This window comes from Gallibacterium genomosp. 1, from assembly GCF_001678575.1.
Classification (GTDB): domain Bacteria; phylum Pseudomonadota; class Gammaproteobacteria; order Enterobacterales; family Pasteurellaceae; genus Gallibacterium.
This window is the reverse complement of record NZ_JTJP01000001.1, coordinates 1-50,147: the sequence shown is the minus strand read 5'-3', so window position 1 is coordinate 50,147 and position 50,147 is coordinate 1. Positions and strand designations below refer to the sequence as shown.

Annotated in this window: 38 protein-coding genes, 5 tRNA genes and 1 pseudogene; 15 read left to right on the top strand and 29 right to left on the bottom strand. The window is 38.6% G+C overall.

Annotated elements, in window-relative coordinates; translation table 11 throughout:
• Positions 1 to 118: 118 nt before the first annotated feature.
• On the top strand, positions 119 to 865 hold the full coding sequence (locus QV04_RS00215) for a hypothetical protein (RefSeq protein WP_065230931.1): 747 nt from the start codon (positions 119 to 121) through the stop codon (positions 863 to 865).
• A 150-nt stretch (positions 866 to 1,015) separates the two neighbouring features.
• The gene (locus QV04_RS00210; RefSeq protein ID WP_197494768.1) at positions 1,016 to 2,302 is read left to right on the top strand and encodes a porin family protein; all 1,287 of its coding nucleotides are present in this window, start codon (positions 1,016 to 1,018) and stop codon (positions 2,300 to 2,302) included.
• Between the two features lie 133 nt (positions 2,303 to 2,435).
• Here the strand turns inward: QV04_RS00210 and slyD are convergent, their stop codons facing one another.
• The 8 genes from slyD to QV04_RS00170 all read right to left on the bottom strand — a co-directional run bounded on the left by slyD (position 2,436) and on the right by QV04_RS00170 (position 9,076).
• Positions 2,436 to 3,002, bottom strand: a complete 567-nt coding sequence (gene slyD / locus QV04_RS00205; protein WP_039173660.1) for a peptidylprolyl isomerase — start codon at positions 3,000 to 3,002, stop codon at positions 2,436 to 2,438.
• Between the two features lie 48 nt (positions 3,003 to 3,050).
• Positions 3,051 to 3,776, bottom strand: coding sequence for an SIMPL domain-containing protein (locus QV04_RS00200; protein WP_065230930.1), 726 nt, complete (start codon positions 3,774 to 3,776; stop codon positions 3,051 to 3,053).
• A 41-nt stretch (positions 3,777 to 3,817) separates the two neighbouring features.
• A complete protein-coding gene (locus QV04_RS00195) occupies positions 3,818 to 4,360 on the bottom strand; it encodes a DUF1523 family protein (RefSeq protein ID WP_039133786.1) in 543 nt (180 codons plus the stop codon).
• 45 nt (positions 4,361 to 4,405) lie between these two features.
• Complete coding sequence (locus QV04_RS00190; protein ID WP_065230929.1) at positions 4,406 to 5,191, bottom strand: YchF/TatD family DNA exonuclease; 786 nt, start codon at positions 5,189 to 5,191, stop codon at positions 4,406 to 4,408.
• A gap of 3 nt (positions 5,192 to 5,194) precedes the next feature.
• Positions 5,195 to 6,193 carry a DNA polymerase III subunit delta' gene (holB, locus tag QV04_RS00185; protein ID WP_039173664.1) on the bottom strand — a complete coding sequence of 333 codons (999 nt, stop codon included), beginning with the start codon at positions 6,191 to 6,193 and terminating at the stop codon, positions 5,195 to 5,197.
• Positions 6,172 to 6,804, bottom strand: coding sequence for a dTMP kinase (gene tmk / locus QV04_RS00180; RefSeq protein WP_039133778.1), 633 nt, complete (start codon positions 6,802 to 6,804; stop codon positions 6,172 to 6,174). Before tmk ends, holB begins: the two co-directional genes overlap by 22 nt.
• Positions 6,801 to 7,850 (bottom strand): endolytic transglycosylase MltG, encoded by a 1,050-nt coding sequence (gene mltG / locus QV04_RS00175; RefSeq protein ID WP_065230928.1) that lies wholly within the window; start codon positions 7,848 to 7,850, stop codon positions 6,801 to 6,803. Before mltG ends, tmk begins: the two co-directional genes overlap by 4 nt.
• A 110-nt stretch (positions 7,851 to 7,960) precedes the next feature.
• Positions 7,961 to 9,076 (bottom strand): methionine biosynthesis PLP-dependent protein, encoded by a 1,116-nt coding sequence (locus tag QV04_RS00170; protein WP_065230927.1) that lies wholly within the window; start codon positions 9,074 to 9,076, stop codon positions 7,961 to 7,963.
• Between the two features lie 265 nt (positions 9,077 to 9,341).
• Between QV04_RS00170 and QV04_RS00165 the strand changes: the two genes are divergently transcribed.
• The 5 genes from QV04_RS00165 to QV04_RS00145 all read left to right on the top strand — a co-directional run bounded on the left by QV04_RS00165 (position 9,342) and on the right by QV04_RS00145 (position 9,776).
• A tRNA-Gly gene (locus QV04_RS00165) sits at positions 9,342 to 9,417 on the top strand.
• Positions 9,418 to 9,419: 2 nt separating this feature from the next.
• Positions 9,420 to 9,506, top strand: a tRNA-Leu gene (locus QV04_RS00160).
• An 11-nt stretch (positions 9,507 to 9,517) separates the two neighbouring features.
• Positions 9,518 to 9,593: transfer RNA gene (locus QV04_RS00155), tRNA-Gly, on the top strand.
• Between the two features lie 6 nt (positions 9,594 to 9,599).
• Positions 9,600 to 9,673 (top strand) — tRNA-Cys (locus tag QV04_RS00150).
• Between the two features lie 16 nt (positions 9,674 to 9,689).
• Positions 9,690 to 9,776, top strand: a tRNA-Leu gene (locus tag QV04_RS00145).
• A 423-nt stretch (positions 9,777 to 10,199) separates the two neighbouring features.
• Here the strand turns inward: QV04_RS00145 and QV04_RS00140 are convergent.
• The 4 genes from QV04_RS00140 to pntA form a co-directional block, all read right to left on the bottom strand.
• Complete coding sequence (locus QV04_RS00140) at positions 10,200 to 10,706, bottom strand: hypothetical protein (RefSeq protein ID WP_065233088.1); 507 nt, start codon at positions 10,704 to 10,706, stop codon at positions 10,200 to 10,202.
• 105 nt (positions 10,707 to 10,811) lie between these two features.
• Positions 10,812 to 11,639: a 2,3,4,5-tetrahydropyridine-2,6-dicarboxylate N-succinyltransferase gene (gene dapD / locus QV04_RS00135; RefSeq protein ID WP_065230926.1), complete on the bottom strand. Its 828-nt coding sequence runs from the start codon at positions 11,637 to 11,639 to the stop codon at positions 10,812 to 10,814.
• A gap of 239 nt (positions 11,640 to 11,878) precedes the next feature.
• Positions 11,879 to 13,252 (bottom strand): Re/Si-specific NAD(P)(+) transhydrogenase subunit beta, encoded by a 1,374-nt coding sequence (pntB, locus tag QV04_RS00130; protein WP_065230925.1) that lies wholly within the window; start codon positions 13,250 to 13,252, stop codon positions 11,879 to 11,881.
• A gap of 10 nt (positions 13,253 to 13,262) precedes the next feature.
• Positions 13,263 to 14,795, bottom strand: a complete 1,533-nt coding sequence (pntA, locus tag QV04_RS00125; protein WP_065230924.1) for a Re/Si-specific NAD(P)(+) transhydrogenase subunit alpha — start codon at positions 14,793 to 14,795, stop codon at positions 13,263 to 13,265.
• A 439-nt stretch (positions 14,796 to 15,234) separates the two neighbouring features.
• Between pntA and tyrS the strand changes: the two genes are divergently transcribed.
• The 3 genes from tyrS to arcA all read left to right on the top strand — a co-directional run bounded on the left by tyrS (position 15,235) and on the right by arcA (position 19,017).
• A complete protein-coding gene (tyrS, locus tag QV04_RS00120) occupies positions 15,235 to 16,422 on the top strand; it encodes a tyrosine--tRNA ligase (protein WP_065230923.1) in 1,188 nt (395 codons plus the stop codon).
• 89 nt (positions 16,423 to 16,511) lie between these two features.
• A complete protein-coding gene (gene prfC / locus QV04_RS00115) occupies positions 16,512 to 18,101 on the top strand; it encodes a peptide chain release factor 3 (protein WP_065230922.1) in 1,590 nt (529 codons plus the stop codon).
• 202 nt (positions 18,102 to 18,303) lie between these two features.
• Positions 18,304 to 19,017, top strand: a complete 714-nt coding sequence (gene arcA / locus QV04_RS00110) for a two-component system response regulator ArcA (RefSeq protein ID WP_039085918.1) — start codon at positions 18,304 to 18,306, stop codon at positions 19,015 to 19,017.
• Positions 19,018 to 19,101: 84 nt separating this feature from the next.
• On the opposite strand, the gene zipA is transcribed toward arcA, so the two are convergent.
• Complete coding sequence (gene zipA / locus QV04_RS00105; protein ID WP_065230921.1) at positions 19,102 to 20,184, bottom strand: cell division protein ZipA; 1,083 nt, start codon at positions 20,182 to 20,184, stop codon at positions 19,102 to 19,104.
• A gap of 159 nt (positions 20,185 to 20,343) precedes the next feature.
• On the opposite strand from zipA, the gene QV04_RS00100 reads away from it, so the two are divergent.
• Both QV04_RS00100 and cysZ read left to right on the top strand, forming a co-directional pair.
• On the top strand, positions 20,344 to 21,186 hold the full coding sequence (locus QV04_RS00100) for a patatin-like phospholipase family protein (RefSeq protein WP_065230920.1): 843 nt from the start codon (positions 20,344 to 20,346) through the stop codon (positions 21,184 to 21,186).
• A gap of 13 nt (positions 21,187 to 21,199) precedes the next feature.
• Positions 21,200 to 21,946: a sulfate transporter CysZ gene (cysZ, locus tag QV04_RS00095; RefSeq protein ID WP_231924152.1), complete on the top strand. Its 747-nt coding sequence runs from the start codon at positions 21,200 to 21,202 to the stop codon at positions 21,944 to 21,946.
• 97 nt (positions 21,947 to 22,043) lie between these two features.
• Here cysZ and icd read toward each other — a convergent pair whose 3' ends face one another.
• Positions 22,044 to 23,297, bottom strand: a complete 1,254-nt coding sequence (gene icd / locus QV04_RS00090; RefSeq protein ID WP_065230918.1) for an NADP-dependent isocitrate dehydrogenase — start codon at positions 23,295 to 23,297, stop codon at positions 22,044 to 22,046.
• Positions 23,298 to 23,460: 163 nt separating this feature from the next.
• Here icd and QV04_RS00085 point away from each other — a divergent pair, with 163 nt between their 5' ends.
• A complete protein-coding gene (locus tag QV04_RS00085) occupies positions 23,461 to 24,132 on the top strand; it encodes a pseudouridine synthase (protein WP_065230917.1) in 672 nt (223 codons plus the stop codon).
• A 2-nt stretch (positions 24,133 to 24,134) separates the two neighbouring features.
• Entirely contained in the window at positions 24,135 to 24,596 is a 462-nt protein-coding gene (locus QV04_RS00080; RefSeq protein ID WP_013745341.1) for an NUDIX hydrolase, read from the top strand.
• A 71-nt stretch (positions 24,597 to 24,667) separates the two neighbouring features.
• Here the strand turns inward: QV04_RS00080 and cysK are convergent, their stop codons facing one another.
• The 7 genes from cysK to prpB form a co-directional block, all read right to left on the bottom strand.
• Positions 24,668 to 25,618, bottom strand: coding sequence for a cysteine synthase A (gene cysK, locus QV04_RS00075; protein ID WP_065230916.1), 951 nt, complete (start codon positions 25,616 to 25,618; stop codon positions 24,668 to 24,670).
• Between the two features lie 206 nt (positions 25,619 to 25,824).
• Positions 25,825 to 27,789, bottom strand: a complete 1,965-nt coding sequence (gene acs, locus QV04_RS00070; RefSeq protein WP_065230915.1) for an acetate--CoA ligase — start codon at positions 27,787 to 27,789, stop codon at positions 25,825 to 25,827.
• 277 nt (positions 27,790 to 28,066) lie between these two features.
• A complete protein-coding gene (gene prpF, locus QV04_RS00065; protein ID WP_039133189.1) occupies positions 28,067 to 29,242 on the bottom strand; it encodes a 2-methylaconitate cis-trans isomerase PrpF in 1,176 nt (391 codons plus the stop codon).
• 51 nt (positions 29,243 to 29,293) lie between these two features.
• Complete coding sequence (gene acnD / locus QV04_RS00060) at positions 29,294 to 31,888, bottom strand: Fe/S-dependent 2-methylisocitrate dehydratase AcnD (protein ID WP_065230914.1); 2,595 nt, start codon at positions 31,886 to 31,888, stop codon at positions 29,294 to 29,296.
• Positions 31,889 to 32,031: 143 nt separating this feature from the next.
• A complete protein-coding gene (locus QV04_RS11905; RefSeq protein ID WP_234702173.1) occupies positions 32,032 to 32,727 on the bottom strand; it encodes a citrate/2-methylcitrate synthase in 696 nt (231 codons plus the stop codon).
• A complete protein-coding gene (locus QV04_RS11900; protein WP_234702172.1) occupies positions 32,718 to 33,146 on the bottom strand; it encodes a citrate/2-methylcitrate synthase in 429 nt (142 codons plus the stop codon). The genes QV04_RS11905 and QV04_RS11900 overlap by 10 nt, the downstream gene beginning before the upstream one ends.
• A 55-nt stretch (positions 33,147 to 33,201) precedes the next feature.
• Positions 33,202 to 34,089: a methylisocitrate lyase gene (gene prpB, locus QV04_RS00050; protein ID WP_039173702.1), complete on the bottom strand. Its 888-nt coding sequence runs from the start codon at positions 34,087 to 34,089 to the stop codon at positions 33,202 to 33,204.
• A 454-nt stretch (positions 34,090 to 34,543) separates the two neighbouring features.
• Here prpB and acs (QV04_RS00045) point away from each other — a divergent pair.
• A pseudogene (acs, locus tag QV04_RS00045) lies at positions 34,544 to 36,508 on the top strand (acetate--CoA ligase).
• A 59-nt stretch (positions 36,509 to 36,567) separates the two neighbouring features.
• Here acs (QV04_RS00045) and QV04_RS00040 read toward each other — a convergent pair.
• The 8 genes from QV04_RS00040 to QV04_RS00005 form a co-directional block, all read right to left on the bottom strand.
• Positions 36,568 to 38,028 (bottom strand): catalase, encoded by a 1,461-nt coding sequence (locus tag QV04_RS00040; protein WP_065233087.1) that lies wholly within the window; start codon positions 38,026 to 38,028, stop codon positions 36,568 to 36,570.
• A gap of 328 nt (positions 38,029 to 38,356) precedes the next feature.
• Positions 38,357 to 39,784 (bottom strand): FAD-dependent oxidoreductase, encoded by a 1,428-nt coding sequence (locus tag QV04_RS00035; RefSeq protein ID WP_065230912.1) that lies wholly within the window; start codon positions 39,782 to 39,784, stop codon positions 38,357 to 38,359.
• Positions 39,785 to 39,842: 58 nt separating this feature from the next.
• Positions 39,843 to 44,309 carry a glutamate synthase large subunit gene (gene gltB, locus QV04_RS00030; protein ID WP_065230911.1) on the bottom strand — a complete coding sequence of 1,489 codons (4,467 nt, stop codon included), beginning with the start codon at positions 44,307 to 44,309 and terminating at the stop codon, positions 39,843 to 39,845.
• A 378-nt stretch (positions 44,310 to 44,687) separates the two neighbouring features.
• Positions 44,688 to 45,794: a Gfo/Idh/MocA family protein gene (locus QV04_RS00025; protein WP_039133205.1), complete on the bottom strand. Its 1,107-nt coding sequence runs from the start codon at positions 45,792 to 45,794 to the stop codon at positions 44,688 to 44,690.
• A gap of 30 nt (positions 45,795 to 45,824) precedes the next feature.
• Positions 45,825 to 46,658 carry a carbohydrate ABC transporter permease gene (locus tag QV04_RS00020; protein WP_013745353.1) on the bottom strand — a complete coding sequence of 278 codons (834 nt, stop codon included), beginning with the start codon at positions 46,656 to 46,658 and terminating at the stop codon, positions 45,825 to 45,827.
• 1 nt (position 46,659) lies between these two features.
• Entirely contained in the window at positions 46,660 to 47,538 is an 879-nt protein-coding gene (locus tag QV04_RS00015) for a carbohydrate ABC transporter permease (protein WP_065230910.1), read from the bottom strand.
• 73 nt (positions 47,539 to 47,611) lie between these two features.
• Entirely contained in the window at positions 47,612 to 48,961 is a 1,350-nt protein-coding gene (locus QV04_RS00010) for an ABC transporter substrate-binding protein (protein WP_065230909.1), read from the bottom strand.
• Between the two features lie 27 nt (positions 48,962 to 48,988).
• Positions 48,989 to 50,089 carry an ABC transporter ATP-binding protein gene (locus tag QV04_RS00005; protein WP_039085896.1) on the bottom strand — a complete coding sequence of 367 codons (1,101 nt, stop codon included), beginning with the start codon at positions 50,087 to 50,089 and terminating at the stop codon, positions 48,989 to 48,991.
• Positions 50,090 to 50,147 lie beyond the last annotated feature (58 nt).

Sequence of the window (50,147 nt, the reverse complement as noted above, 5' to 3'; positions counted from 1 at the left end):
TTTTTTTTTTTTTTTTTTTAAACTAAGAAAGTTTTTGTTTACTAAAACAGTTTAGTAGCAAAACAAAGCTTTCATTGTATTTTTTATTAATTTCACAACACTTTTAACGGAGATTTCTATGCAAAAACTTCCTTTTAAACAAATTGCGCTTGTTACACTTTTTTCACTAGGTATTGTTGCTTGTGGGAGCTCCGGTGGTGGTAACAATTCATCAAGCGGTACTTATGCAATTGGTGATGTAAGATTTGAGAGAGATGGCGCAGGAGAACTCGTTGATGCAAGACATAAAATTGTTAATGCGTCGGAGAGTAATGCAAGCGTTTATAAACAAGTTTATGAAACACTCGTCAATCAAACAGGAGAAAATGCGTATCATCAATCCTATACTGCTTATGGATTACACAATATGGGAACATCTGATTCACCGGACTATCGTGTTGTTTTTGCAGCAAAAGATATACCTAATACCCTACCAACTAACTTAGATGCCAGTTATCAAGGAAAAGCTATTTTCACTGATCCAGAACAAGCAAATCAATTCTTAAGCGGTACAATGAATATGACCATTAAGGATGAGGGAATTACTGGAGCGTTTGACTTTGCTCAAAATGGAAAACTTACTATTAGCGGAGAAATTAACACTGAAGAAAATATGGCTGAAATCAGCAAAATGGGTAATGGGCGTGCTTTTAATATGTTCGGTGAAGTAAACGGTGATATTAAAGGTTATACCCTTAACGGTTATTTCTACGGTTCTGTTGCAGGTAAACAATATGAAGAGGTTGTGGGTGCAATAACCGGTAATTTAAAACAAGGAACGACACAGATTGAAGCGCAAGGCGTATTCGCTGGTAGCAAACAATAATATAACCAATCAATACACTTCATAAGAAGTGTATTGATTATTCTGTAACATTAATGTTTTATGACCATAATGAAAAATAAATTTCTCTTTCCTTTAATCCTTTTTTTATCATTCTCTGTTCAAGCAAATTCTGTTGTATCTACAGAAAATATGCCAAACACTAATATTGATTTTTGGCAAGAACAATTTAAAAATAATAAAGACCTTACTGAAAAAGGATTAAATCTTGCTATTCAACAAAGAGATTTTAATTTAATTAATACATTTTTATCTTTATATCTAACTTTTCCTAAACCGGATCAGTTCTTAGTTCTGTTCGCTGAAAGTCTTTTAGCTCAGAATGAACAAAACTATACCAAATCGATCAATTTATTACGACGAATCCTTGCTATCAATCCTAAATTAAATCCGGTACGGCTCGAATTAGCCAAAGCTCTCTTTTTAAATCAACAAAATAATGAAGCACAAGCGCAATTTGAGCTTGTCAAATCAGATAATTTACCTCCGGCTCTTGAACAACTCATTGATTTATATCTTGAAGCAATTCAACGACGTAATCGTTGGTATAGTCAATTTAACGCCTATTATACCCAAACCGATAATGTCAATAACGTTTCTTCAGATATAAATATTGGGAATACAGGTTTTCTGAAAAATCCAAGTATGCTGCCTCAATCGGCACACGGTATTGCTTTTAGCAACAACATAGGAAAAGATTTCAATCTAATATCTACGCATTATCTTGCCTTAGGAAACTATCTTAATGGTAAATACTATTGGGATAATCACGATTATACTGATATTCAAGATCGCCTTAATCTAGGCTATAAATATAAAAATGCAGTTCAACAATTAGCAATTTTACCTTTTTATCAATGGCGATGGGTAGCTAATAAACGATATCAACAAAGTTATGGTATTTCCCTAGCGTGGTCGCATTGGCTAAATAATCATTTTCAATTATCTAACACACTTGAATACGCAAAAAATAAATATTCACAAACCAAAATATTAGATGGGGATAGCAAATCCATTTCCAGCACTTTATTTTGGTTACCGAAAAGCACTCAATTTATATATATAGGATTTGATGCACTGTGGGAAAATACACAAGAAAAGCAATATTCTCATCATACGCATAGCCTACGCTTAGGTTGGAAACAGGAATGGAAGCTTGGAATTTCTAGTCAGATAAATTTTTCTATTTCAAAACGTAAATATCATGATCAAGCTGTACTAGGGGGCATTTTACCGCTTAATAAAACGAGGAAAGATCATATCTATCAAGCTAACTTAACCCTATGGAAACGAGATTGGCAATGGTGGAATATTACACCGAAACTACAATTTAATTGGAAACAACAGGTAAGTAATATTCCGTCAATGTATTCTTATACAGATAAGAACATCAATCTGTTATTTGAAAAACAATTTTGATTAAATATTTGGAATTAAATATTTACCAAAATCTTCAATTAAAAATCACTATCTATTATCCACGCTGCTTTTTAACCAATAAAAAAGCCTGATATCGAAAATATCAGGCTTACTCCAAAATTCCATCTCTCGCTTAGTGGTGATGATGCCCACCGCAGCCACAGCCACCGTGTCCACCTCCGCAGCAGCCATCTTCATCATCGTGATGATGATGTCCTCCGCAACACCCCTCACCTTCTTGATGTAAATGACCATGTGCAATCTCTTCTGCTGTAGCTTCACGCACAGAAACAACTTCAACAGTAAATAATAAAGTTTGACCGGCAAGCATATGGTTACCATCAACTACTACATCTTCATCCGTTACTTCAGTAATAACAACCGGTAATGGTCCGATGTCAGTGTCAGCAATAAAACGCATTCCCGCCTGTAACTCATCAACACCGTGGAACACATCTTTCGGCACACGTTGCACTAAATTGTCATTATATTCACCATAACCCTCTTGTGGTGATACTTTCACGTCAAATTTTTCACCAACTTCTTTGCCTTCCAATGCATTTTCTAAGCCGATAACAAGATTATTATGACCTTGTAAATAAAGTAACGGTTGATTCGCAGGTGCTTCATCTACTAACACACCATCTTCAGTACGAACTTGATATGCAATACCTACTACGTAATTTTTTGCAACTTTCATTAATTTCTCCAATTATTTAGGGATAAAGTGCGGATTGTAACGGAATTTCTACTTTTCCGATAGAGCAATAACAACATTTGCCTCAATCGATAATTGAGATTCCCCCGGTGTAAAACTAACAGCATTACCATCTTCCTGTATTTCAGCAACTTTAGCCATACGCAAAGGCGCTGCTCTCATCATATAATCAACATTATTTTGGTCGATATTCATATTAATAATTCGATATTGATTGTAATGTAATCCAGATTTGATTAATTCCGCCTGTTGCTGTACCTGTGTCAACAATGACTGCAATAACTTATCTCGTTGCTGTTTTTGCAATTCAGTAGAAACAAAAAATTTGGTTGACTGTACAAGGAAATCTTTCGGTAAATCCGAAACAAATTGTGCAATTTCACTAAAACTACTACTTTCTAACACTAAATTCGCTTTTAACGTCCAACTTGCCATTTTGCCTTTTTGATCATAATTAGCGTAACTTTGTCGTTGATTATTGGATAATTTAATATTTTTATATTGTTTTATTTTAGTGACCGCCTTTTCTACCCGCTCCTCAATTTCCTGAGAACTTTTCGCCGAAAGATGCTCTCCGGTGAGTTGAGTGCTGATAATTAACTGAACTTTATCTTGAGGAACAACCGTTTCAGCTGAAACCCTAAAACTGACTTTTAATGTTTCTTCACTATTAGTCGGCTCCGCTTTTACCGGCGAAGCTACCATCATTAAACAACAAACAAAACCTGAAAAATAGTGAATAAATGTTTTTTTCATATGACTCCTTTAGAAAATAACAAAACAATTAAAAAGCTAGTCTATTCGCTGTCAAACCAACCACGAATAAACTGAATAGATAAAAATAATGTTACTAACAATATGACATATAAGATATAGCTCACAATTGGTTTTGAAGCAGTAGCATCCTGCGCAACCTCTTTAATCGAAACGACATTACTGAACTCATCAAACATTGTGATACGCCACCCATAATATTTTACTTCAACCAATTTACGCTCGTTAGCAAAGCCCTGAGCTTTAGCTTGCAAATTAGCTGAATCAAACTTGAAGTAGAAAGGAAACCCCCATCGAGTGTCTTCATTACGATACACCATCACTTTATCTGTTTTGGGGTCTTGTGTATAAATATAATAAACATCACGTGTCGGCCCATCTGCCGGATTAGATTTAGTAATCGGGCCATCCTTATCAACACGTTTGACTTCAACGCCCGTCACTTCTTTGATTGCATAACTTGGAAAGGTATAATTTACTCCTGCAGCCAAAATCAAATGCACACATAACGTAACCAATAGGAAAAACCAAAAGAAAAAACGGCGTAATGTAGAATGCTGAGCCATAATTATTTCCTCATTTCATAGATAACATTGCTTTATCCTAGCATATTATTGTGACAAATTAACGCCAAATAAGTTGCTAAAATTATTAGTAGTGATCTGGGCTAACTCTTCAACGGAAACACCTTTTAAGGTTGCAACATATTCACACACCTCTCTGACATAAGCAGGCTGATTTTGTTTACCACGATATGGCACCGGCGCAAGATAAGGGGAATCCGTTTCTACTAGAAGACGTTCAAGCGGCACGTGACGGATCACTTGGCGAATATCTTCTGCATTTCTGAAGGTGATAATACCGGAAACAGAAATATAAAAACCTAATGCTAATGCCTGCTCCGCAAACCATTGATTTTCTGTAAAACAGTGGATTACTCCGCCACAACGTTCAGCGTGCTGTTCCTTCAATAAGCGAATGGTATCTTCTCCTGCAGAACGGGTATGAATAATCACCGGTTTCTTAAATTCATTAGCAATATCAATCTGCTGTGCGAAACAATCTTGTTGCTGCTGCTTATTATCCGCACTGTAATAGTAATCTAAACCGATCTCACCTACCGCCACCACTTCAGGCAAGGCAATAATCTCTCTCAATTTGGCGCTATCAAATACCTCTTCACCAATATCCAACGGATGTATACCACAAGAATAGGAAATATCATTACGATGCGATAACTGCTGTTGTAGCTGGTGAAAGCGAGAAATACCTACGCCAATTGCCAAGCAGTGTTTCACATCACGCTGTTTCGCTTTTTCCAACACCTCATCCACATTTTTATGTAAAGTTTCATAATCTAATGCGTCTAAATGACAATGGGAATCTACAATAAACATTTTTTAACCTTCAAATACCTGTTCTATCATTTTAATTAATCCATCTGTAATAATCAGTTCCTGATTTACACCATTAATCGACATTAAATCTGCGCGCATTTGCCGAACAATTAGCAATGCACGATAAATTTTCAATGTCGGTACTGCTTGCGCAAATGCGATAATCCCAGATTGCAAATCCCGACATAACCAATTTTGATAAATATGCAAACTGCATTTCAAAGTATCTAATAAAAATGATTCCAACCAATTAAGCTGTGTAACTGACTGTTCTGTTTCAAAATAGGGCAACAATATAAGTAAATTTTTATTGCGATAAAATTTCCAAAATTGTCGTAAAAAAGCGAGTCGTTGCGCAATTTCCCCTTTTTCTAAACTGATTTTAGCGGCGAATGGACGTTGATAATTCATCAACAAAGCTGTTTTCATTTGTTCAAGATCGGAAAAACCTTGCTGTTGCAACCAATCTATTCCTTGTTGCATTGTCGGTAATGGCAATGCCCATTGCTGACAACGACTCTGAATCGTTGCCAATACACGATGTTCAACATTAGTTTGCAAAATAAAATAGCAATCTTCTGTCGGCTCTTCTAATGTTTTCAACAATGCGTTAGCAGCAGCTTCCGTAAGCTGTTCTATTCCTTGTAAATAAACCACTTTTGATGTTTGCTGTTGACTGCGACGAGATAGCTTATCCGCCACTTCACGAATCGTATCAACGCTGATTTTTTTGCCTTCTTCACTATGAATAAAATAAAAATCGGGATGAGAATGATGCAAAAAAAGTTGACATTGACGACAATGCCCACAAGCTTCTTGTGGTTGTTTATCTTCACACAACAACCATTGAGCTAAGGCAAAACAAAATTGCTCAGCTCCATTATTATCAGCACTGCGAATTAACAGTGCGTGATGTCCGTAACCAGCTAAAAATGCTTGTATAATTTGTTGATAAATCGGAAATACCCAAGGTAAATCCACTATTTTTGTTGTTGAAACCATTGTGTAATTGCTTTTCTAAGTTGTTCATTTACCTTTGAAAAATCTAAATTGGCATTAATAGTAATACTCTTCTCATCATCATTAACCAGTTGCAAATAGCGTTGACGAGTACGTTGGAAAAAATCTATCTGCTGCTGTTCAATACGATCCAACTCACCTCGGCTACGCGCTCTTGCTAATCCGATTTCAGGATCAACATCCAAATAGAGCGTTAAATCTGGTGTAAAATCACCTAGTACCGCCTTTTTTAAGGTCATCAACAAATTAATGTCCAAACCACGTCCACCACCTTGATAGGCTTGTGATGATAAATCGTGTCGATCACCAATGACCCATTTACCTTGTTCCAATGCTGGTTTAATCACATTTTCCACCAATTGAACTCGAGCAGCATAAAGCATCAATAATTCTGCTTTATCGGTAATAACTTCATCACCTTCGCCCTGCTTGATTAATTGACGTAATTTCTCCGCCAATGGTGTGCCACCCGGTTCACGCGTGAATACGAACTCCTTTATACCTAGTTCTTTCAGTACAGCCACTACGGTCTCTCTTGCACTGGTTTTTCCCGCACCCTCCAAACCTTCCAGTACGATAAATTTTGCTATCATTCTTTATTTCCTTGCTGCGCTTTCCAATTTCGATACCAACGTAAATATTGCTGTACCGCACGATTATGTTCATTTAATGAACGACTAAATTTGTGTCCGCCACTACCGTCAGCAACAAAATAGAGATAATCTGTATCCGCCGGATTTGCCGCTGCTTCCAACGATGATTTATCCGGCATTGCAATCGGTGTAGGCGGTAAACCATCAATAACATAGGTATTATATGGCGTTGTTGCATTCAAATCCTGCTTACGGATATTGCCTTGATAATGTTCGCCCATTCCGTAAATCACGGTCGGATCAGTCTGCAATTTAATACCTCGTTTTAATCTATTGACAAAAACAGAGGCAATTTGTGGACGTTCCGACACAATAGAACTCTCTTTTTCAATAATTGAAGCTAAAATTAACAGCTCATATTCTGATTTTAACGGCAATGATTTATCTCGTTGTTCCCACGCCTGTTGCAATGTTTTTTGCATTTTATCTGCAGCGCGTTTTAACAGGGCAAGATCGGTTGAATTTGCAGTGTAATAATAGGTGTCAGGATAAAGCCAACCTTCAAGTTTACCTACTTTCACTGCCTCTTTCGGCAAGCCCAAAAGCTGATAAATTTCAGCTTCATTCTTATCTTTTAAATTGTGTTGAAGATACGGAGCTGCTGCCAAAGCTGCTTTCCACTGTTGAAATGTCGTTCCTTCCGGTAACGTTAAAGAAAATTGAACCTCTTTTCCACTGTGTATCAATGACAATAATTGCTCAAGATTATTGATATTCTTAAGAGAAAATGTACCGGCTTTCAAAGTATATTCCGGATGTAGCTTAAATAGATAAGGCAAACCCCAAATCTTTTTGTCGATTAAACCTTGCTGCAATAACAATTCGGAAAATTGCTTACTACTCGTCCCTTTCTCAATCGTTAATAACTGCTCCGGCTGATGTGAAATCGGTAATGTCAATAACTGAGTGAGATGACGATAAATCAATGTTGCCGCTACAGCTACACTAATGATTAAAACCAATAAAAAGATAAGAAATTTTTTCATTCGACTAAATAATGCTTTTAAAAAGGAGCTAAGTTTAGCATAAAATCATTTTGAATAAGACCAAGAGAACATTTAAAAAATAGCACACGCTAAGATGTGCTATTGAGAATCTATTTTTTTGCTGCCTGTAACGCTTGTAGAATATCCGATTTAATATCTTCAATATTCTCTAGACCAACTGAAAAACGTAATAAGCGGTTGCACACACCACGCGCAACTCTCTCCTCTTCAGGAATATCCATATGCGTTTGTGTTGCCGGATAAGTAATAAAACTTTCTGTACCGCCCAAACTCTCAGCAAAAGTAATTAATTTTAATGCTTTTAAAAATGGTACTACCCATTTTTCTTCACGCAATCGAAAAGAGAGCATTCCGCCTTTATTCGGATAAAGCACATCGGTAACATCATCCAAGTCATTTAAAAATTTTGCTATTTGTCTCGCATTTTGTTGGTGGCGCTCAACACGTAATGATAGTGTTTTTAACCCCCTGATGGTTAAATAACAATCAAATGGAGCCAACACAGCACCAGCACCATTTTGCATATAATAAAGACGATCACAAAGTTCCTGTCCTTTTGCTACAATCAACCCAGCCAACACATCATTATGCCCAGCGATATATTTAGTTGCACTGTGAATAACAATATCCGCACCATGCTCAATCGGTCTAAACAATACAGGTGTTAAAAAAGTGTTATCCACAATCAGTAACAAATTATGTGCTTTTGCCAATTTAGCAATGGCGGAAACATCGCACTCTTCCATCAATGGATTGGATGGTGTTTCCACAAAAATCGCTTTTGTATTTGATGTAATTGCCGCTTCGATTGCTTCCAAAGAGGCTGTATTAACGTAAACCGGTTTAACTCCGTGATTATTTTTGTAACAAAAATCCAATAAACGATACGTACCACCATAAACATCACTAGAAATAATCCACTCATCCGGGCTGGTAAACAGGCTCATAATCAGTTGAATAGCCGCCATACCTGATGAACAGGCAAAACCACGATCGCCTTGCTCTAAACGTGCAATACCATCTTCCAATACTTGGCGAGTCGGATTTTTAGTTCTGATATAGTCGAAATTATCTTTGGCAATGCCTTTAATATCGGTATGACCAAATGCAGTTGAAAGATGAATCGGGGTTGCAACAGCGCCGGTTGTAGCATCAGTACGATTACCAAGCTGTACTAATAAGGTGTCTATTGATTGTTGTGCCATAATGATTCCTAACAAAATTTAAAATATTTTTATATCAAGCTCATCATTCTTGCATAAACTACTATGACAGAAAAGTGATTCTATACAAATCAGCAAATTATTCACATTTATGAATAAAAAAACGACATTAAATTTTGATCATCAATTAATAAGTTTCTTTTTTCATCAATCAGACAAGAAATTAAAAATAATCGTTTGACAAAAAAATTCAATTCCGTAAAATGCGCCTCGTTGATTAGCGATGCTGTTAGCATAATTAATCTAAGCGGGAATAGCTCAGTTGGTAGAGCACGACCTTGCCAAGGTCGGGGTCGCGAGTTCGAGCCTCGTTTCCCGCTCCAATGCCCGGGTGGTGGAATCGGTAGACACAAGGGATTTAAAATCCCTCGGCTTTCGAGCTGTGCGAGTTCAAGTCTCGCCCCGGGCACCATTTAATAATAAGCGGGAATAGCTCAGTTGGTAGAGCACGACCTTGCCAAGGTCGGGGTCGCGAGTTCGAGCCTCGTTTCCCGCTCCAATAAATGGCGTGTTAGCAGAGAGGTTATGCACCGGATTGCAAATCCGTGGAGCTCGGTTCGATTCCGGGACACGCCTCCATAAAACATAAATATTCGCCCGGGTGGTGGAATCGGTAGACACAAGGGATTTAAAATCCCTCGGCTTTCGAGCTGTGCGAGTTCAAGTCTCGCCCCGGGCACCATTTATATCCTTTCAAATCAATATCTTATATTTTCCATTTATAACGCTACTTTATTAATTTCTCTCTTGGTGGCTGTTTGGTGGCTGTAAATCCGAAATTTTTTCTCGAAAAAATAGCCGTTTTTTTGGTGGCTGTTGTGACAAAAACAGATGTCACATTTATCATTTTTTCACCAATTTCCCACGTAAAATCGCCCTTTTTCTTTATTCATCATAGCGATAGCTGAAAATTTACTTTATTTTTCATTTTGCCAAACTGAAAACCGCTGTAATTTACTGAAAATTTCAGTTAAGATCATTTTAATGCGATCTGTTTCACTACAAGAATAACAAATAATATCTTTATTTCACCAACTGTTACAAAAAAAGCTGATACTTTAGGATATCAGCTTTTCATCAATAAGAACTAATAACAGTCAATGTATTATTTATTTTCGCTTTTTAATTCTGCAGCCTTATCAGCTATTGCTTTTGCAGCATCTTCAACTTTCTCTGCCGCCACATCTTTTGCATCAATTACAGCTTCTTTAGTCGCATCTACTTTTTCTGCTGTAGCCTGTTTTGCTTCTTCAACTTTCGCTACCGCTGCATCTTTTGCATCAATTACAGCTTCTTTAGTCGCATCTACTTTTTCTGCTGTAGCCTGTTTTGCTTCCTCAACTTTCGCTGTTGCTGCATCTTTCGCATCAATTACAGCTTCTTTAGTTGCATCTACTTTTTCTGCTGTAGCCTGTTTTGCTTCTTCAACTTTCGCTGTTGCTGCATCTTTTGCATCAATTACAGCTTCTTTAACATCATTTGCAGCTTGTTTTACATCTTCCACAGCTTTTGTAGCAACATTAGCCGCAGATTCTTTAGTATCTTTATCAAAACAACCTGTTAAAGCCAAAGAGGCACTTAAGACTAATGTAGCTAATAGTGTTTTTTTCATTACCAATTCCTTCTTGAGTTAATTACAGGGTAATCCATTAGGATTTATTAAAAATAAGCCTGCTTTTTACAAGCGACTTTCTACTAGACAACAATTTTTAGAGCATTACTCATCAATTGTTCTTAATAATTCATTGATTCCTACTTTTCCACGTGTCTTTTCATCAACCTTCTTCACAATTACTGCACAATATAAGCTATGTGAGCCATCTTTGCTTGGCAAACTACCTGAAACAACCACTGAACCAGCAGGCACACGACCATAATGGATCTCACCGGTTTCACGATCATAAATTTTGGTACTTTGACCAATAAACACACCCATCGAAATGACAGAACCTTCTTCGACAATTACACCCTCCACAATTTCAGATCTTGCACCAATAAAGCAGTTATCTTCAATAATAGTTGGATTTGCCTGCAATGGTTCCAATACACCACCGATTCCAACACCACCGGATAAATGAACATTTTTACCAATTTGTGCACAAGAACCAACTGTTGCCCAAGTATCAACCATTGTTCCTTCATCTACATAAGCGCCGATATTAACGTAAGACGGCATCAATACCGTATTTTTAGCAATAAATGCACCTTGACGAACTGCTGCCGGAGGAACAACTCGGAAACCTTCCTGTTTAAAACATTCTTCATCGTAATTCGCAAATTTCATCGGTACTTTATCGTAGTATTTTGTTTCAGCACCATCAACAATCTGATTATCATTAATACGGAAAGAGAGTAACACGGCTTTCTTTAACCACTGATTAACCACCCACTCACCATTCACTTTTTCAGCAACACGACGTTTACCTTTATCAAGATCTTGGATAACCTCTTCTACTGCGGCTCTTGTTACTGCATCCACTGTAGTTGGCGTAATTTCAGCACGTCTTTCAAACGCTTCTTCAATAATTTGTTGTAAATTTGACATAGTTTTCCCTATCAATAATTCCAAAAAAGAAGGCTAGTTTTATCATATTTTGCCGTTAAGCAAAAGATATTTCTAAAATCACTTGTTTATTAAATAGACTTTAGAAAATATCCGATTTCTAAATTTAATAAAGAATAAATCACCATTGTTCCTTTATCTTATTTACATAATCCAGACAAAAACGACAAAATAAAAAAGGGTTACCATTTCAGTAACCCTTTGATTTATTAATATTTAAACTAATTTAATGCTTTAAGGATATTATCCACACTCTCCTTCGCATCGCCAAACAACATCTGCGTATTTTCTTTAAAGAATAGTGGATTTTGTACACCTGCATAGCCAGTATTCATTGAACGTTTAAACACCACAACATTTTGTGCTTTCCACACTTCCAATACCGGCATACCTGCGATTGGGCTGCTAGGATCATCCTGTGCGGCTGGGTTTACTGTATCATTTGCCCCAATAACCAACACAACATCGGTATCAGCAAAATCATCATTGATTTCATCCATTTCCAACACAATGTCATAAGGCACTTTAGCTTCCGCTAATAATACATTCATATGACCAGGCAAACGACCTGCAACCGGATGAATACCGAAGCGGACATTAATACCTTTTTCACGCAATTTTTGGGTAATATCCGCCACCGGATATTGCGCTTGCGCTACTGCCATTCCATATCCTGGAGTGATGATAACGGAACTCGCATTTTTCAACATTTCCGCTACTTCTTCCGCTTTCACTTCACGATATTCGCCCTGTTCTTCATCGCTTTTCGCAACAACATCATTACCAAAACCGCCAGCAATAACACTGATAAATGAACGATTCATCGCCTTACACATAATGTAAGAAAGAATTGCCCCTGAAGAACCAACTAATGCCCCGGTAACAATCAGTAAATCATTATTTAGCATAAAGCCTGCTGCCGCCGCTGCCCATCCAGAGTAGGAGTTCAACATTGAAACCACAACTGGCATATCTGCACCGCCAATTGAAGCAACTAAATGCCAACCAAACACCAATGCAATGACAGTCATTAATATCAATGGTAACAATGCAGGTTCATTCAAGAAGCAGAGCATTAAAAGGAAAGAAACAATTAATGCAAGCAAGTTTAATTTATGACGATGTGGCAACATCAATGCTTTAGATTTGATGATTCCACGTAATTTACCAAATGCAACGATAGAACCGGTAAAAGTTACCGCTCCGATAAAGACGCCTAGGAAAACTTCAATATTATGAATATTTTCTAGCGTTGGATCGGTTAGTTCGTGAGATAAATAACTATTAAAGCCAACAAGTACTGCCGCTAAACCAACAAAGCTATGCAATAACGCAACTAACTCCGGCATTTCTGTCATTTCAACTTTTAATGCTTTACGAATACCGAGTATAGCGCCAATAATCATCGCAATGATGATCCAAAATTGTCCATGAGTATGTGGGCCGAATACTGTTGTAAATAGCGCAATTATCATCCCGATAATACCGTACCAACAACCAGCTTTCGCAGTTTCGTGTTTAGACAACCCTGCCAAACTCATAATAAACAATACTGCAGCAATGATATAGGCTGCATGCACAAAACTTTCAGACATTATTGACTCCTTAACCTTTTCTGAACATTGCCAACATTCTTTGTGTTACTTTGAAGCCACCAAAGATATTAATGCTTGCAACCAAAATCGCGATAAACGCTAATAGACTGACAATAAAATGTCCGTGCCCGATTTGTAACAACGCCCCAACGATAATAATACCGGAAATTGCATTAGTTACCGCCATTAATGGAGTATGTAAGGCATGACTGACATTCCACACCACATAGTAACCAACAACACAAGAAAGCACGAATACTGTAAAATGAGATAAAAATACTGCCGGAGCAACCGAAGCCACACACATATATAGAACGATAGCAGTAATCAATAATCCCCATTTACGTACCGGATTTGCCGTTTTTTCCTCTGTTTTTTCTTCTTTCACTACCGCTTTCGGTTTTTGCGGTTGTGCAGAAACTTTTATTGGAGGAGCTGGCCACGTGATTTCACCATCACGAATAACGGTAACGCCACGTTGAACTACATCTTCAAAATCAATATTGATGATGCCGTTTTTCTCTTTGCACAAGAGTTTCAATAAATTAACTAAGTTAGTGCCATAAAGCTGAGAGGATTGGGTTGGCAAACGACTTGGTAAATCGGTATAACCGATAATTTTGACTTGATTTTCTGTAATAACCACTTCATCTGCTTTAGAAAGTTCACAGTTACCGCCGGTAGCCGCCGCCAAATCGACAATCACACTACCCGGTTTCATACTTTCAACCATCTCTTTTGTAATCAAGCGTGGCGCAGGTTTGCCCGGAATCAGTGCAGTAGTAATGATAATATCAACCTCTTTTGCTTGTTCCGCATAAAGTGCCATTGCACGACGGTTAAACTCTTCTGACATCACTTTGGCATAACCATCACCACTGCCTCCCTCTTCCTGATAATTAATTTCAAGGAAAGAGGCTCCCATACTTTCAACCTGTTCTTTTACTTCAGGACGAGAGTCAAATGCACGAACGATTGCACCAAGGCTATTAGCCGCTCCGATTGCTGCCAATCCGGCAACGCCAGCACCGATAACCAATACTTTTGCCGGTGGCACTTTACCTGCGGCTGTGATTTGACCAGTAAAGAAACTACCAAACTCGTGCGCTGCCTCCACAACCGCACGATAACCAGCGATATTTGCCATTGAACTCAATGCATCCAATGATTGTGCACGAGAAATACGCGGCACTGCATCCATTGCTAGCACATTAATTTTTTTGCTAGACAATTTTTTCATTAAATCAGGATGTTGCGCAGGCCAAATAAAGCTAATTAGCGTTGCACCTTCTTTAATCTTTGCAATTTCATCGTCTGTTGGTGGATTAACTTTTAAAATGATGTCTGCTTGCCAAACATCATCGGCTTTCCCGATCTTCGCTCCTGCTTCCGCAAAAGCGTGATCTTCAAAACTTGCTTTAAAACCGGCATTTTGCTCAATAATCACATCAAAACCGAGCTTTTTAAGCTGTTGGACGGTTTTAGGCGTTGCCGCCACACGACATTCTTTATTGAGCAGCTCCTTAGGTACACCAATTAGCATAATTATTCCTTAAAAATCAGCTCATTATTCATCAGGATAAATGCTTATCCTCCCATAAATTGATCCTAATCTATCTAAGATCAAGTCGATTAACTGTATCACTAAATTAAGAAAAAAGGGCAATTTTTTAATAAAAAAAGCAATTTTTCAGATAGCTGAACAATAAGTTACATCATTTTGATAACTCATTAACAACCTGATTTCGTTCCATCATTCATTGCAAATGTAAATATTTGTAATTCCTCTTTTGTTGAGAATTATTTTCATTTATATTTAAATCATAAATTTTGATAATCACTCCAACACTTTGCCTCTTTTACCCACAAAAAGAGGCTTTTTTTTTCTAAAGCACAGCTATTTCCTCTTGTATGCTTTCTATTTAATAAATAACCTTTATAATGGAAAAGTCGTTATTTTTATTTATTTTTTAGGGACTGTTATGACAGATATAAATCAAGTTCTCGCGGAATTAAAGCGCGGCGTAGATGAAGTACTTTCAGAAGAAGATCTTATTGAAAAACTTAAGGAAAATCGTCCATTAAAAATTAAACTTGGCGCAGACCCAACAGCACCAGACATCCACCTCGGCCACACTGTCGTATTGAATAAATTACGACAATTCCAACAATTAGGTCACGAAGTTTATTTCTTAATCGGTGATTTTACCGGTATGGTTGGAGACCCTTCCGGTAAAAATACAACCCGTCCACCACTTACGCGTGAAGATGTATTGCGCAATGCAGAAACCTATAAACAACAAATTTATAAAATTTTGGATCCAGAAAAAACCCACGTTGTCTTCAACTCATCTTGGTTAGGCGAACTTGGTACAGAAGGAATGATTCGCTTAGCTTCTCAATATACCGTTGCACGTATGTTGGAACGCGATGACTTCAAAAAACGTTTTTCCAATCATCAATCTATCGCCATCCACGAATTTATTTACCCTTTATTGCAAGGTTATGATTCTGTTGCTTTAGAAGCAGATGTTGAGCTTGGCGGAACCGACCAAAAATTCAATTTATTGGTTGGTCGTGAACTACAAAAAGCACGTGGCTTAAAACCACAAGTGGCAATCACTCTCCCTCTTTTAGAAGGGCTTGACGGTGAGAAAAAAATGTCAAAATCTTTAGGTAATTATATTGGAGTTTCCGAAACACCTAATGATATGTTTGGAAAAGTAATGTCAATTTCCGATGAATTGATGTGGCGTTGGTATGATCTACTCTCTTTCCGTTCATTAGACGAAATTGCTCAGTTAAAACAAGATGTTGCAAATGGGCGTAACCCACGTGATGTAAAAATCTTATTAGCGAAAGAGTTAATCGAACGTTTCCACGATAAAGCGGCAGCGGATGCAGCGGAACAAACCTTCATTGAACGATTCCAAAAAGGTGCAATGCCGGATGAAATGCCTGAATTTTCCTTTGAAGGTGATATGCCGATTGCCAACCTATTAAAAGCAGCAGATTTAGTTTCTTCTACCTCAGAAGCATTACGTATGATTAAACAGGGTGGTGTGAAAATTGATGGCGAAAAAGTAGAAGATAGCAAACTTATTATTTCTGCTTCTACTGCTGTTTACCAAGTGGGTAAGCGTAAATTTGCCAAAATCACGATTAAATAATTTTTATTAATAGTTCGACTTCCTCTTCTCTCTTTGAGGGGGAAGTCATTTTTTGAATAGCTCTTTTATTTCAACAACATATTTACTTTATGACAAATCAAACATTCTTAGAAGAAGTCAATAAACGCAGAACCTTTGCGATTATTTCTCACCCAGATGCTGGGAAAACCACAATCACAGAAAAAGTTTTACTTTATGGGCAAGCCATCAAAACCGCTGGTACGGTAAAAGGTCGAGGTTCTAATCAACACGCAAAATCCGACTGGATGGAAATGGAAAAACAACGTGGAATTTCCATTACCACCTCCGTAATGCAGTTTCCATATAATGACTGTTTGGTGAATTTATTGGATACACCGGGGCACGAAGACTTCTCGGAAGATACTTACCGTACATTAACCGCTGTCGATAGCTGTTTGATGGTTATCGATGCCGCTAAAGGGGTTGAGGAACGTACCATCAAATTAATGGAAGTCACTCGCTTACGAGATACACCGATTCTTACATTTATGAATAAACTCGACCGAGATATTCGTGATCCGATGGAATTATTGGATGAAGTGGAAAACGTTCTAAAAATTAATTGTGCCCCAATCACTTGGCCAATTGGTTGTGGTAAATTGTTCAAAGGGGTATATCATCTTTATAAAGATGAAACCTATTTATACCAAACCGGGCAAGGACACACTATTCAGGAAGTTCGTATTATCAAGGGACTAAATAATCCAGAATTGGATCAAGCCGTCGGTGATGATTTAGCACAACAATTGCGCGATGAATTGGAATTGATCCAAGGGGCAAGCAACGAATTTGATTTGGATGCTTTCCTTAAAGGCGAATTAACACCGGTTTTTTTCGGAACTGCGCTTGGTAATTTTGGGGTAGATCATATGCTAGATGGGTTAACACAATGGGCTCCTGCCCCACAACCTCGCCAAACTGATGTACGTACTGTGGAGGCCACTGAAGAAAACTTTTCCGGCTTTGTATTCAAAATTCAAGCCAATATGGATCCAAAACACCGCGACCGTGTCGCCTTTTTACGAATTGTTTCCGGTAAATATGAAAAAGGAATGAAACTCCGCCATATCCGCATTGGAAAAGATGTCGTCATCGCTGATGCCTTAACCTTTATGGCTGGTGATCGCAGCCACGTGGAAGAAAGTTACGCCGGTGACATCATTGGCTTACATAATCACGGAACAATCCAAATCGGTGACACCTTTACCCAAGGCGAAGAATTGAAGTTTACCGGTATTCCAAACTTTGCGCCAGAGTTGTTCCGCCGTATTCGTTTGAAAGATCCGCTAAAACAGAAACAGCTACTGAAAGGACTGGTTCAACTTTCCGAAGAAGGAGCTGTTCAGGTTTTTCGCCCATTGATTAACAATGATTTAATCGTGGGTGCTGTGGGTATTTTGCAATTTGACGTAGTGGTAGCACGATTAAAAACGGAATATAACGTAGAGGCTATTTATGAAACGGTCAATGTAGCAACTGCCCGGTGGGTAGAATGTTCAGATAATAAAAAATTTGAAGAGTTTAAACGCAAAAATGAGCAACATTTAGCCTTAGATGGTGGCGATAACTTAACCTATATTGCACCAACAATGGTGAATTTAAATCTTACTCAAGAACGTTATCCAGATGTTGTTTTCTTTAAAACAAGAGAACATTAATTTCCCTTTCTTCCTTAGTATTTCTCTTTTGAAATACTAAGGAAAAATTATTGTTCAATCTTCTGACTTAGATCATAAAATTTCCCTATAATGTAACAAATTTAACATTTATTATTGTCGCAATGTGTTCGTATCGTTAAAATATTGGGCAATTTTTGATTTGATGAATAATTTATTAAATTTGATTTTTAAGGATATAGCTATGACACCTAAAATTCTGATTGTCGAAGATGAAGCGGTGACGCGTAACACGCTTAAAAATATTTTTGAAGCAGAAGGCTATCGGGTTTTTGAAGCTGTTGATGGTGCTCAGATGAACCAACAACTTTCTGCACAAAAAATAAACTTAGTCATTATGGATATCAATCTTCCGGGTAAAAATGGTTTATTACTAGCACGTGAATTGCGTGAACAAAACAATATCGCATTAATGTTTTTGACTGGTCGTGACAATGAAGTAGATCGTATTCTTGGTTTAGAAATTGGTGCAGATGATTACATCACAAAACCCTTTAATCCAAGAGAGTTAACAATCCGCACTCGTAATTTGTTACAACGCACAATGCAGGATAAAAACGCTAATAACCAAAAGCATATTGAAAAATATCAATTTAACGGTTGGACATTAGATATCAATAGCCGTACCTTGATTAATCCTGAGGGGGTAGCACAGAAACTGCCACGCAGTGAATTCCGTGCAATGCTCCACTTCTGTGAAAATCCTGGAAAAATTCAAACTCGAGATGATTTATTGAAAAAAATGACCGGACGTGATTTGAAGCCTAATGACAGAACTGTTGATGTCACAATTCGCCGTATTCGTAAGCATTTTGAAGAACATCCGGATACACCAGAAATTATTGCGACTATCCACGGTGAAGGCTATCGCTTCTGCGGAGATTTAGAGCCTGTTTAATTACAAAACCTTAATGAACAAACCAGCAAAAAATAGCACCCCATATAAGGTGCTATTTTTATATCCAATGTTTCTAATACTTTACTATTGAGAATTATCAGGTGAACCTAATATCTGCAAGTAGTAATCACGGCTGTTATCATCAAAAAGTTCACGTTTATCATTTAACACAAAACCATTCAATTTTTCCGCTAGCGTTTCCGCTGCTCTACATAACATTTTAAAGTTTACAATATCGTTCGCTGGTGACGGTAACCGCATAAATAATGTTAAGCCAATAGTAGAAAAATTCTCCATATTATTAGGGTCAAATGTTCCTGGCTGTACCATATTTGCCACACTGAAAATAACTTTACTTTTCACGCTGTTCACATCTAAATGGCGATGATAAATATTATATTCACCAAAAATAAAACCAAGTTCATCTAAAATCTCCTGAATGTGGACACCATAAAATTGACGATTTTCTGGTGCAACCACATACAACATAATAAAATCAGGTTTTTTCTGAGGTGGTTCATTTGCAATTACACTGCTCTGCTCTTCAGTAACAACTCGTTGCTGAGGTTGATTCGGCTCTGCCTGCACAGCATTTTCCTGCTGTTGTTGATATGCCGCTCTCACTTCCACTTGAGAAATCGACTCGGACACTGTTTCTTTTGGTGCTTCATAAGAAACTGTATTCTGCACAGATGCATTCATTTTTACAGTTTCAGTATTATTGAGATGATTTGATGTCGTTGAATTAGGCAAAGTAATTTTAATACTTTCAACACTTCTTGCTGTTCTTTCTTCATAATTCGATGTTATAGTTTCCTGTTCATCCAACGGTAATTGGGTTTGATACGGAGAAGGTTGAGTCATAGGCTGAACTGTATCAACCGATTGTTGCATCGGCTCTTTCACCATTCCATAATTTGTTTGCTGAGATTGCCGAGTTACTGGGGCTGCATTTGGGGAATAAGCGTTATGAGATGTTTGTACATCTTGACCATAAACCGAAGCTTGTGCTTGTTGTGGTGATTGTGGGGGACGATGCTGACGCTCAAATTGCTGGGCAGATTTTACAAACTGCGCTTTTTCACGACGGCTAGACCAAACTCCGTGCCCGATTAGAACACCTAATGCAAGCACTCCAAGCAGAATTAAAATTTGCTGTAAATCCATTGTAACTCACCCAATTTATTTATGGCTAAAACGTTGATTATTGTAGCGTAAACGCCTATTAGCTTACCATATTTTTTCCTTCTTGTTTGCAAAAACCTACATAGACATTCTGTAAAGTTATCGCTAAGATCAAAAATCCGTAAAATAGGAGAGGAGAAAATGAAAGTAGGTCTGGTATTAGAAGGCGGAGCAATGCGAGGATTATATACCGCTGGTATTCTAGATGTTTTTTTAGAACAAGATATTCACGTGGATGGCATTGTTGGTGTATCAGCTGGCGTTTTATTTGGTGTAAATTATCCATCAAAACAGAAAGGTCGTGCCTTACGTTACAACTTAAAATATGTAAATGATAAACGTTATATGGGGTTACACAGCCTCATCACCACCGGCAATATCATAAACAAAGATTTTGCTTTTTATGATTTGCCAATTAATATCGATCGTTTTGATGAGCAAGCATTCATTGACTCCGGAATTGATTTCTATGCCACATTAACAAATATTGATACTGGTCAAGCTGAATATATCAAACTATCGCATATTTTTGATCAAATGGAGGTTTTACGAGCCACTTCTGCAATGCCTTTTGTTTCTAAAATAGTGGAAATTGATGGAAAACGCTATTTAGATGGTGGAATTGCTGACAGTATACCGTTAAAAAAATGCCAACAATTAGGATATGACAAAATTATTGTTATCCTTACTCGACCATTAGGCTATCGTAAAAAAGCGGTTAATCCATTATTATTTAAATTATTTTATGCGAAATATCCAAATTTAGTCACTAGCTTGGCACAACGTTATCTTAATTATAATCAAAGCATTGAACAAGTTATTACAGCGGATAATAAAGGTGAAATTTTTGTTTTTAGACCTTCAAAAACACTGTCAATTAAACGAATTGAGAAAGATCCTATCAAAATTCAAGCAATGTATGATTTAGGCGTAGCCGATGCTCATCAAGCATTAACAGGCTTAAAACATTACTTATCACATTAAAAATAAGGAAAATATCGTGAATTACTCAGAAATCAAACAAGGATGGCACTATTTTGTAATAGGCTGGCATTTAATTCGCCAAAAAGGGTTAAAACGCTTCGTTATTATACCTATTCTGCTCAATATTTTATTACTCAGTTTTGTCTTCTGGTTATTAATGAACCAAATTGGTGATTTAACCAGTTGGATGCTCTCTTTTATACCGGCGTGGTTGGATTGGCTAAAATATATTATTACCGCTTTAGCCGTCATAACGATCCTGTTAGTCTACTATTTTATTTTTACAACATTAGCTGGGTTTATTGCTGCACCATTTAACGGATTGCTTGCGGAAAAAGTAGAAATGTTACTGACCAAACAAGGAGGAAATAACGATGGTATTATAGATTTCATCAAAGATTTACCTCGAATGATGAAACGTGAATGGCAAAAATTATGGTACAGCTTGCCTCGTTTTATTTTGCTCTTTATTCTTGGTTTTATTCCGGCTTTCGGACAAACTATTGTTCCTGTGCTATTTTTCTTGTTCACCGCTTGGATGCTTGCTATTCAATATTGTGACTATCCGTTTGATAACCATAAAATAGCTTTTTTACAAATGCAGCAACAATTAGCACAGCATCGTGTATTAAACGTAACTTTCGGTAGTTTAGTTGCCGTCTGCACATTTATTCCATTATTAAATTTCATCGTAATGCCTGTTGCGGTTTGTGGTGCAACTGCGCTTTGGGTGGATAAATACAAACAGCTCAATCAGTAATCAAATCACAATCAAAAAATTTACCAAAACAAAAAGTCTTGCTTTCATTTAGTAAAAACAAGACTTTTTTTCAAACTATATAAATTTAGCGAAGTGCTTATGCCATATTGACAATAATATCATCAGCAAAGCCATCGGTAGAACGCAAAGTTGCACCTTCCAACATATCTGCAAAATCTGCTGTTACGGTCTTATTGGCAATCGTTTTAGAAACTGCATTCACCACCAAATCTGCAGCTTCAAACCAGCCTAAATGACGAAGCATCATTTCACCACTTAAAATCAATGAGCCCGGATTACCGATATTTTTACCGGCAATTTTCGGCGCAGTACCGTGGGTTGCTTCAAAAATCGCTGCTTCTGTACCGATATTTGCTCCCGGCGCAATACCGATACCGCCCACTTGAGCCGCTAACGCATCAGAAATATAGTCACCATTCAAGTTTAATGTTGCAATGACATCATATTCTGTCGGATGAAGAAGAACTTCCTGCAAGAAAGCATCCGCAATACAATCTTTAATCACAATTTCTTTGCCGGTTTTCGGATTGGTCAATTTCATCCACGGGCCTTTATCAATTAAAGTTGCCCCGAATTCCGCCGCCACTTGGTAACCCCATTCTTTAAATGCACCTTCGGTAAATTTCATAATATTACCTTTATGTACAATAGTTAAAGAATCACGATTATTATCAATCACATACTGCAATGCAGCACGTACTAAACGTTGTGTACCCTGTTTTGAAACCGGTTTAACCCCAATTCCGCAATCTTCAGGGAAACGAATTTTCTTCACGCCCATCTCTTTTTGTAAAAACTCAATCACCTTATTAGCTTCTGCTGAACCGGCAACCCACTCAATTCCGGCATAAATATCTTCAGAGTTTTCACGGAAAATCACCATATCAACCAATTCAGGATGTTTAACCGGACTTGGCGTGCCATCATAATAACGAATAGGACGCAAGCAGTTATAAAGATCCAAACCTTGACGCATCGCCACATTCAAAGAACGAATACCGCCACCAACTGGTGTCATCAAAGGCCCTTTAATTGCAACGTGATATTCACGAATTGCCGCAACGGTTTCATCCGGCAACCAAGTGTCACCACCATATAATTGATTTGCCTTACCACCGGCATAAATTTCCATCCACTGAATTTTACGTTTACCGCCGTAAGCCTTCTCAACAGCGGCATCAATCACTTTTTTCATCGCCGGCGTAACATCAACCCCAATACCATCCCCCTCGATAAAAGGAATAATCGGTTGATCCGGAACAGTTAATTGACCATTTGCATTGAGTTGAATTTTTTCGCCTTGAGTTGGTTTTTGGATATGAGTTTGCATAATTTGCCCTTTTCAGTTAGAAAAAAAAAAAATCGCTGATTGTCTTTGCCCTTTGCAAAAGTAAATGCAATCAGTAATACAGAAAACGGCTTTTAGTATAAAATAAACTGCATAATAGACAAGTTAACTACATCACATTTTTAACATTTTTTTAAAAACTATTATGAAAAAATTTTATCCCCATCATAAAAAAACAGGTTATCGGCGCACTGAAAAGCCAAAATTGCAGTTAGAACAAATAAAAGTGGTGCTTTTTAATAAACCATACGACGTATTGACACAATTCACTGATGAACAAGGGCGCAAGACATTAAAAAATTTTATTCATACTCCTGATATCTATCCTTGCGGACGTTTGGATCGTGATAGCGAAGGTTTACTGTTATTAACTAACTGTGGCGAAATTCAACATCGATTAACCACACCGGCATTTAAATCAAAAAAAACGTATTGGGTTCAAGTGGAGGGCGTTCCATCTGAGCAAGATCTTGAAGCGTTACGGCAAGGCGTTATCTTGAAAGACGGCAAAACACTGCCGGCGCTAGTCAAATTCATTCCGCCACCGCAAAATTTATGGCAACGCGATCCACCAATTAGAGAGCGAAAAACAATCCCGACCAGCTGGTTAGAGATCGCTATTCACGAGGGTAGAAATCGTCAAGTTCGGAGAATGACCGCCCATATCGGTTACCCAACTTTACGCCTAATCCGCATAGCAACCGCAGGTTTGAATCTTTTCGATTTTCCCCAACTGCAACTTGGCTGCAGTTATTCATTAAATTCAAACGAAATAGAACAATTATTGACTCGTTTAAAACTTAAAATGAAGGAGTAACTATGTTAAATCCACGTATTACAATGGCTTGCGTTGTGCATTGTCAGGATAAGTTTTTATTTGTTGAAGAGTTTGAATATGGCAAGATGACACTCAATCAGCCCGCCGGTCATCTTGAGGAGAATGAAACTTTATTAGAAGGGGCAAAACGTGAGTTATTTGAAGAAACCGGTATTACTGCCGAAATGCAACAATTATTAGGAGTTTATCAGTGGCACGCGCCTCGTTCCGGGAAAGATTATTTCCGTTTTGTTTTTATTGTCGAACTGGAGCAATGCCTAGAAACGCAACCGCACGACAGCGACATCAGTGGGGCATTATGGCTAACAATTGATGAATTTCAGCATTATATTCAACAGCCCGGGAATGCCGCTCGTAATCCGTTGGTTTGGCAGGCTTTACAGGATTATCTTGCCGGAAAACGTTTTCCATTATCGGTTCTACAAAGTTTTAATTTTGCTTAATCCGTTCGTGCGCATTACAACAACAAAAAAGACCGCTATTAAAGCGGTCTGAATGGTTAGTTTATGATTAATTAAATTTCAATATCTGCGAAAAGCGGTGTGCTTAAATAACGTTCTGCGGCAGAAGGCAAAATCGCCACAATTAATTTATCTTTAAATTCCGGTAACTTCGCTAAACGATCAGCCGCTGCCACTGCTGCACCGGAAGAGATACCGACCAATAAGCCCTCTTTTTCTAATAATTTACGTGCAGTTTTAATTGCGGTATCGCTATCCACTTTTTCCACACGGTCAATTAAGGATAAATCAAGATTTTTGGGAATAAAGCCGGCGCCGATACCTTGGATTTTATGTGGGCCTGGCTTTAATTCTTCACCTGCAAGATATTGCGTAATCACCGGCGATTCTTCCGGCTCAACTGCTACGGATATAATATTTTTCTTTTGATCTAATTTGATGTATTGAGAAATACCGGTAATTGTACCGCCTGTTCCCACGCCAGCAACTAAAACATCAATTTTACCTTCACTATCGTTCCAAATTTCAGGACCTGTAGTCTGACGATGAATTGCAGGATTAGCTGGATTTTCAAATTGTTTTAGCATTACATAGCGATTAGGATCAGAATTCAAAATTTCTTCCGCTTTAGCTATCGCCCCTTTCATTCCTTTTGTGCCTTCAGTCAATACAAGGTTTACACCTAAACTTTTAAGCAATTTTTTGCGTTCATTACTCATTGTTTCTGGCATTGTGATAGTAATTTTGTAGCCTCTTGCCGCTGCCACATAAGCAAGAGCAATACCGGTATTACCGCTGGTTGCATCAATAATTTCTTTATCTTTGGTGAGAATGCCATCTTTTTCCGCCTGCCAAACCATATTGGCACCGATACGGCATTTCACACTAAAACTTGGATTTCTACCTTCTACTTTTACTACTAAATTTCCATTTTGACCAAAGTGTTGTAAACGCACTAACGGTGTATGCCCGATACTTAATGAATTGTCTGCATAAATAGTCATAATTGCTCCTAAATAATCTGTTTTATCTATTTGAATAGACTTAGATTACTCTTAACTGACACATATGAATAATGGTTATTGGCTATATTTTATAACTAAAAAGAATATTGATGACTTTTGTTATAATATCTGCTGTTTAATGCTCATAAAAATTTGTTGCTTACACAAAAAAGCCCTGAATAATCAGGGCGTTATATCGTTAAATATTACAGAATTTGCCGTTGTAGCTGTCCAATAATTTGTGGATTTTCTAAAGTAGAAACATCTTGGGTAATCACTTCATTTTTCGCAATAGAACGCAATAGACGGCGCATAATCTTGCCGGAACGAGTTTTTGGCAAGTTGTCAGCAAAGCGAATATCTTCAGGTCGTGCTATTTTACCGATTTCTTGAGATACCCACTGTTTCAACTCTTCTGCCACTTGTTTTGCTTCATCATCATCAATGAAAGCTTGATTAAGCACTACAAACGCTACTATCGATTCACCTTTGATTTCATCCGGCTTGCCGACTACCGCTGCTTCGGCAACTTTTTCATTCGCTACTAATGCTGATTCAATTTCCATTGTGCCTAAACGATGACCAGAAACATTCAATACATCATCCGTTCGTCCTAAAATCCAGAAATAACCATCTTCATCACGGTGCGCGGAGTCACCGGCAACATAGTATTTGCCACCCAACTCTTCAGGAAAATAAGTTTTCTTATAACGTTCATCGTCATTCCAAATAGTACGTAACATTGACGGGAACGGACGTTTAATCACTAACATACCGCCATTACCATTCGTAACTTTATTGCCCTCTTCATCAACGACATCTGCCATAATACCCGGTTGCGGTAATGTACAAGAACCTGGTTTCAACGCAGTAACTCCCGGTAAAGGCGATAACATAATTGAACCTGTTTCCGTTTGCCACCAAGTATCCACAATAGGACATCTCTCCTTACCAATAACCTGATAAAACCACATCCAAGCCGATGGGTTAATCGGTTCACCAACACTACCTAATAAACGCAGTGAGGAGAGATCATATTTCTTAGGGATATGATCACCGAAACGTGTCAATGAACGAATTAAGGTTGGAGAAGTGTAGAAAACATTTACTTTATGACGCTGAATAATACGCCAAATACGACCTGCATCCGGATAACTCGGTACACCTTCATAAATCACTTGCGTTGCACCATTTGCCAAAGGCCCGTAACAAACATAGGAGTGACCGGTAATCCAGCCCACATCAGCACTACACCAGTACACATCTTCCGGTTTGTTATCAAAAATATTACGGAAGCTGTTAAGTGCGCCTAATAAATAACCGGCAGTGCTATGAACAATGCCTTTTGGTTTTCCGGTTGAGCCAGAAGTATAAAGAATAAAAAGTGGTTCTTCCGCATCCATCCACTCCGGTTCACAAAAATCCGGTTGATCTTTAGAAAGTTCGTGCCACCAAAGATCGCGCCCCTCTTGCCACGGAGTATCGATATTTAAACGATAATAGACGATTACTTTTTCAATTGAATCACATCCCATTTCAAGCGCACTATCTACCGTTTCTTTTAATGGGATAATTTTTCCACCACGTAAGCCTCCATTAGCTGTAATCACCATTTTAGCCTGAGCATCTTCAATACGATCACGCAAAGCACTTGCTGAAAATCCTCCGAAAACAACGGAATGGATAGCACCGATTCGGGCACACGCCTGCATTGCAATCACAGCCTCTGCTAACATTGGCATATAAATCACAATACGGTCACCTTTTTTCACTCCTTGTTCACGCAGTGCATTAGCAAACCGACAAACACGGTTATGTAGTTGTTTATAGGTGTAAGTATTGACCTGACCGAAATCTGATTCAAAAATAAGAGCAACTTTATTGCCTTTATCTGGAAGATGACGATCCAAGCAGTTATATGAGGCATTAAGTTTGCCATCAATAAACCATTTATAAAACGGTGCATTACTGCCATCAAAAATAGTCATAAACGGTTTTTTCCAACTAATTAATTCTCTAGCCAAATCTGCCCAATAATGTAGGTAATCTTCATCTGCAAATTTCCATAATTGTCGGTACTGTTCATCATTGCCGATATTCGCTTGTTGTCGAAATTCATCACTTGGTGGAAAAACTCGATCTTCTTTTAAAATTGAATCTAATTGTTGCATAGGGTTCTTCTCCTCTATTGATGGATAAGCAAGCGATGCACCACATTACGAATCGCCAATGAAACTTTTAAGTTATACAAAAGTTAAAAAATAAGCAATTTAAAGTTAATAAAATGTTTGATACATAGATCACATTTTTGAAAAAATTTTTGTTAGAATGAGAAAATTTACAAAAATAAGTAAGAAATGAGTTCAAATATTAACCCAAATATGATTGATAATTAGATTTATATTGGAAGCCGAGCATAAACACTCGGCTTTATCGGCTTTAAAAGATTCAGAAAGTGTCTGCCGGCACAAACACATATCCTTCCATCAGAATTCTAGCACTACGACTTAATATTGCACTTTTCACAACTGGCTTACCATTTTGATTTTCAATGATTGCTCCTACTTTTAAAGCACCTGATGGATGTCCGAAAGTAACGCTTTTTTTCTCACCCCCACCAGCTGCCAGATTAACCAAAGTTCCAGGAATGCAAGCAGCAACACCAATTGCAACAGAAGCTGTTCCCATCATTGCGTGATGCAATTTTTGCATAGATAACGCTCGCACAAGCAGATCAATGCTATCCGCTTTTACCTCTTTACCGCTTGAAGTAATAAAATCTTTTGCCGGTGCGACAAAGGCAATTTTAGGCGTATGCTGTTTGGATTCAGCCTCTTTCTCATTGGCAATCAAGCCCATTTTCAAAGCGACGGCAATTCTAATGCGTTCAAATCGATCTAATGCCGCTTGATCACCATTAATATCACTCTGCAATTCCGTTCCTGTATAACCGATTTCATCAGCATTGACAAAAACGGTCGGAATGCCGGCAGTGATTAACGTCGCTTGAAGCGTACCGATTTCCGGCACCTCTAAGGTATCAACCAAATTGCCGGTTGGGAATAACGCCTCATTCGGATCGACCGGTTCAGCAAATTCCAGCACAATCTCTTCTGCAGGAAAAGCAACTCCGTCAATATAATAATCTCCGATTTCTTTCACTACACCATTAACCATTCTGACATAGCAAAAAATCGTTTTCTTGATATTAGCCTGCCAAATTCTTACGCAACAAACTCCATTTTCCGGAACATTCTCCACCAAACCTTCTTTAATGGCAAAAGCCCCTACTGCACTGGACAAATTGCCACAATTACCACTCATATCAACAACATCTTTATCAATAGCGACTTGACAAAAATAGTAATCGACATCGTGGTTAGCAACTGTGCTTTTTCCAACCAACACAACCTTAGATGTAGAAGAAGTTGCGCCCCCCATTCCATCTATTTGTTGTTTATAGAGATCTGGACTACCTACAATTCGTTGTACCAATTTATCCCGTTTTTTAGGATCTTGCCGTACCTCTTCGGGCAGATCCGCTATATTGATAAATGTACCTTTTGAAGTGCCACCACGCATATAGGTCGCTCTGATTTTAATTTGCGGTTTATACTCACTCATAGATTTCCACCTTAAAACAAAATAGTTTATTTATTGTTTTCGGATTACTATTTATTGTGCATTGACAACATCTTTCGCAAATTTCTGCAAAATGCCACCGTTTTTATACACCTCAACTTCAGTCGATGTATCCAATCTACATAAAACAGGGAATTTAACCACTTCGCCATTACTTCTTGTCATCACGACAGTTAAATCGCATCTTGGCGAGATTTCACCTTCAATATCAAACAGTTCACTACCATCAATAGCATAAGTATGGCGAGAGTCACCGGCTTTAAATTGCAATGGTAATACCCCCATTCCAACTAAATTCGTGCGGTGAATCCGCTCTATTGATTCGGCAATCACCACTTCAACACCAGCCAATCTCACCCCTTTTGCTGCCCAGTCACGTGAACTGCCCTGTCCATAATTGATGCCGGCAATGATAATTAAAGGCTGTTTTTTCGCCATATAATGTTCTATCGCTTCCCACATTCTGGATTCTTTGCCTTCAGGCATAATTTTAGTGAGCGATCCCTGTTTAACACTGCCATCTGCATTTTTGACCATTTCATTAAACAATTTCGGGTTAGCTAAAGTTGCCCGCAATGCGGTATTGTGATCGCCACGGTGAGTGGCATATGAATTCAAATCCGCTACCGGCAATCCCATTTTTAAGCAATATTCGCCCGATGCGGAAGTCGGCAAAATTGCATTCGATGGCGACAAATGATCGGTTGTAATATTATCCGGGAAAACCCCCAATGCTCTCATTCCTTTCAATGCCGGCATTTGCATATATTCCGCTTGCCAATACGGCGGTTTCTGAATATAGGTGGATTGTTTATTCCAAGCATAAAACAGGCTCATATCTTTTCTGTTACCGTTATCTTTAATAAACATTGGAATATAAACATCATTGTACATTTCCGGTCTAACGTATTTTTTCTCAATCGCATCGATCTCTTCGTCCGTAGGCCATAAATCCGCTAATTTAATGCTGTTTCCAGCCGCATCCTTACCTAATTCATCATTTTCAATATCAAATCGAATCGTTCCTGCTAGCGCATAAGCCACAACTAATGCCGGTGATGCCAAAAATGCCTCTTTAACATAAGGATGAATTCTACCGTCAAAATTTCTATTGCCGGATAACACCGCCGTAGAATAGATATTACGTTCAAGCACTTCTTGTTGAATTTTCGGATCGAGTGCACCGGACATTCCATTACAGGTCGTGCAAGCAAAGCCGACAATACCGAAGCCTAACTTTTCCAATTCCGGCAATAATCCGGCGGCTTTTAGATAAACCTCAATCACTCTTGAACCCGGTGCTAATGAGGATTTCACCCACGGTTTCCGTTTCAAACCAAGCTGATTCGCCTTTTTCGCGACCAATGCGGCGGCAATAATATTGCGTGGATTGGACGTGTTGGTGCAGGAGGTAATGGCGGCAATTAAAATAGCGCCATCCGGAAGTTTGTCATCCTGTTGCGATAATGGTTTGGCAATGCCTTCTGCTTTTAAGGTGGTTGTCGGCACTAATTTATGCGGTTTTGACGGCCCTGCCAAACTTCTTACCACTGAACTTAAATCAAATTTTAAGGTTCGTGCATAAGTGGCGTCACTTAAACTATCCGTCCATAACCCATTCGCTTTGGCATAGGCTTCTACCAATTTGACTTGCTTTTCTTCTCTGCCGGTTGTTCTTAAATAGGTGAGCGTCTGTTCATCAATGGCAAAAATGCCGGCACTTGCACCATATTCAGGTGTCATATTGGCAATAGTCGCCCGATCACCTAAATTTAAATATTTAATGCCTGAGCCATAAAATTCCAAATAAGCAGAAATCACATTATTTTGTCTTAAAAATGAAGTGAGTGATAACGCAATATCGGTGGCAGTAATACCGGCAGCACGGGTGCCGGTAATTTCAACACCAATAATTTCCGGCACTCTCATATAAGAAGGGTTTCCCAACATCACATTTTCTGCTTCCAAACCGCCCACGCCAACGGCAATAACCCCTAACGCATCAACGTGCGGTGTATGTGAGTCTGTTCCGACCAAAGTATCAGGAGAAGCAATGCCGTCATTTAAATGAATCACCGGCGACATTTTTTCCAAATTAATTTGATGCATAATGCCGTTGCCCGGCGGAATCACATCCACATTATTAAAGGCTTGTTTTACCCAGTTAATGAAATGAAATCTGTCCGCATTGCGTCTATCTTCAATTTCACGATTTTTTCTAAAGGCATCCGGATCATATCCGCCACATTCGACCGCAAGAGAATGGTCAACTATAAGTTGTGTCGGCACGACCGGATTGACTTTTTTAGCATCGCCACCCTTTTCTGCCACTGCTTCACGCAATCCAGCCAAATCAACAAATGCGGTTAAGCCTAAAATATCGTGACAAATCACACGAGATGGATACCAAGGAAAATCTTTATCCGTTCTTTTTTCTATTAATTGAATCAGAGAATCTTTTAAATCTTCTTCAGGACATTTTCTTAATAAATTTTCTGCCAACACTCTTGAAGTATAATTTAATTTAGAAAATGAATGAGGGGAAATATCTTCTATCGCCGATTTAATATCATAATATTTAACACCGGGCATATCCGGTAAATCTTTGAGATATTTTTTATTGTTCATCGTGATCTCCACAGATTGCTTTCATTATTGTTCACAGCGGATCATTCTATTTTTAATCGGACTTTTCAGGGTAATGTCATTATTACCCTGTACCACAAATCACGATAAATTAAGTTAGCAAAACTGCTAACTTAATTTTAGCTTTATTCTCTTTCTGATAAAGGAATAAATGCTCTTGGTGCCGGGCCGGTATATTCAGAATTAGGTCGAATAATTTTATTATTTGCTCTTTGTTCAAATGCGTGTGCAGCCCAACCTGCGGCACGAGACATAATAAATAACGGCGTATAATATAAACGTTCAATTTCCATATAGTGATAAATTAAACCACCAAAGAAATCGATATTATCCGGTAAACCTTTTTCCGCTTTTACTTTGTCACGAATCGCTTTAGCAATATCAAATAATTTCGGATCAGACGTTTCCAACTCTTTCAATTCTGAAGCCAACTCAAACCCGACCGGTGATCTTGGATCCAAATCACGATAAACGCGATGACCGAATCCCATAATTTTTTCTTTTCTGGCAAAGAGTTCGTCAACGGATTTTAACGCTTGTTCCACGCTATCAAATTGCAATACAAATTTAACCGCAACTTCATTAGCACCACCGTGTAAGCGTCCTTTTAAGGCAGCAATACCAGCAGTGATGCAGGAATAAATATCGGATAAAGTAGAAGCCGCAATTCTGTTGGCAAAGGTAGAGGCATTGAATTCGTGTTCAGCATAAAGCGTTAACATTGCATTCATTGCTTTAACTTCAATATCTAACGGTTTTTTCACTTTTAATCTTTCTAAGATATAACCTGCCATTGTAGTTTGCTCGGAAATCAGATCGATCTCCTTACCGTGCTTATGCCAGTGATGCCAATAGATAAGATAAGAAAAGAAGGGAGCGCACCTAATAAGCGAATCGCTTTCGGTAATTGATCTGAAAAATCCTCTTTTTCCGGTTCAACACACCCCAATGCAGAGGTTGCTGTTCGCATAACATCCATTGGATGGGAAGAAGCCGGAATTGACTTAAGTACATTCTTAACTGCAATCGGTAACTCTCTTGCAGCAATAATTTTTCTTCTAAAGTCATTTAATTGTTTCTGATTAGGTAATTCGCCAACTAAAAGAAGATAAGCGACTTCTTCAAAATCCGCTTTTAATGCCAGATCCTGTATCGCATATCCACGATAATTCAAACCATTTCCTAATCCACATGTACAGATTGCAGAACTTCCTGCGGTAATGCCCGCTAAACCACTCATTTTTGCCCCCTTAGTAGCATTTGATGAATTTCAGATAGAAAGCCTTACTTCTCAACTACTTGGCTTTGCCTTTGGAAAATAATTCGTCCATTTTTTGCTCATAAGCGTGATAATTCAACATATCGTATAATTCCATCCTTGTTTGCATGGTATCCAACACATCCTTTTGTGTTCCTTTCTCTTTCAATTCTTGATAAACGTGTAATGCAGCTTTATTCATTGCTCGAAATGCAGATAATGGATACAGCACCATCGACACACCAACCGAAGCCAACTCATCCACTGTAAATAAAGGTGTTGCACCGAATTCGGTAATATTGGCTAAAACCGGTACCTTTACCGCCTCAACAAACTGTTTGTACTCTTCCAACGTATGAATTGCTTCCGCAAAAATCGCATCCGCTCCAGCCTCAACATAAGCTTTAGCACGAGAAATTGCTGCTTCCTGACCTTCACTAGCGTGCGCATCTGTTCTCGCTATAATAAAAAAGTCCGGATCCAATTGTTGTTTTGCATCCACTGCCGCTTTGATGCGATCACACATTTCTTCTGTGGAAACCAATTCTTTATTCGGTCTATGGCCACATCGTTTCGCCGCAACCTGATCCTCAATATGTAAACCGGCTGCTCCTGCTCTGATAAATTCTTTAACTGTTCTAGCAACATTAAATGCGTGCCCCCAACCGGTATCTGCATCGACAATCAACGGTGTATCACAAACTGCGGTAATACGTCTGATATCAACATAAACATCTTCGATCATTGTCATTCCCAAATCCGGTAATCCATAAGAGGCATTGGCAATCCCACCACCTGATAAATAGATTGCTTTATGCCCCACTCTCGTTGCCTGCAAAGCCTGATAAGCGTTAATAGTTCCAACAATTTGTAATGGTGATGTTTGCTTTAAAACTTCTCTAAATTTTTTACCTGCACTGTTCATACATATATCCTCAAAATAAAGTTAAATTTGGGTATGTATAATTTCTATACACAAAGAATGTAGCATTTTAATTTATTTGTTTGAAACATATTTTTAATAAAAAATTAATAAAAAATAAAAATTAACATTTATTAAATTTGTTTAAAATTTGCTATTAAATTTGATTAACCTAGTTTATTAATAAAAATAAAATCAATAAATTCATAAAGATAAAACAATAAAACCAATATTTTTTTATTAACTCTTTAGCGTTAATATCCTTTTTTAAAGATTTATTTTTATTTCTTTTTAATCACATTTTTTAAAAATGTGATCTATATACCAAAATTTAATTAACTTTTATTTGATCATTTTTTAACTTTTATATAACGTAATAAAAACAAAGGCAAAAATATTTGGCGATTCGTCAGCAGTGCATCGCTTTTTTTATCCACCATCGATAAAGGAGATGATTATGCAGCAAATAGATTCTGTTCTTAAAGAAACTCGTGTTTTCCCGCCAAGTAATGACTTCCGTCAACAGGCAAATATTGGCGATGACGAGAAATACCAACAATTATGGGATTTTGCCGATAAGGATTATGTGAATTATTGGGCAGATCTGGCACGAGAACTCATCAGTTGGAAAAAACCGTTTGTAACGCCGTTTGACGGCAGCAATGCGCCGTTTTATAAATGGTTTATTGATGGAAAACTCAATGTTTCTTGGAACTGTTTGGATCGCCATTTACCGGATAAAGGCGACAAAATTGCGATTTTGTTTGAATCTGATTTTGGTCAGGTCAATACTTACACCTATAAACAGCTACACAATCGCGTCTGTCGTTTTGCCAACGCTTTACGTGAACAAGGTATCAAAAAAGGTGATCGCGTAATTATTTATATGCCGATGATCGTTGAAGCGGTGATTGCAATGCAAGCGTGTGCAAGAATCGGAGCAATTCACTCTGTCGTATTCGGTGGTTTCTCCGCCAGTGCTTTACGTGATCGTATTGAAGATGCTCAGGCTAAAATGGTGATTACTGCTAATGGTAGCTTACGCGGCGGTAGAATTATTCCATTAAAAGAGATTGTTGACGAATCATTGGAAATCGGCTGAAAATCTGTTGAAAAAGTCATTGTTTATTACCGTTTAAATGTTGACACTCCGTGGAATGAAGAACGTGATTTTTGGTGGCACGAATTAACAATGCATCAACCTGATTTCTGCGAACCTGAATGGATGGATGCAGAAGATCCATTATTTATTCTGTATACCTCAGGGTCAACCGGTAAACCAAAAGGCATTGTTCATAGCACTGCCGGTTATTTATTAGTGGTTATTCATCACTTCCGCAATTTGATGGATTATAAACCTAACGATGTATTTTGGTGTACCGCTGATGTAGGTTGGATTACTGGTCACTCATTAGTCTGTTATGGCCCGCTTTCAAGCGGTGCAACCCAAGTGTTGTATGAAGGTGTGCCAAGTTATCCGGATGCAGGACGTATTTGGCGTATTATTCAACGTCATAAAGTAACCGTTTTCCATACTTCACCCACTTTACTTCGCTCGTTAACACGTTTCGGCGATCAAATTCCGAAAAAATATGCTCTCTCTTCATTGCGTTTACTTGGTACGGCAGGTGAACCGATTAACCCGTCTGCCTGGATGTGGTATCACGAAGTGATTGGAAAAGGTAAATGCCCTATTGTCGATACTTGGTGGCAAACTGAAACCGGTACAATTATGTTATCACCATTACCTGGTATTAACCCATTAAAACCGGGTTCTTGTGCTCTACCTCAACCGGGTATTATGGCGGACGTTATCAATGAACAAGGTGAAAAAATTGAAAAAGGTAAAGGTGGCTTATTAGTGATTAAACGCCCTTTCCCTTGTATGGTTCGTACTATTTGGAATGACGATGAACGTTATAAGAAAACCTATTTCCCTGAAGAGTTAGGAGGTAAATATTATGTAACCGGCGATACTGCCTATCGTGATGAAGATGGTTATTTCTGGATTTTAGGAAGAACGGATGATGTTATTAACGTTTCTGGTCACCGTTTAGGTACAATGGAAATTGAATCTGCATTAGTGGCAAATGAAAAAGTAGCCGAAGCGGCAGTGGTTGGTAAACCGGATGAAATCAAAGGTGAATCGATTGTGGCATTTGTGGTGCTTAATCAGGCAACCATTGACGATGATGAAGCCAAACAGGTGGCAGAAGAGTTGAAATTATGGGTATCTCAAGAAATCGGTAAAATTGCCCGACCTGAAGATATTCGTTTTGCCGACAATTTGCCGAAAACTCGATCCGGCAAAATTATGCGTCGCCTACTACGTTCTATTGCGAAAAATGAAATGATTACACAAGATGTTTCAACTTTGGAAAACCCACAAATTATCGGTCAGTTACAACGTCAAATTCTATGACCTAAAAACAACATAACCCTCAAAAAAATCGGGAAATATTTCCCGATTTTTTATTAAATTTATAAGCCCAATGCTTTTCTTACGCCTTCTCCATATTCAGGATCACATTTCGTACAGTTATCAATATGACGTTGCTTAATAAAATCAGGAGCATCGCCCATTGCTCGAGCGGTATTTTCAAATAACGCTTGCTTCTGTTCTGCTGTCATCAAACGGAACAAAGCACGGGGTTGGCTAAAATAATCATCATCATCTTCACGATAATCCCAGAAATCTGCATCACCGTTAATTTTAAGTGGCGGCTCTTTATATTGAGGCTGTTGTTGCCATTGACCGAAACTATTCGGCTCATAATGAGGCAAACTGCCGTAATTTCCGTCCACGCGACCTTGTCCATCACGATGATTACTATGTACCGGACAACGTGCTCTGTTCACCGGAATTTGATGATAATTTACACCTAAACGATAGCGTTGTGCATCTGCATAGTTAAATAGACGTGCCTGCAACATTCTATCAGGAGAAACACTAATTCCCGGAACTAGATTACTTGGTGCAAATGCAGATTGCTCAACATCTAAGAAAAAATTCTCCGGATTACGGTTTAACTCAAACTCACCAACTTCTATCAGAGGATAATCCTTATGTGGCCAAACTTTGGTTAAATCAAATGGGTGATAAGGTACTTTTTCTGCATCCTGTTCCGGCATAATTTGGACATACATCGTCCATTTTGGAAAATCACCACGCTCAATCGATTCATATAGATCACGCTGGTGGCTTTCACGATCTTTACCAATTAAAGCTTCCGCTTCTGCATCTGTTAAATTTTTAATCCCTTGTTGAGTTTTAAAATGGAATTTTACCCAAAAACGCTCATTCTCTGCGTTGATAAAACTATACGTATGTGATCCGAAACCATTCATATGCCGATAACTTGCTGGAATACCACGATCACTCATAACAATAGTGATTTGATGAAGCGCTTCCGGTAACAATGTCCAGAAATCCCAATTATAAGTAGCTGAACGTAAATTTGTTCGCGGATCACGTTTCACGGCTTTATTTAAATCTGGAAACTTACGCGGATCACGAATAAAAAAGACCGGCGTATTATTGCCGACTAAATCCCAGTTTCCTTCTTCAGTGTAAAATTTTAAGGCGAAACCACGAATATCACGTTCTGCATCCGCCGCTCCACGTTCGCCTGCCACTGTTGTAAAACGGGCAAACATTTCTGTTTTTTTACCAATCTCACTAAAAATTTTAGCGCGAGTATATTTTGTAATATCGTGTGTTACCGTGAAAGTACCGAATGCACCGGAGCCTTTAGCGTGCATACGGCGCTCTGGAATCACTTCTCTAACAAAATTAGCTAATTTTTCCTGTAACCAGACATCCTGTGCCAATAATGGACCTCGAGGACCTGCGGTTAAACTGTTTTGGTTATCCACCACCGGCGCACCGAAATCGGTTGTGAGATGGGTTACCGGGCATTTTCCCTTAAATTTTTCACTCATAATATGTTCTCCCTGATAGTGTAATGTCTTCATTTTCACGATAAAAATGAGACTGAAGCATTATATATTTACTATCAAAAAGGATACTTGTATTAAATCAATAGGTTAATAATAAACATTATTAATTAGTTTTAAAAATCAATAACATAAAAATCAATAGACTTAATCTTTTAAAATAATAGAAACTATAACACGCTTGATCTGGTGCGATATGGATTGAAACGTAGCTAACAGCTCCACTGACAATGAATAATTTTTCAAGCACAAAAAAATCTGCACTTCAAGAAAACTTGAAGTGCAGATAATATTGTCCGTGCGATTAGGCTATTTAAATACCGAAATAATCTAAAATGCCTTTGGCTGCCTCTCTGCCCTCCGCTATTGCGGTAACAACCAAATCAGAACCTCGAGTGACATCACCACCGGCAAAGACTTTCAGATTGGCGGTTTGTTGTTTAAATTCACCTTTTGCTTCAATACGACCTCGAGCATCGGTAGTCACACCGACATCCGCAAGAAACGGCATCTGATGCGGCGCAAAACCGAAAGCAACAATAACGGCATCGCAAGGGATAATATGCTCACTGCCTTCAACAATTTCCGCACGACGACGACCGTTTTGATCCGGTTCGCCCATTGTTGTTTCCACCACTTCAATGCCGGTAACACGACCGTTTTCAGTATGAACGGCAACAGGTTCCGCTTCAATCGCCACCGGTTGAGCATTAAATTGGAACTGCACCCCCTCTTCTTTCGCATTCACAAACTCTTTACGACTTCCCGGCATATTGGCTTGATCTCGACGATATACACAGGTCACTTCAGCCGCCTGTTGACGCACAGAAGTACGAACACAGTCCATTGCGGTGTCACCACCACCCAGCACTACCACACGTTTCCCTGCCATCGAAACATAATTATCCGGATTTTGCCCTAATAACTGCTGCGTATTGGCAATTAAAAAAGGCAAGGCGGAATAAACGCCTTCCGCATCTTCATTCGGAATATTGGCTTTCATTCCTTGATAAGTTCCTACGCCAAGGAAAACGGCATCATACTGCGCAACAATCTCGGATAACTGAATATCTTCACCAATATTGACGCCTAATTTAAACTCAATGCCCATCTCCGTGAAAATTTCACGACGGCGTTTCATCACCTCTTTTTCAAGTTTAAAGGCTGGAATACCGTAAGTAAGCAAACCGCCGATCTCTGCCTGACGCTCATAAACGGTAACATCAACACCGTTTCTAATCAGCTGTTCTGCACAACCCAATCCTGCCGGACCAGCGCCAATTACCGCCACACGTTTGCCGCTTTTTTCAACATTGTTGACTTTAGGTCGCCATCCCATTTCAAATGCAGTTTCAGTAATATATTTTTCAATATTACCAATCGTTACCGCACCAAATTCAGCATTTAAGGTGCAGGAACCCTCACACAAACGATCCTGAGGACAAACTCGACCACATACTTCAGGTAATGTATTAGTTTCGTGTGCTAATTCTGCAGCTTCAATAATGCGTCCTTCATAGGTTAACTTTAACCAATCCGGAATATTATTATGTAACGGACAACGATGTTGGCAATATGGATTACCACAGGCTAAACAGCGATCAGCTTGTGCTTTTGCCTGTGATTCATCAAAAATTTGATAAATTTCAATAAATTTTGTTTTACGTTGTTCTAACGATTTTTTCTGAGGGTCAATCCTAGGTAAATCAATAAACTGATAAATATTTCCTTGCTGGCTCATTGTTTTTTTCCTTTTACTTGTCTGAGAGCGACCGGGATTTCTCCCGGACGATGGAAAATTACTGTGTTACCACACCAAGCTCATTGACGGTGCGGCGTTGATGCCCTAATAACGCATTGAGATCATTTGCTTTTGGCTTCACTAATACAAACTTATCAGCGAAATCACTCCAATTATTCAAAATGCGTTCTGCTAACGGACTATGTGTTTCATCGTGATGATGCACTAATAATCCACGCAAATGCTCTTGATAGATAGGCAATTCGACAATCGATAATCCCTCCACTAAATCAGGATTAATACGACTACGGAATTTACCATCAACATCAAGCACATAGGCAAAACCACCCGTCATACCTGCACCGAAATTAATACCAGTTTTACCCAACACACAAACCACTCCGCCAGTCATATATTCACAGCCATTATCCCCAATGCCTTCAACCACCGCAGTTGCGCCAGAGTTACGCACTGCAAAACGTTCACCAACACGACCGGAGGCAAATAAACTTCCTCCTGTCGCACCATAAAGGCAAGTATTACCAGCAATTGTCGATAATTCAGCTTTGAAACTTACTCCTGTATGAGGACGAATAACAATTTTTCCTCCAGCCATACCTTTACCGACATAGTCATTGGCATCACCAGTCAAATATAAGCTCACACCGCCAGCTAACCATACTCCAAAACTTTGTCCAACTGTACCGTTTAAGCGAATATCCACTTTCTTGCGTGCATGACCATTATTACCATATTTATTCGCAATCATACCGGATAAGGTTGCACCGACAGAACGATCTGTATTATTAACATCAAAGGTCAAATCAAGATGCTGTTCATCGTTATAATCAAACGCATCACCAACTTCTTTCAAAATTGCTTTATTCAGTAATCCCTTATCCATAGGTGGATTACTTTGCGTACAATATCTTGCACTGCCTGCTGGCACTTGCGGTGCATACAACAATTTCTGTAAATCTAAACCGCGCTGTTTTGTGGTTTTCCCCTCAATAATCGTTAATAAATCAGTACGTCCAATCAAATCCGTTAATTTTTCAACACCTAATTTTGCCAGCCATTCACGCACATCCTGTGCAATAAATTTAAAGTAATTCATCGCTTTTTCCGGCAAGCCGTGATAATGCTCATTACGCAACTTTTCATCTTGAGTTGCAATACCGGTTGCACAGTTATTTAAATGACAAATTCTGAGATAACGACAACCTAATGCAATCATCGGACCAGTACCAAAACCAAAACTTTCCGCACCCAAAATAGCCGCTTTAATCACATCTAAACCAGTTTTCAATCCGCCATCAACTTGCAAACGAACTTTATGACGAAGATTATTTTCAACTAATGCCTGTTGAGCTTCTGCCAATCCCAGCTCCCAAGGAGAACCGGCATATTTCACACTGGATAACGGACTTGCTCCCGTACCACCATCATAACCGGCAATTGTAATTAAATCGGCATAAGCTTTAGCCACACCGGTTGCGATGGTGCCAACTCCCGGTAAAGAAACTAATTTCACAGAGATCAAGGCTTTAGGATTAATCTGTTTCAAATCAAAGATTAATTGCGCTAAATCTTCGATTGAATAAATATCGTGATGAGGCGGTGGAGAGATCAATGTTGATCCCGGCACAGCATAACGCAATTGAGCAATATAAGGCGTTACTTTGTCGCCCGGTAATTGACCGCCTTCACCCGGTTTTGCGCCTTGAGCAACTTTAATCTGAATCACATCCGCACTCATTAAGTATGCTGGTGTTACACCAAATCGACCGGATGCCACCTGTTTAATTCGGGAAACTTTTTCTGTGCCATAACGACGAGGATCTTCTCCGCCTTCACCTGAATTGGAATAGCCACCAAGACGATTCATTGCTATCGCCAAAGCTTCGTGAGCTTCAGGACTTAATGCGCCAATACTCATCGCTGCAGTATCAAAACGTTTATATAGATTTTCTGCCGGCTCAACTTTATCAACCGCAATCGCCTTGCTTTCATCAATATTTAATTGTAATAAATCACGGATAGTTGCCACTGGGCGATAATTAACGGTATCAGCATATTTCTGATAAATTCGATAATCACCACTGTTTACTGCCTGTTGTAAATAGTTCACTACCTCAGGATTATAAGCGTGATATTCACCGTCAGGTTTATACTTTAACAAACCGCCTGTCGGCAATGCTTGGCTTGCACGCCACGCATCACGTTGCAAACACTGCATATCCTGATCCAAATCAGCAAAAGAAGCACCCTCAATACGGCAAGTAATCCGTTTAAAACATAATTCAACAATCTCTTTATTAAAACCAACCGCTTCAAATAAATGTGCACAACGATAAGATGAAATAGTTGAAATCCCCATCTTGGAGATAATTTTATAAAGCCCTTTGTCAATTCCTTTGCGAAAGTTCAACAAAACAGTGCGTAGTGGTTTAGTAATCGCACCACCTGCCACCATTTCACTTAAACTTTCGTATGCAAGATACGGATAAACCGCTGTTGCTCCTAATCCTAATAAAACCGCAAAATGATGAGGATTTCGTGCAGAACCGGTTTCAACAATAATATTGGAATCACAACGAAGATTTTTTTCAACCAAGCGTTGTTGCACTGCGCCAACAGACAACGCTGCCGGAATTGGCACTCTAGATGGAGAAATTCCACGATCCGATAAAATCAGCAATACAGTACCGTTGCGAGCCGCCTGCTCGGCTCTGTCTGCCAACGCTTCTATCGCCTGTTTTAAACCAACCGATTTAGGCTCATAAGTTGCATCCAAAATTTCGTGTTTGTAATATTCCTGTGATAAAGCGAGCAATTGCTGCATATCAGAATAAAGTAATACCGGTGATTTAAAATTTACACGATGAGACATCCCTTCCGTTTCAAAGAAAACACTCATCTCCTGACCAATACTGGTATTAAGACTCATCACGTGTGCTTCACGAAGCGGATCTATAGGTGGATTGGTAACCTGTGCAAAATACTGACGGAAATAGTCATAAATTACTCGTGGATGAGTAGATAACACAGCAAATGGTGTGTCATCTCCCATTGAACCAACTGCTTCTTGACCATTTTCTCCCAGTACACGTAATAAACTTTCTAATTCTTCTTTGTTATAAGCGAATTGTTTTTGATAGGTGAGGAGCTGTTGTGGCGAAAATTCCGCCTTGCCAATCTTCTCATCAGGCATCTCTTCAAACGGTACTAAACGGTGAACATTACGCTCCAACCATTCACGATATGGATGGCGTTCTTTCAACTCTTTATCAATCTCTTGAGAATGAATTAATTTACCGTGTTCTGTATCTATTACCAACAGTTCTCCCGGTCCAATACGCCCTTTCTCAATCACTTCATCTGGCGCATAGTCCCAAATCCCCACCTCACTGGCGATCGTAATTAATTTATCCTGCGTTATTACATAACGTGCCGGACGCAAACCGTTACGATCAAGATTACAAGCAACGTGACGCCCATCGCTCAATACAATTCCTGCCGGTCCATCCCAAGGCTCCATATGCATAGAATTAAAGTCATAGAATGCTCTCAAATCATCATCCATATCCGGATTATGTTGCCACGCAGGTGGAATAAGCAAACGCATTGCACGGAATAAGTCCATACCTCCGTTCACAAACAATTCCAGCATATTGTCTAAAGAACTGGAGTCTGATCCGGTTTCATTCACAAAAGGTGTAATAGTCTGTAAATCAGGAATAAGTGGAGTGTGATATTTATAAGCACGTGCTCTTGCCCACGCACGGTTACCGGAAATGGTGTTGATTTCACCATTGTGTGCTAAATAACGGAATGGCTGCGCCAATTTCCATTTTGGTAAAGTATTGGTTGAAAAACGTTGATGGAATAAGCAAATCCCGCTTTCCATACGTAAATCAGCCAAATCAAGATAGAACTTCGGCAAATCTTTCGGAATACATAAGCCTTTATAAATGATAATTTGGCTTGAAAAACTACAGATATAAAAATCAGGATGATCAATGCGGTTTTCGATACGACGACGCGCCATAAATAAGCGACGTTCCATATCCTTAATTCCCCAACCGGCAGGCACATTAACAAAAACCTGCTTAATTGCCGGTAAACTTGCCGCCGCAATAGATCCCAATACGGCAGGATTAATGGCAACATCACGCCAAGCGGTAATTGTCAGCGTTTCTTTAGTTAATTCTTCTTTGATAATTGCTTGATATTGCTCGATCAACTGCGGATCTGTCGGGAAAAAGATCTGTCCAACACCAAAATTTTTATTTAATTTAAATCCCTGTTCTTCAGCAATAAAATGAAAAAAACGTTTTGGCATTTGCAAATGTAAGCCACAGCCATCACCAGTTTTACCATCAGACAATACCGCACCACGATGCTGCATTCTGGATAAACCTAAAATCGCTGTACGCACAACTTTATGACTTTGCTCACCTTCAAGATGAGCAATTAAGCCAAAGCCACAGTTCTCACGAACTTCATCTTTGTTATAAAGCATATGGATTCCTTAATGTTGTGTTTGTTTTATTATTGTAAGAGGATTTTGAACATACCAAAAAATATCAACAGTGGCAAAATTTTTTTGATAAATTTTATCATCTTTCTTCTTTTATTAATCTTTATCTTATTTTTAAGCATTTTATTTATGGTTTAGTTAATAAATTCCATTTTAATTAGATGATAACTATTCTCAAATACTTTGATGTTTGAATATTAAAATTTCCCTTCAGTATCTTCTTGAGACAATCTCTTTTACCGAAAATGGTGTTAATGCCAAGTATTCATAGATCTATCAATCTGAAATCAAATTATAAAAAAATAGCCAACAACTCAGAGGTATTGTTGGCTATTTGATTAACGCAATGAAATTTACTGATTATGAATGCAGAATTTCACTTAATTCCACTTTTCGATTTTCATATCTGGATCTAGTACAAGCGTCTGCGGTGGCAATCGCCGCTCTTGCTGCCTCTCCAGTAAGCAATTTTTCAAATTCTTTACTTGGTTTCATACCGTGCATAATGTCATTTAAGTATTTCATTTCTTTACGCATTACGGAATTAAGCCAAAGCGGTGTACGTTTGCCAGGATGCCCATATTGAATTGCACCGTCCATTTCTGTACTGGTATAAATTCTGGTACGATCATCATCTTCTTCTTGGCTTTCGTGAATCAAAAAATGGCTATCTTTGCCGTCCACACGTAAAGTGCCACCACAATGGAACATATCCAATTTAATCGCACCTTTTTCCCCTTGAATCAGCACATAATGTTCTCCCCAGCGGAAAGCTGATCCCCATTCCAATACAGCAAATCTACCATCATCAAACTCAAGATTGAGGAATAACATATCATCTTCATCACCAAATTGTTCTCCTTGATGAGCGACATTTCCTGCTGTCATCGTAACCGTTTTCGGCATTCCCCCCATTAAAAATTGAACACAATCCAATTCGTGAATATGGTGATATAAATGTCCGCCTGATTTTTCTCTCATTTTTTTCCAAGAAATAGAAGGCTGAACATCCTCCCAACCATTACGTGCAGTATGGCAATAAAGTACTTTCCCGATCACACCTTGGTTAATCAACTCTTTAGCGTGATGCACGCCATTAAAGAAATTCATAATATGCCCTGCCATAAAGACTACGCCGTTCTCCTCGCAGGCTCTGACCATTTCATCGCAGTCTTGATAACTTAGTGCAATCGGCTTTTCACAAAAAACGTGTTTTTTATATTTTGCTGCAAGTAATACGGGTTCTTTATGTAAGTAATTCGGTGTTGCCACAATCACACAATCCACATCCGCACGAGATACTGCATCCTCTAACGAATCGGCTGCTTCACAACCTAATTCTTTAGCGACTGCTTTACCATTTTCTGGATCATAAACAACCACCACTTTTGCATCATCATTTTCATTCATAATTCTGGCTAAATCTGCACCAAAATAGCCGACACCAATCACAGCATAATTTGTCATTTTATTTCTCCTAAAAGAATAGATATAAGTTTATTTCACTGAGCCTTCAGAAAGCCCACCTGCAATTTTGTTCTGGATAAAGGTGAAGAACAGCACGGACGGCAACACAACCAAGACAGAAGCCGCCATCATATCGCCCCAATCTAAAATCTCTGCACCATTTAATGAACGTAATGCTACCGCTACTGTCATTTTGCTCGTATCGTTTACTAAAATAAGAGCATATAAGAACTCATTCCACGCATTAATAAAGGTATAAATTGCCGTTGCTACAATGCCGGGCGCAACTAATGGCAATACAATTTTGAAAAACACGGTAAATTTATTTGCACCATCAATCCGCGCAGCTTCTTCAATTTCGATAGGAACGGTTCGGAAAAATCCAACCAACAACCAGACCGCATAAGGCACACTAAATGAGAGATAGACCACAATAAGACCTGTCATTGTATTGGTTAGTCCAACTTTCGCCATTGCGATGGAATAAGGAATTGCCAATAGAATTGGTGGAAAAATATAGGTAGTAACCAATAATTTCGACATTACTGCCCCCAATTTCGGGAAAAATCGAACAATGCCATAAGCCGCCATTGCTGAAATGATGATAGCAATTAATGTTGTAATTAAGGCAATAACCAAACTATTTTGAATATTAACGATAAAATGTAAGTCGTTAATCACGTGTTCAAAATAGTCCAAGGTAAACACCTTTGGCCAAAAACGGGTGGGTTCACTGGTTAATTCACCTTTACCTTTGATAGAAGAAATGATAATCCAGACTAAAGGAAATACTGCAACTACTGTAGCAATTAATAAAAACAGATGTGCAACAATATCACCTAAAATAGATTTTTTCGTTTTCATTTTATTCCCCCTCTTTTTCCCAACGGCTAATCACTTTGAAATAGATAAAGCAAATAAGTAATAGGAAGATAAATAGCAGCACCGTTACCGCAGAAGAACGACCAAGCATTTTGGTTCCCCAGCCCATATTGTAGGCATAGATTGGTAATGTCATTGTTGAGTTAGCTGGCCCACCACCCGTGATGAGATAGATAATGTCAAAGTTGTTAAACACCCAAACCGTGCGTAACACCACTAATAATCCAATCACCACTTTGATATGTGGAAGTGTAATGTGACGGAACACTTGCCACGCATTTGCACCATCAATTTTGGCAGCCTCATATTGTTCTTGTGGTACGGTTTGCAAGGCGGATAAAACGTTCACCATAATCAGTGGTGCGCCAAACCAAACGTTAATAAACACCAAGCTGACAAAAGCCCAAGTACTATCAGAAAGAAAGTGCGGTGCAATATCCATTAATCCGAGTTTCACAATCATATTCGGCAAATAGCCGTATACACCGTTTAAAATCCATTGCCAAGAAAAGGCAATAACAATAGTTGGAAATGCCCACGGAATAATTAATAATATTTTGTATAACCATTGCAAATGACGAATACGATGTAATGCCATTGCTAGCGCAAATCCTACTAATACTTGTCCAACCAAAGAAAATACTGTCCATAAGATTGAATTAAAAAATGCTAACCAAAAACTAGGATCGTTAATTACCGCTATATAATTATCAAATCCAACAAACTTCCAGTTCGGCATAATCAAATTCTTATTGGTAAAGCTGTAAAAAATGCTTGATAAGAATGGATAGACGAATAATACCGATACCACTATCATCGCAGGCAGGACAAAAATCCACCTTGTATAGTTTTTTTGATACATAAAACCCCCTTCTCAGTTACTGAGAATCTGTATCTACTTTGAGGATAATGGGCGGCAATGACCGCCCTAGAATTTATTGAGCAACCGTTTCAAATAAAGTATTTAGCTGATCTTCTGCTTTTTTAGCAGCTACCATCGGATCTGTGCCGTTCACTACAATATCTTGGAACATTGCTTCAATAATGTGCTGATTCGTTAATAAACCGCCTTGTACGGTTGGCCCATATTCATACCCTATTGCAGTGCCGGTTTGTACTGCATCTGAAATCACTTTTTCTGCATGAGAGAATTTTTTCACCATTGGGTTATCTCTATAAGCTGGCTCATTCGCAATATCTTTAAGAGCCGGTAACATTCCTACCGGAACTGAAGCAAGAAATTTAATATAACGATCCTTATCATAAAGCGTTTTAATAAAGGCTTTACTAATTTCAGGATGTTTTGAATGTTTCCAAACCACTAAAGGAATATTTGCTGTTTCCAAGCCATAATCAGGATCATTCACATCCATTTTTGGTACTGGGTAAGCATCAACAAAATCTAATAACTGTGGTGTATTCGCTTGAACACCGCCAATCTGGAAACCAGAGTTAAAATCAAACGCAGTTTTTCCTTGATAATACAAGGTCGCCTGTTGTAATACATTGTAGTTAATAGAATCTTTCGGTGAAGTTTCTTTATACATTTTCACCCAGTATTTAATACCATCTTGTGGAATTTCACTGGTGAGGTCCACTTTTAGATCTTTAGTAAGCAAACTACCGCCACGGCTTTTCACATATAAATTCAAAAAGCGAGTTGCGATAAAATCATTCGTCCCCATTGGCACAGATAGACCATATACCCCATCTTTAGTTAATGCCTTAGCTGCCTGATACAACTCATCCCACGTTTTCGGCACGGATAATCCATTTTTCTCCAATAAATCTTTCCTAATCCACATCACTTGTGCGTGAGAATATAGAGGAAGAGAGTAATTATTCTCTCCTACAGTCCCCTCATTGATTGCAGCCGTAGAAAATCTATCTCGACCTAAATCATCAATCAAATCATTAATTGGAGATAATGCTTCAACATTAATCATCTCAACAACTTGATTCGGTAATGCTGTACTCAAATCCGGCACATTTCCTGAAGCTAATCCTGTTGTCCATTTGGTATAAAAATCATTCCAAGAAAAGGTTTCAATTTTAATTTTGACCTTCGGATTCTTTTGCATAAAGTCATTCGCTGCCTGTTGGATAATTTCCAAACGTGGTCCCTGAGTAAAAGAGTGCCACATCGTAATATCACCAGCTAACTCCGATGGTTCTGTACTCACATTTGTATTCGTAGTTTGTGATTTTTCATCTTTACAGCCATTTAGCACTAATGTGGCGAACACCACAGATGCTGCAACAGTTAATAATTTTTTGAATTTCATAACTCACCTCATATATATTAAGAGCGATTACAACAAGGCTTGCTCTGTGGTTGGATCAAAGAAATGAGCTCGCTTCATATCAAACGCAAGCGTGATTTGCTGCTCCATTTCAATTTTTTGCCGAGAATGGACGATCGCTTTTATCGATTGATTACCCAAACTGGTATGAACAATATATTCTGCACCTAACAACTCTGCGACATATACCGGTGCTGATACTCTCGCATTCTGATAAGAACCAAGTAATAACGGCTCATTAGAAACATTCTCGGGACGAATACCTAAAACGACCTCTTTACCCTCTTGACCTAGTGCCACTAGTTGCTGCCAGATTTCATCGGGAATAGCTAACTGATGATGATCCGCCGTCACAAAAGAGTGATTCTCTAACCATCCTTTTAAAAAGTTCATTGTGGGCGCCCCAATAAATCCGGCAACAAACAAATTAGCCGGTTTATCATAAATTTCTTTCGGCGTACCGATTTGTTGTACAATCCCTGCACTCATCACAACAATGCGATCTGCCATTGTCATTGCTTCGGTTTGATCGTGAGTCACATAAATCGTGGTCGCATTCAGTTTTTTATGAATCCGGATAATTTCTGCACGCATATTACTGCGCAACTTGGCATCTAAATTTGAAAGTGGTTCGTCCATCAAAAAGACCTTCGGTGAACGCACTATAGTTCTGCCTAAAGCAACACGTTGTCGCTGCCCTCCAGATAAAGCTTTCGGTTTACGATCCAGCAACTCATCTAAACCTAAAATAGTTGCTGCTTCACGCACTTTGCGGTCAATTTCCGCTTTATCAACGTTTCGTAATTTCAAAGCAAACGCCATATTTTCGTAAACAGTCATATGAGGATAAAGTGCATAAGATTGAAACACCATTGCGATGTCGCGATCTTTCGGCTCAACATCATTCACACGACGATCATCAATGGAAAAATCTCCTTCGGAAATATCCTCCAAACCGGCGATCATTCTTAATGTTGTTGATTTACCACAACCTGAAGGCCCAACTAACGCAATGAATTCTTTATCTGCCACTTCAAGATTAAAATCTTTCACAGCTTCAAAACCATTACGATAACGTTTATAAATATGTGATAAAGAAAGTGTTGCCATAACGTTTCCTTCTTCGTATTCAACTTAATATTTAACTGACAAAAAGTTAAAAATAAGC

Excerpts from the sequence above, each read along its gene's own strand:
- QV04_RS00100 (WP_065230920.1), top strand. The coding sequence starts at position 20,344 with ATGAAAGTAGGTCTGGTATTAGAAGGCGGAGCAATGCGAGGATTATAT.
- QV04_RS00140 (WP_065233088.1), bottom strand. The coding sequence starts at position 10,706 with ATGAAAAAAACACTATTAGCTACATTAGTCTTAAGTGCCTCTTTGGCT.
- QV04_RS00025 (WP_039133205.1), bottom strand. The coding sequence starts at position 45,794 with ATGACAAATTATGCTGTGATTGGTGTCGGCTATTTTGGTGCAGATTTA.
- mltG (WP_065230928.1), bottom strand. The coding sequence starts at position 7,850 with ATGAAAAAATTTCTTATCTTTTTATTGGTTTTAATCATTAGTGTAGCT.
- QV04_RS00020 (WP_013745353.1), bottom strand. The coding sequence starts at position 46,658 with ATGAAAACGAAAAAATCTATTTTAGGTGATATTGTTGCACATCTGTTT.
- prpF (WP_039133189.1), bottom strand. The coding sequence starts at position 29,242 with ATGAGTGAGTATAAACCGCAAATTAAAATCAGAGCGACCTATATGCGT.
- QV04_RS00015 (WP_065230910.1), bottom strand. The coding sequence starts at position 47,538 with ATGTATCAAAAAAACTATACAAGGTGGATTTTTGTCCTGCCTGCGATG.
- zipA (WP_065230921.1), bottom strand. The coding sequence starts at position 20,184 with ATGGATTTACAGCAAATTTTAATTCTGCTTGGAGTGCTTGCATTAGGT.
- QV04_RS00035 (WP_065230912.1), bottom strand. The coding sequence starts at position 39,784 with ATGAGCCAGCAAGGAAATATTTATCAGTTTATTGATTTACCTAGGATT.
- gltB (WP_065230911.1), bottom strand. The coding sequence starts at position 44,309 with ATGCTTTATAACAAAGATGAAGTTCGTGAGAACTGTGGCTTTGGCTTA.
- QV04_RS00005 (WP_039085896.1), bottom strand. The coding sequence starts at position 50,089 with ATGGCAACACTTTCTTTATCACATATTTATAAACGTTATCGTAATGGT.
- dapD (WP_065230926.1), bottom strand. The coding sequence starts at position 11,639 with ATGTCAAATTTACAACAAATTATTGAAGAAGCGTTTGAAAGACGTGCT.
- QV04_RS00040 (WP_065233087.1), bottom strand. The coding sequence starts at position 38,028 with ATGAGTGAAAAATTTAAGGGAAAATGCCCGGTAACCCATCTCACAACC.
- QV04_RS00210 (WP_197494768.1), top strand. The coding sequence starts at position 1,016 with ATGCCAAACACTAATATTGATTTTTGGCAAGAACAATTTAAAAATAAT.
- tmk (WP_039133778.1), bottom strand. The coding sequence starts at position 6,804 with ATGATAGCAAAATTTATCGTACTGGAAGGTTTGGAGGGTGCGGGAAAA.
- acs (WP_065230915.1), bottom strand. The coding sequence starts at position 27,789 with ATGCAACAATTAGATTCAATTTTAAAAGAAGATCGAGTTTTTCCACCA.
- QV04_RS00190 (WP_065230929.1), bottom strand. The coding sequence starts at position 5,191 with ATGTTTATTGTAGATTCCCATTGTCATTTAGACGCATTAGATTATGAA.
- holB (WP_039173664.1), bottom strand. The coding sequence starts at position 6,193 with ATGGTTTCAACAACAAAAATAGTGGATTTACCTTGGGTATTTCCGATT.
- icd (WP_065230918.1), bottom strand. The coding sequence starts at position 23,297 with ATGCAAACTCATATCCAAAAACCAACTCAAGGCGAAAAAATTCAACTC.
- cysK (WP_065230916.1), bottom strand. The coding sequence starts at position 25,618 with ATGACTATTTATGCAGACAATTCATTAAGTATCGGGCATACACCGTTA.
- pntA (WP_065230924.1), bottom strand. The coding sequence starts at position 14,795 with ATGCTAATTGGTGTACCTAAGGAGCTGCTCAATAAAGAATGTCGTGTG.
- pntB (WP_065230925.1), bottom strand. The coding sequence starts at position 13,252 with ATGTCTGAAAGTTTTGTGCATGCAGCCTATATCATTGCTGCAGTATTG.
- prpB (WP_039173702.1), bottom strand. The coding sequence starts at position 34,089 with ATGAACAGTGCAGGTAAAAAATTTAGAGAAGTTTTAAAGCAAACATCA.
- QV04_RS00200 (WP_065230930.1), bottom strand. The coding sequence starts at position 3,776 with ATGAAAAAAACATTTATTCACTATTTTTCAGGTTTTGTTTGTTGTTTA.
- QV04_RS00170 (WP_065230927.1), bottom strand. The coding sequence starts at position 9,076 with ATGGCACAACAATCAATAGACACCTTATTAGTACAGCTTGGTAATCGT.
- prfC (WP_065230922.1), top strand. The coding sequence starts at position 16,512 with ATGACAAATCAAACATTCTTAGAAGAAGTCAATAAACGCAGAACCTTT.
- acnD (WP_065230914.1), bottom strand. The coding sequence starts at position 31,888 with ATGAACAATAAAAAATATCTCAAAGATTTACCGGATATGCCCGGTGTT.
- QV04_RS00195 (WP_039133786.1), bottom strand. The coding sequence starts at position 4,360 with ATGGCTCAGCATTCTACATTACGCCGTTTTTTCTTTTGGTTTTTCCTA.
- arcA (WP_039085918.1), top strand. The coding sequence starts at position 18,304 with ATGACACCTAAAATTCTGATTGTCGAAGATGAAGCGGTGACGCGTAAC.
- tyrS (WP_065230923.1), top strand. The coding sequence starts at position 15,235 with ATGACAGATATAAATCAAGTTCTCGCGGAATTAAAGCGCGGCGTAGAT.
- QV04_RS00085 (WP_065230917.1), top strand. The coding sequence starts at position 23,461 with ATGAAAAAATTTTATCCCCATCATAAAAAAACAGGTTATCGGCGCACT.
- QV04_RS11900 (WP_234702172.1), bottom strand. The coding sequence starts at position 33,146 with ATGAGTGGTTTAGCGGGCATTACCGCAGGAAGTTCTGCAATCTGTACA.
- QV04_RS00080 (WP_013745341.1), top strand. The coding sequence starts at position 24,135 with ATGTTAAATCCACGTATTACAATGGCTTGCGTTGTGCATTGTCAGGAT.
- QV04_RS00010 (WP_065230909.1), bottom strand. The coding sequence starts at position 48,961 with ATGAAATTCAAAAAATTATTAACTGTTGCAGCATCTGTGGTGTTCGCC.
- slyD (WP_039173660.1), bottom strand. The coding sequence starts at position 3,002 with ATGAAAGTTGCAAAAAATTACGTAGTAGGTATTGCATATCAAGTTCGT.
- QV04_RS00215 (WP_065230931.1), top strand. The coding sequence starts at position 119 with ATGCAAAAACTTCCTTTTAAACAAATTGCGCTTGTTACACTTTTTTCA.